Genomic DNA, 45,261 nt, shown 5'->3' on the forward strand with positions numbered 1-45,261 from the left:
CGCGTCCGCTTAAAAATAGGCGGACACCATCGCCCTTAATTCCGGATTTCTGAAGGTGTGTTCGCTGGCCGCTTACGGTCAATGAAGGCAAGCTCTGCCTTGATTGCATCAATCGTGAGTGTCTCGACTAGAGTGCTTTTGTTTGCTTTTACATTGGGCTTCTTCATGCTAGCCATGCCGACAATTATCCCGTTCAAATGCAGCTTTCGGGCCTTTAGGTAATCAGGCATCTGAGCACTGTTCTGTGGTGGTTTATTCATGGTTAGACCGATGGTTGGCCCGAAGCAGCCGACCCTCGCCGGTTGCTTCGGGGAGGGTTCAGGTTAGGCCGCCAGTAGGTCAATGAGACTGTGTTGGCGCGAGCGATCTATGAGTTCTCGCCAAGTCCAGCTTCCAAAGTGCTCTCCCTGTTCAGGGATATCCAGTTTCATCAGTGCAACAGGGTCACGGCTAATCAGGTTGCGTGCTGCCCACAGCTTGCCGCCGGTTTCCAGCAGCTCTTTCGCAGCCTCGTTCCACTTTTCTTCTAGTACTGTGTTCGCCAGATGTGCCGCTTGGTTCTCGATCTTAGCGCGTTCTTTTTGTGCCTCTGTGATATGCAGATCAATCGTCACCAGCTCCTGCTCCAGGGCGGTGATGAGCAGTTGTTGGCGGCGGTGATGCTCAGCCGCAGCCGTGAGGTTTTTTGCTGCCTTTTGAGCTTCTGCGTTAGCCGCTTTCTCGCCCTCTACATCGCCCCAGGCGACAGCCTGTGCATAAGCGGTGGCTGCGTCCGTTTCAGCTTGTCGAGCTTTTGCCATGTCTTCCTGATCGCTCTGGCGGACCTGCTGCAACCGGGTCTCGATGCTGCTGCGCTTTTCGTTGAGCTCCATCTCGTCGGCTTTCCAGTTCGCCATATCGCTGAGATAGCCCGCAGCCAAGCTCTCACGGTTTGCCAATGTCTCAAGGCGATGAATCTTTTGATTCAGGTTGCTGATCTCCAGTTTTCGCGAGTCGATGCGTCTTTTGTGATCGTTGATTTCATCCTGCACGGCTCGTTGACGGCCCTGCTGGATGACCTCTGGGGTTTCCAGCGCCTCTTCGAAGGGAGCAAGGTCACCCTGAATGCTCTCAACTTCGAGTGTCAGTTGGTCGCGGCGGTCTTTCAATTCTTGGATAGTGTTCATTCGTATGGTCTCTGGGTATTGCGGTTGATAGGGATGGTTGTCGAACGGCTGGCGAGGCCGGTAATGAGCCGGCGCTACCTCGATCAGCAGGCATGCCGTCAGGCGGCCTTGGCCTCGCTTTCATCCGTTCCAGGAACTGTATTCACCACATAGCAGCGTTGAGGCCCTAACCCGGGTAGGCGAATCAAGCTGTACGCTTTGCCGTCACTGCCCGGCTCAAGCACGCCGCGTTGCAGCAACTCCTTGTTCACCGCACTGATGTTCATGCCTTTGAAGATCTCGGCCCTCCAGGCTTCAGGCAGAACGTAGTAGGTGTTAGTGGTGTGCAGGGCGTCGCCCATGCCGTGTTCCATCGTCTTGCGAAAGCCCAACCGATCAATCGTGCGCGGCCCGTGCTCATCGATCTTGGCGGCGGCAGATTCCCAGCGGGTAAAGCGGCTTTCTCCAAAGCGCTCGATGACCTGTCTCAGCCGCGCCAAAATCGCATCGCCCTCGAAATTACCGGCGCCGCCGCGTTCGGCCAGCCACGCATGCAGACACACGCGCGCGGCAGTCGTGGCTGTGCCGTCAGGCCAGCCGGTGACGCCGAAGGCGGTGGCTAATTCTCCGGCCGCTGCTGCGAGGCCAAAGCGAAGGGCTGCACGCTGGGCCTGTCCACTGGCCGAGGTGGGCAGGTTTTGGGTGATGAACTGTTCTACCGTGCGGCGAACGATCACCGACCATCTGAGCATTTCCCCTGGAGCGCACAGTGCGTGCAGGAAGGCGGTGAGGGGCGTGCCGTAGTATTTGGCTACACGGGTCTTGAGCGCATCGGAGAGGGCAGCAGCATCCTCAAAACCGTTCAGCACATCGAACATGCCAAGGCCTTTGCTCGCATCCGCTGGGACGGCGAGCATGCGCACCTCCATACCGGCCTTCAGCTCCTTGTTGGCATCCGCCATGTGCTGTGCCAACGTCTTCTCGCCCGTCGAGAGAAACAGCAAGCGCCACTCCTGCACCTGTCGGCCTGCTTGTCCTCGATCATTCGCCCTGGCTTTGCCGGTGCCATTGCCGAGCATGTACACCGTCTCGCCGATAATGCGTGGGTCGCACATGCCGATTTCATCCAGTACCAGGAGGCCGTCTGAGTGAGCGGCGGCGATGGACTCCAGAGCGTTATCTGTGGAGCGCCACGAGCGCACCAGACGCGGCCCGCCATAGACCGATGCAGCGACCTGCAAGTGGGTAGTCTTGCCACCGGAGCTGTCGCCATACAGGTGGAAGCCGCCTGACTCATGTCCGAGCAGGTTCAACAGCGGGCCAGCAAAGGCCACAGAGACGACAAACGCTAAGCGGTGGTTGCCAATGCACAGCGCGCCGATTTGCTGCTGCCACTGCTCCAGAGAACCCGCCTCGCTGATCGGCGGCAACTGCGCACCGGCCTCATAAAAATGCAGATGTTCTGCGTGCGAGCCGATCTGTTGTTCGGGCAATAGGAATGCATTGTCGTGCCAGCCCAAGCGCGTTACCAAGCGTGCGCGCTGGGCACTGTCGAAGCCACCGAGGTAACTCTGCAGGTCATTGCGTGCGTTGCGTCCAGATCGGCTTCCCGCGAGGCGCAGGCCCATGTCTACCAGTGGACCGAGTACGTCCTTGCCGAAGTCGCCAGTCATGGTTCGGGCGGGAATGTTCCAGCGTTTTTTGGCGCCGTCCGGGTCATCAAACTCGACCAATAGACCCCAGTTGTGGCCCTTGTCGTCGCGAGTGCGAGCGATGATTTCGAGAGGCGAACACACAGGGCGCGCCTCGCCATCATCGCCGGAATAAAACACCCCTTCAGGCGTCAGGCGAAAGCCGCCCGGCAACAGATCATTTTTCGATTTCGCAGGGCGTTTGGCGGGCGCCTTGGTCTTCGGTTGTTGAGGCTCAGTGGGCTCAGCAGCACTACCGAAAAACTCTCCGCTGCGCACCAGCTCGGCGACGTGGGCAGCGGTCCAGCCTTTGGCTAATGCGTCCGCTGCATCGTCGCCGTCTGCCCATTTTCCACCCTTTATGAGCGTGGGCTCTCCGCCTTTGCTGCTGGGCTTGAGTTTGAACACGTCGAGCGAGACTCGTTGTACCGAAGCGACGCCCAGCTCAATCAACTTGAGCTCGATGGCGTCCATGCAGGTCTTGCCGCTGGCATCGTTATCCGGCCATAGCACCACCGTGCGCCCTTTGATTGGCGTCAGGTCGGCCTTGTGCCAAGAGTTGGAGCCGTTCGACCAGCACGTGGCTACATGGTCGGGCATCAGTTCAGCGGCGGCATCAGCAGCCTTCTCGCCTTCACATAGCACCACAGGCGCATCGGCCCGCTGTGTCAGCTCATCCAGGCGCAGCAGTGGCCGAGGCTCCAGCAATCCTTGCCAGCGCCATTGCGTGGTTTGCCCATCGGAGCGCTTGCACCAGGTCAACGGTGCGAAAACCTTTCGCGGCTTGCCGTCTTCATCGGGACTCAGGTCGAAGCGATACAGCGCCATGACCGGCTGGCCCTGAGCATCGCGATAGATCCACACTTTGGACGGAACACCGTGTTGTCGGTGTTTGGTTGGACACTTGTTCATGGCCTCGGCCGGGATCGGTTGAATCGCGATCCACTCCGGCGTTGCGCTTTTGGCCGGTGCGCTTTTGGTGGTCGCGGAACCAGCGGAGACGTTGAGCATATCCGCCAGTTTTTTGCAGGCTTCAACGTCCGTGCCGCCGTCGATGTAGCGCACCAAATCGATCAGGTCGCCGCCCTTATCGCCGGTGGCAAAATCCGCCCAGGTGCCTTTGCTCAAATTGACCTTGAGTGAGCCTGCGTGCTTGTCGGTACGCGTCGGGTTTGGTGCGGTGTATTCCTTTCCTCCGTCGACGCGCTTGCCGTTCGGAAGCCAATGAGCAAGCACGTGGTCGATGTTCTTCAGGGCGGCGCTTTTTACGTCGGCAAAGCTGGGGCGTTTTGAGGTGTTGCCGGTGCGCTGGGTCATGGCTTGGCCCTCAACGCAAACATCGAGTCATTCACGTCATCAAGGAGTGCCTTGGCCATTTCACCGAGGTAGAGCGCACACCAGCTGTAGCGCTCACCATCATCACTCATGGCGGCGTCTAATGTGAGCTGATTCACGTAGTGCTGGAGAAGAGAAACCGTCTCAAGCGCGTCTTCAATCGGTACTCCTGCGTTCACACGGAATAGGTGCTGGCTGTTGGTGCTACCAAAAAAAGACGCCCGTCCTAGTGTGCCTTGGGTGCTCATAGCGCACCGCCTTTCTGGCCCATTGGTACAGAGGAGGCATCACCATACAAGGCGAGTGTTTTGATCAAGCCCAAGGTGCCGCGCACGTCCCAAATAACGGATGACAGCACGCGGTTGGAGAGCGCGGGTTTATCGCCGTCGAAGTGATCTTCAAGCAGCATCAGAACGGAGTCGGCACGGTCTAGGGCGCAGGTGATGGCGTCGATGGGAATACCGGCTTCGGCGTCCTGGCTGACGCAAAGTAGATCCTCTGGCAGTGAATAGCCTGGGAGCATGCTCATTGGGCACCCCCTGCGGCTTCCAGAGCGCGAGCTTTGGACATATGGGCGTTGTAACGGGAAAGGCGTGTAGCGAGGCTGGAGTTGGCGTGTAAAGCGGAGAGAGCCATTGCTCGATGAGCGGCGGCGCGAATTTTGGACGGATTGAGGGCGTGCATGTGTGGAGCTCCTTCTTAAGTGGGAACTGCCACGGTTCGTCGCCAAACGAATTAGGGTGGCAGCCGTGCGCAGGTTGGCGAACCGGGTAAGAAGGAACCCGGCAGACCCGAAGGTCTCCCGCGCACAGCCGCCATAAAGCAGGAATGCGGGCACAAAAAAAGCGCCTGCAATCTTAATGGGGGCGCCTATGCGCCTTCTTAAACTCGGGTCGCCAAACCCGGTCGCTGAATTTGCAGCGACGGGCAGAGAGTAACGTCCGTTTTTTGAAAGTGCAACTGTGTGTATCGCTTGCGGATTTTTTCGATGCGGCATAAATTGATTAGGCATGTAGATTCACCTCAACGCCTCCGGTTGCCGCCGGGGGCGTTTTCATTTCAGGCATGGACTTCCCAGCGCAGGGAAACAAAGGGCAAGAAGTCGCCTTCGAGGCAGGCGCGTGCATCCTCGTAGGCGTCGATCTGCTGGCCTTCATCAACGATGATTGCCTGGGGTGCTTGGCATGGAACTGACAATGCGCACCAGATGCCATCTGCCCATCGCATCACCATGACGTCCCGGTTAAGGCGTTTTTGCTCTGTGCGGTGGCGCTCAAAACGCTGTATACCTCGTGATGAGAAACCCACTTTTCTGAGTACAGAAAATGGCTGCAAAATGGCCTTGTTGGCGACTCGATTTTTCATGCTGCCACCTGATCGCGGGCAGCGATGCGTGCGCGTGTCCATGCCTGAACTTCCCCCAATACCCACGCAACTGGAGCACTTCGGGCATTGCTGTTACTCAGCTTTACCGGTAGTGGGAATCCGCTTTCAGGTTGACGCATCAGCTTGTAGATAGTCGGGCGTGCGAGCCCTACGATCGAAATGACCTCGGGCATGCGGATAAGGGTCATAGATGGGTCATGCGAGGGAATTGCTTTTAATACTGTAGTCATAGCGAGCTAACCCTTTGTTAATTGAGACAACGGGTCATACGCTACGCAGGGGAGGGAGAGTGGACTGTGTCCGCTCCCTTTTTTATTTCAGAGGTCTAAGGCCCAGGGCGGTCAAATGCTCTCGAATGGTTTTTTTTGTGCCGAGGCCTGTCCGTTTGGAAAGAATATTGGTCAGTTCAGCATCGGACAGACTTCGCATTTCAATTTTCCGACCGTTAATGATTTGCTCTGCAGCCGCCTTGATTTTTGCCCGCCTATCCATAGCCAAGGTCTGTATTGCGGAGCTGGGGTTTCGGTTCCCATTACCTGCTTCCTGGCCCCTTCTCGTCGCCTTTGTCGACAAGGCATCGTCGAGAATTCGATGCATCAGACTTGATGTGTTGAACCCTTTTTTAAACACATCCATCTGCTCCACCTGGCGATAAAGACTCGCCATCAGTAGCGCTTGATTCGCCTCACCTAGCAACGTCGCGAATTCTTCTCGTGCCCTGATCTCGTTTCCGCTGCTGCGGTCCCGCTCTTTTTCGATCAGGGCAAGGTACTGGCGGGGTGAGTCATGTTTCAGCTGCTCTATCAGGTCTGCATCAATGCCGTAAGTGGTGAGCTCAAGGTCGAACAGCCAATTTGCAAGCGTTTCCACAGCCTGCGTTCCCATTACCAGGGCAAAGGTCGCCGCAAGCTGTGAGTCTGCTGCGGAATGACTCACCCCAAGAAACCGTCGAATGACACTGGGCAATGAGCCTGCCTCTGCATAACTGGCATGCTCGCTAATGGGATCGCGAAGTCGATAAAGGGTTCTTGTTACCGACTCTGCACACGGAGCGTAGGAGCCCTCCTCAAGCCAGAACGAGGTGGTCGTGTTGATCAGATCGAAGGCATCTTTGAAGTGGTTGTTGAATTGCGGAAACAGCGCAAGACTGCGAACGGCTGCCTCGACGTCGTCCTGATCCCACACAAGGCACGTTACGTCGAAACCTGCGATTTCGAGTTCGAGCTCTTCTGCCTCGATGCCCCGCTCAACGTCCATTTAGATCTCCCCTCCGCCCCGACGCCGGTAGGCTGTTACAGCGATTCCCTAATGGAAACGCTGATGCCAGCAGTGTTGCCGGTGTTCTCTTTCTGTAACACGACTGCCCGATGTAACACGCGGCGCTCAGAAGCTTTGCAGTGCGTGTAACGCTAAATATATTCAATAAATACAATGGGTTATTGGTAGGCGTAACACGCGTAACACCCGTAACACGATTTTTGAGGGGGTATAGGGCTAACGGCTTCACACGGCCTTCCCAAATTGACCTTGCACTACATTGCCGGCCACTAGGGAATCAAGATGATCGGCGTACCATTGCATCATTTTTACACGTTGCTCAAAGTATTGAGCCTTGTTGTATACCCCCGAGATGCCTTCCTCTTTGTGAGCCAACTGCGCTTCAACATGTTCCTTCGGCCAGCCATGCTCTCTAAGTAACGTGCTCGCGGTGTGTCGAGTGCCGTGGCCTACGAGACGACCTTTGTAGCCGATGGTTGCGAAGACTTTGTTGATTGTGTTTTCGCTGATGGTTGGGTTCTTCGCTCCCACACCGGGAAAAAGCCAACGACTCCGTCCCGTTAAGCAGTGCAGATCCCTCAAAGCTTTAACTGCTTGATGGGGAAGGGGGCATACAAAATCCCGGCGCATCTTCATCTTGGCAGCAGGCGTCGTCCAAATGGCCTTCTCAAGGTCGAACTCTTTCCATTCAGCCAAGCGGACCATGCCTGGTCGGGAAGCCGTCCAGATACAAAGCCATGCGGCGGTGCGTGCCGTCAGTCTGCTCGGAGTGTTTTTGAGTGCTTGGAGGAACTCAGCCAGTTCAGGCTCCAGCAAGTGTGGATGCTGCTGAGTCTTGGGTGCCTGGGCGGCAATATCGCGAAGTCGGCTACCTGGATCGTTTTCGGTGAGTCCTAATCCAATCGCTCGGCCGAAGATTTGGTTGATCCACGTGCGGCACTTTTCCGCCACGTTGTGAGCGTCTCTGGCTTCGAGGGATGCCTGGAGGTCTGCACAGTCGGTACGAGTGATTTCGTCGAGGGGCTTGTCTCCCAATGCCGGGAGTATGTCTTTGTCGAGGTAGGTGCGGATTTTGTGAAGGGTGGAGGTTGCGAGGCCCTTTTCATCCTTGGTCTTGAGCCAAGCTTCAGCAGCTGCTCTAAACGTTCGGGCCTTGGCCGCATCGATTGCAGCTTTAGCGGACCGTTTCTGCTCAAGGGGATCGGCGCCGCTACTTACTACTTTGCGTAGATCGGCAGCTTTGTCTCTTGCTAGCGCACCACTGACCTCCGGGTAACCCCCGAGCCCCATCCAAGCCCAATTGCCTGCCGGACGTTTGTAGCGTAGCTGCCAGGATTTACCACCATCAGGTTTGACCCTGAAGTAGAGGCCGTTTCCATCTAGCTCCCGGTATTCCTTTGACTCCGGCTCCAGCCCTGCAAGCGTTGTGTCTGCGAGAGGGCGGCGCTTGATATCTGCGCGCTTCATCCTTGTATCCCAAAGTTCGGTATTTTTCTCAGGATACAAGCAGGGATACAGGGATACAACGGATAAGGGGATACAGAGGTAGATAGCCAGACACAAAAAAACCGGCTCAAGTGGCCGGTTTCTCTGGTGCTGAGAGTCTGGTAGAGACTTTCAGATACTACTATATGGTGCCCCGAGGGAGACTCGAACTCCCACTCCTTTCGAAAACGGATTTTGAATCCGCCGCGTCTACCAATTCCGCCATCAGGGCTCAATGGCGGCGAAGTATAGAGATGAGATTACCGTTGGTCAATCACGTTTCATGGTCTATTTTCACTATTTCCGCTAGACTTCCCGGCCCTGCTAGACGAACCCCATCATGCGCGTTGCTGACTTTACTTTTGAGCTCCCTGATTCGCTGATCGCTCGCCACCCTTTGGCCGAGCGTCGCGCCAGTCGACTGCTGACCCTGGACGGGGTGAGCGGTGCCCTTGCACACCGTCAATTCACTGATTTGCTTGAGCATTTACGCCCAGGCGATTTGATGGTGTTTAACAATACCCGGGTGATTCCGGCACGGCTGTTTGGCCAGAAAGCGTCCGGCGGCAAGCTGGAAATTCTGGTGGAACGGGTGCTGGACAGCCATCGCGTGCTGGCCCATGTGCGTTCCAGCAAGTCGCCGAAACCCGGCTCGACCATCCTCATCGATGGCGGTGGCGAAGCCGAGATGGTTGCGCGCCATGATGCGTTGTTCGAGCTCAAGTTTGCCGAAGAAGTGTTGCCGCTTTTGGAGCGTGTCGGCCATATGCCGCTGCCTCCTTATATCGACCGCCCCGACGAAGACTCGGACCGCGAGCGCTACCAGACGGTGTACTCCCAGCGCCTCGGCGCCGTGGCCGCGCCAACGGCCGGCCTGCATTTCGACCAGCCGCTGCTGGATGCGATTGCCGCCAAGGGTGTTGAAAGCGCTTATGTGACCCTGCACGTGGGGGCCGGCACGTTTCAGCCGGTGCGTGTGGATAACATCGAAGACCACCATATGCACAGCGAGTGGCTGGAAGTCAGCCAGGACGTCGTGGATGCGGTGGCGGCGTGCAAGGCGCGCGGCGGTCGTGTTGTGGCGGTGGGCACCACCAGCGTGCGCTCGTTGGAGAGTGCCGCGCGCGATGGTGTGCTCAAGCCGTTCAGTGGCGATACCGATATCTTTATTTTTCCGGGCCGGCCGTTCCATGTGGTCGATTGCCTGGTGACCAATTTTCATTTGCCGGAATCCACGCTGTTGATGCTGGTGTCGGCCTTCGCGGGTTATCCCGAAACAATGGCGGCGTATAAAGCCGCCATCGATAATGGGTACCGTTTTTTCAGCTACGGTGATGCGATGTTTATCACCCGTAACCCTGCGCCGACTGCTCCTAAAGAAGCGGGCCATGAGGAGCAACTATGAGTCGTATGTCGTTTGAATTGTTGGCCACCGATGGCAAGGCTCGTCGTGGTCGCCTCACGTTCCCGCGTGGCACCGTCGAAACCCCGGCCTTCATGCCTGTGGGCACTTACGGCACGGTAAAAGGCATGCTGCCGCGTGACATCGTCGCCACTGGCGCCGAGATCATCCTGGGCAACACCTTCCACCTGTGGCTGCGCCCGGGCACGGAAGTGATCAAGAAGCATGGCGACCTGCATGACTTCATGAAGTGGCAAGGCCCGATCCTCACCGACTCCGGTGGTTTCCAGGTGTTCAGCCTGGGTGCCATGCGCAAGATCAAGGAAGAGGGCGTGACGTTCGCCTCACCGGTGGACGGCTCCAAAGTGTTCATGGGCCCTGAAGAGTCGATGCAGGTGCAGCGCGATCTTGGCTCCGACATCGTGATGATTTTTGACGAGTGCACGCCGTACCCTGCGGATGAAGACGTGGCGCGCATCTCCATGGAGTTGTCGTTGCGTTGGGCTCAGCGCTCGAAAAACGCCCACGGCGATAACACCGCTGCGCTGTTCGGTATCGTCCAGGGCGGCATGCACGAAAGCCTGCGCAAGCGCTCGCTGGAAGGCCTCGACAAGATCGGCTTTGACGGCCTGGCTATCGGCGGTCTGTCGGTGGGTGAGCCCAAGCACGAGATGATCAAGGTGCTGGATTACCTGCCGGGCCTGATGCCCGCTGACAAACCTCGTTACCTTATGGGCGTTGGCAAACCGGAAGATCTCGTAGAGGGTGTGCGCCGCGGTGTGGACATGTTCGATTGCGTGATGCCAACCCGTAATGCCCGCAATGGGCATCTGTTCATCGATACAGGCGTGCTGAAGATCCGTAACGCGTTCCATCGCCATGATGATTCGCCGCTCGATCCCACCTGTGACTGCTACACCTGCCAGAACTTCTCGCGTGCTTATCTGCACCATCTGGACAAGTGCGGGGAAATGCTGGGTAGCATGTTGAATACCATCCACAATTTGCGTCACTACCAAGTCCTGATGGCTGGTTTGCGCGAGGCTATTCAACAGGGTACATTGGCCGCCTTCGTCGATGCCTTCTATGCCAAGCGCGGGCTCCCTGTGCCGCCCTTGGACTGAGTTTTCCGACCCTAAGATTCACTATTTGCAACTGGAGTGCTAAATGAGCTTTTTTATCTCTAATGCCATGGCTGACGCCGCTGCGCCTGCCGCTGCCGGCCCTATGGGCGGTGGTTTCGAGTGGATTTTCCTGGTCGGCTTCCTGGTCATCTTCTACCTGATGATCTGGCGTCCACAGGCCAAGCGCGCCAAAGAGCAGAAAAACCTGCTGGGCAGCCTGCAGAAAGGCGACGAAGTGGTGACCACTGGCGGTATCGCCGGCAAGATCACCAAGGTTTCCGATGCTTTCGTGGTTCTGGAAGTCTCCGACACCGTAGAAATGAAGTTCCAGAAGGGCGCCATCGCCGCCACGCTGCCAAAAGGCACGCTCAAAGCGATCTAAGTAACAACCTTTACCAATCGACGGGGCGCGCAAGGCGCCCCGCGTTATAAGCGGGCGGCGTGATGCTGAACAAATACCCTCTGTGGAAATACGTACTGATCCTGGCGGTGCTGGCGATCGGTTTTATTTATTCCGCTCCCAATCTTTATCCTGATGACCCTGCGATCCAGATCACTGGCGCCAGCACTACGCTGCAGGTCAATCAGGCTGACTTGGACCGTGCGAGCAAAGCGCTCACCGACGCCGGTATCCAGGTAAAAGCGGCAACCCTGGCGTCTGATGCGAAAGGCGGTTTGTTGCGCCTGACCAAGGCCGAAGACCAATTGCCGGCCAAAGACGTCGTGCGCAAGGCCATGGGTGATGACTACGTAGTCGCGCTCAACCTGGCACAGACCACGCCGAAATGGCTGCGCAGCATTGGCGCGCACCCGATGAAGCTGGGTCTGGACTTGTCCGGTGGTGTGCACTTCCTGCTGGAAGTCGACATGGACAAAGCCCTCGACGCACGCCTGAAAGTCTACGAAGGCGACGTGAAGAGCCTGCTGCGCAAAGAGAAGGTGCGTTATCGCAGCCTGCCGCAGCTCAACGGTGCCATCCAGCTGGGCTTCTTTGATGAAGCGACCCGCGAACAGGCCCGTGCCCTGGTGCGCAAGAACTTTAATGATTTCGACATCGTGCCGGCTGACCTGAATGGCCAACCTGTACTGCGTCTGGCGATGACCCCGGCCAAGATCGCGGAAATCCGCGAATACTCCATCAAGCAGAACTTGACCACGGTCCGTAACCGCGTCAACGAGCTGGGTGTGGCTGAGCCGATCGTGCAGCGTCAAGGTGCCAACCGCATCGTGGTTGAACTGCCAGGCGTACAAGATACCGCTGAAGCCAAGCGTATCCTGGGTAAAACTGCCAACCTGGAATTCCGTCTGGCGGCTGAGCCGGGTGCGACTCGCGCGACTGCCGAAGAATTCGAGTTCCGCGAAGGCAACCGTCCTCCAGCGCTGATTGAGCGTGGCTTGATCATCACCGGTGATCAGGTGACTGACGCCAAGGCGGGTTTCGATTCGCAGCACGGTACTCCGGAAGTGAACATCCGTCTGGATGGCCATGGCGGTGACCTGATGAGCCGCGCCACGCGCAGCAACGTCGGTCGCAGCATGGCGGTGATCTTCATCGAGCAACGCCCGGTCACCACCTACACCAAACAAATGGTCGACGGTGTCGAGAAAGACGTGCCGGTGCAGACCTTCAAGGAAGAGAAGAAGATCATCAGCCTGGCGACCATCCAGTCGCCGCTGGGTGCTCAATTCCGCATCACCGGCCTGAATGGCCAGGGCGAGTCGTCCGAGCTGGCACTGCTGCTGCGTGCGGGTGGCCTGGCGGCGCCGATGTACTTCGCTGAAGAACGCACCATCGGCCCGAGTCTGGGTGCCGACAACATCACCAAGGGTGTCGATGCAGCCTTGTGGGGCATGCTGTTCGTATCCCTGTTCATCATCGCCATCTACCGCTTCTTCGGCGTCATCGCCACCGTGGCCCTGGCGGGCAACATGGTGATGCTGCTGGCACTGATGTCGCTGCTGGGCGCAACGCTGACCTTGCCAGGTATCGCCGGTATCGTACTCACCATGGGTATGGCGGTAGACGCCAACGTACTGATCTTCTCGCGGATTCGTGAAGAGATCGCGGCGGGCATGACCGTACAGCGTGCAATCAACGAAGGCTTCGGCCGGGCATTTACCGCGATTCTCGACTCCAACCTGACCACTCTGCTGGTCGGCGGGATTCTCTTTGCCATGGGCACAGGCCCCGTCAAAGGTTTTGCGGTGACCATGTCCCTCGGTATCTTTACCTCGATGTTCACGGCCATCATGGTGACCCGCGCAATGGTCAACCTGATCTTTGGCGGACGTGACTTCAAGAAGTTGTGGATTTAAGGGGCTGCCATGTTACGTACAATCAACTTCATGGGCGTTCGCAACATTGCGTTCGGCGCCACAGTGCTCCTTACCGTTCTGGCGTTGTTCAGCTGGTTCCATAAGGGCCTGAACTACGGTCTGGACTTCACCGGCGGTACGCTCATCGAGCTGACCTACGAGAAGCCGGCCGACGTTACCCTGGTGCGCAGCGAGCTGGTCAAGGCCGGCTATCACGAAGCCATCGTGCAGAGCTTTGGTGCTACCACCGACCTGCTGGTGCGTATGCCGGGCGAAGACCCGCAGTTGGGTCATCAGGTAGCCGAAGCCTTGCAGAAGGTCGGCGGTGACAACCCGGCGTCGGTCAAGCGTGTCGAGTTCGTAGGCCCACAGGTGGGTGAAGAGCTGCGCGACCAGGGCGGCCTCGGCATGCTGATGGCGTTGGCCGGCATCATGGTCTACCTGGCGTTCCGCTTTCAGTGGAAGTTCGGCGTCGGCGCGATTGTGTCGCTGATCCACGACGTTATCGTCACCGTGGGTATCCTGGCGTACTTCCAGATCACCTTCGACCTGACGGTGTTGGCGGCGGTGCTGGCGATCATTGGTTACTCGCTCAACGACACCATCGTGGTATTCGACCGGGTTCGTGAGAACTTCCGCGTACTGCGCAAGGCCACGCTGATCGAGAACATCAACATCTCCACCACCCAGACCCTGTTGCGGACCATGGCGACGTCGATCTCCACCTTGCTGGCGATTGCTGCGTTGATGATCTTCGGTGGCGATAACCTGTGGGGCTTCTCCCTGGCGCTGTTCATCGGCGTTCTGGCGGGCACCTACTCGTCGATCTACATCGCCAACGTGGTGCTGATCTGGCTGAACCTCAACAGCGAAGACTTGATCCCGCCTGCCGCTACCGGCAAGGAGGTCGACGACCGTCCTTGATGGGCGTTCGTTGATACGCTGTTACAAATAAGGCACGAGTATTGAACTCGTGCCTTTTTTTTTGCTCCAAGGCTGGGTATAGCGCGGACGTTTCGGTCCGCTTGTGATGGTCAGGAGGTTCACGTGAACAAGTCGTTACTGGTTGGTGCGGTATTGGGTGCTGTCGGTGTGACTGCCGGGGGTGCTGTTGCCACCTACAGCCTGGTAAAAAGCGGCCCTGAGTATGCGCAAGTGCTGGCAGTGCAGCCGGTGAAAACCCAGATCAAAACCCCTCGTGAGGTCTGCAAGGACGTCACCGTGACCCGGCAGAAGCCGGTGCAGGATCAGCATCAAATCGTCGGCACCGTGGTCGGTGCGCTGGCCGGTGGCCTGTTGGGCAACCAGGTCGGTGGCGGTAACGGCAAGAAGCTGGCGACTGTAGCCGGTGCGGTTGGTGGCGGTTACGCCGGTAACAAGGTGCAGGAAGGTATGCAGAATCGCGATACCTATACCACCACGCAGCAGCGTTGCAGCACCGTCAATGATATCAGTGACAAGGTGGTCGGCTATGACGTGCGCTACAACCTGGACGGTAAGGAAGGTTCCGTGCGTATGGACCGTGATCCGGGCGGCCAGATTCCAGTGGATAAGGAAGGTCGTCTGATCCTGGGCCAAAACCAGCAATAAGGCTGACATCAATCCAAGTGTGGGGGCAGGCAAGCCAGCCCCCAAATTGGATTGTGTTTGCTGCTGAGATACGAAATCCAAAGCATAAAAAAAGCACCCCTCGGGGTGCTTTTTTGTGCTCGCTCGCTTAACGCTTCAGCGAAGCCGGCAGGTGCGGCTGGATCGCCGTCAGTACTGCCTTGAAGCATTTGGTGTTGCCGGCAACTACGTGGCCTTTCTCCAGGAAATCGTGACCACCGGTGAAGTCGCTCACCAGGCCGCCAGCTTCCTGGATCAGCAGGGCGCCTGCAGCCATGTCCCACTCGGACAGGCCCGACTCCCAGAACGCATCAAAGCGACCGGCGGCAACATACGCCAGGTCCAGGCTGGCAGCACCGGCGCGGCGGATGCCGGCGGTCTGGCCAACCAAGGCGCGGAACATGCCCAGGTAGTTTTCCAGGTTGTCCATCTGGTCGTCACGGAACGGGAAGCCGGTGCCCAGCAGGGCGCCGTCCAGGCTGGTACGGCCGCTGACGCGCAGGCGACGACCGTTCAGTTGGGCGCCACGGCCACGGCTGGCGGTGAATTCTTCCTGGCGAACCGGGTCGAGTACGACGGCGTGCTCCAGGCGGCCACGGTATTTGCAGGCGATGCTGACTGCAAAGTGTGGGATGCCGCGCAGGAAGTTGGTGGTGCCGTCCAGTGGGTCGATGATCCACAGGTAGTCTTCGCCTTCGCCGCTGCCTTTGTGCAAGCCGGTTTCTTCACCGAGGATGCCGTGGGTAGGGTAGGCCTTGCGCAGCGCGTCGATGATCTTTTGCTCAGCGGCGCGATCCACCTCGGATACATAATCCTTGGCGTCTTTTTCGTCGACCTTGATGGTATCCAGGCGCTCGATGGAGCGGAAGATCAATTCACTGGCGCTGCGGGCGGCGCGCAGCGCGATATTCAGCATGGGCTGCATGGATGTGTCACCTAAGGTTGTTAAAGAAAGCCGGGCATTCTAGCAGAAACTTTCTTCAGGTGAAGGACGACGTTAGCTTTCATGGCATAACCTTAGGCTGTTCTGTAAGATTTGCTCCCCTTTCCTGTGTCCGAGAGCGCCTCCCTTGCTGCAAAACATCCGTGTCGTCCTCGTCAATACCAGTCATCCCGGCAACATCGGCGGGGGGGCGCGAGCCATGAAAAACATGGGGCTGACGCGCCTGGTGCTGGTCGAGCCGCGTGTGTTCCCGCACCACGAGGCCGATGCCCGCGCATCCGGCGCCAATGACATCCTTGAAAAAGCCCAGGTCGTCGCCACCTTGGAAGACGCCTTGGTCGGCTGCAACCTGGTGCTCGGCACCAGCGCCCGCGACCGTCGAATCCCCTGGCCATTGCTGGACCCGCGTGAGTGCGGCACCAAAGTGGTGGAGGAGGCTGCGGGTGGTGCAGAAATCGCCTTGGTGTTCGGTCGTGAAGATTCCGGCCTGACCAACGAAGAGCTGCAGCGATGTCATTACCACGTGCACATTCCATCAGACCCTGAGTTCAGCTCGCTGAACCTCGGGGCAGCGGTGCAGGTGTTGAGTTACGAAGTGCGCATGGCCTGGCTGGCTGCTGAAGGCCAGCCGAGCAAGGTCGAGAAGGATGAAGTGGCATCGACCAAAAGTGGCGAGCTGGCCACCATGGACGAGCTGGAGCGATTCTATGAGCACCTGGAGCAAACCCTGGTGGCCATCGAATTCCTCGACCCGGAAAAGCCCCGGCACTTGATGGCACGCCTGCGTCGCTTGTACGGCCGTAGCTCGGTCAGTCGGGCAGAAATGAACATATTGCGTGGCATCCTCACGGAAACCCAGAAAGCGGCCCGTGGTGAGCTTCTTAAGCGGAAGGATTAAAAATGTTCGAGCGTTTGCGAGAAGATATCCAGAGTGTTTTCCACCGTGACCCGGCGGCGCGCAACGCCTTTGAAGTGCTGACCTGCTACCCGGGCATGCATGCGATCTGGATTCACCGCCTGTCCGGAGTTTTGTGGGGCATGGGCTGGAAATGGCTGGCGCGGCTGGTGTCGAACTTTGGGCGCTGGTTGACCGGAATCGAGATTCACCCAGGCGCCAAGGTCGGTCGTCGCTTCTTTATTGACCATGGCATGGGCATCGTGATTGGCGAAACCGCCGAAATCGGTGATGACGTGACGCTGTATCAGGGCGTGACCCTGGGCGGCACGACCTGGAATAAAGGCAAGCGTCACCCGACACTGGGCGATGGCGTCGTGGTAGGGGCGGGCGCCAAAGTGCTTGGACCGTTCACTGTCGGCGCCGGTGCCAAGGTGGGCTCCAATGCGGTGGTGACCAAGGCCGTGCCGCCTGGCGCGACGGTGGTGGGCATTCCCGGCCGGATCATCATTAAGCCGCAGGTCGGCGACGAGCAGGAGGCCAAGCGTAAAGCCATGGCCGAGAAGATCGGATTTGATGCCTACGGCGTCAGCGAAGACATGCCCGACCCGGTGGCGCGTGCCATTGGCCAGTTGCTCGACCACCTGCAGGCCGTGGATGGCAAGCTGGACGGTATGTGCGGCGCATTGAAGGAGCTGGGCAGCAGCTACTGCGCGAAAGACCTGCCTGAGCTGCGCGAAGAAGACTTCGCCGAGATCAAGGTTGAAGCTGGCACCACCAAGGCTGGCTAAATCTTAAGCTCGATAAAACCTCCTGTGGGAGCTGGCTTGCCTGCGATAGCGGTCTGCCAGCTCACTTAGAGGGTGCTGACCCATCGCTGTCGCACGCAAGCCAGCTCCCACATTTGGCCTCCATGGGGCTTGAGATTGAGTCGTGGCCCGGTTCCCGCTGTTCGTCCCCACCCCACCCTGCTATTATTCGCGCGCCCTTTTCACGGGTAATCCTGACTAAAGTACTAGGTCTTATAGTTGACTTAAATACTCGGGAATCGCATACTTGCCCCCATTCTGAAACACCTTGGTACTTGTCCATGAGACTGACTACAAAAGGCCGATACGCGGTGACCGCCATGCTTGACCTGGCCTTGCACGCGCAAACTGGGCCGGTGTCCCTGGCCGATATCTCCGAGCGCCAAGGCATTTCCCTGTCCTATCTCGAGCAACTGTTCGCCAAATTGCGCCGCAGCAACTTGGTTTCCAGTGTGCGTGGGCCGGGTGGCGGCTATCAATTGTCCCGCGATATGCAGGGCATCCAGGTAGCTCAGGTGATCGACGCGGTGAACGAATCCGTCGATGCCACCAAATGCCAGGGTTTGGGTGACTGCCACGCTGGCGACACCTGCCTGACGCACCACTTGTGGTGTGACTTGAGCCTGCAGATCCATGAGTTTTTGAGTGGTATCAGCTTGGCTGATCTTGTGACTCGCCGTGAGGTACAAGAAGTAGCCCAGCGTCAGGACCAGCGCCGTTGCAACACCAAGGCGCCGCGTCTGGACAAGATTGAAGCGTCTGCCGTCGAGTGACAGCCGAAGAGCTAACGGCACGCCAGCCAGCCTGATTTAGGAGAAAGTCCATGAAATTGCCGATTTACCTTGATTACTCAGCGACCACCCCGGTTGATCCGCGTGTCGCGCAAAAGATGAGCGAGTGCCTGCTGGTTGACGGAAACTTCGGCAACCCAGCCTCCCGTTCCCACGTATTCGGCTGGAAAGCCGAGGAAGCGGTCGAGAACGCTCGTCGCCAAGTCGCCGACCTGGTGGGCGCCGACCCACGGGAAATCGTCTGGACCTCCGGTGCTACCGAATCCGACAACCTGGCAATCAAGGGCGCGGCGCATTTCTACGCGACCAAAGGCAAGCACCTGATCACCACCAAGATTGAGCACAAGGCTGTCCTCGACACCATGCGCCAACTGGAGCGTGAAGGTTTCGAGGTCACCTACCTTGAGCCAACCACCGACGGTATCGTCACCCCGGCCATGATCGAAGCGGCCCTGCGTGAAGACACCATCCTGGTTTCCGTGATCCACGTGAACAACGAAATCGGCACCATCAACGACATCGCAGCCATTGGCGAGCTGACGCGTTCCAAAGGCATTCTGCTGCACGTCGACGCTGCTCAGTCCACCGGCAAGGTCGATATCGACCTGTCCAAGCTGAAAGTCGACCTGATGTCGTTCTCTGCCCACAAGACCTACGGCCCTAAAGGCATTGGCGCGTTGTACGTGAGCCGCAAACCTCGCGTGCGCATCGAAGCGACCATGCACGGCGGCGGTCACGAGCGCGGCATGCGTTCGGGCACCCTGGCCACTCACCAGATCGTCGGCATGGGCGAAGCCTTCCGTGTAGCCAAAGAAGACATGGCTGCCGAAAACATTCGCATCAAGGCCCTGAGCGATCGCTTCTACATGCAGGTCGAGAACCTTGAAGAGCTGTACATCAATGGCAGCATGACCGCCCGTGTACCGCACAACCTGAACTTGAGCTTCAACTACGTCGAAGGCGAGTCGCTGATCATGGCGCTCAAGGACCTGGCGGTTTCGTCCGGTTCGGCCTGCACCTCGGCGTCCCTTGAGCCTTCGTACGTTCTGCGCGCCCTGGGCCGCAACGACGAACTGGCACACAGCTCGATCCGCTTTACCTTCGGCCGCTTCACCACCGAAGAGCAAATCGACTACGCCGCGCAGAAGGTCTGCGAAGCCGTCAACAAGCTGCGCGTTCTGTCGCCGCTGTGGGACATGTACAAAGACGGTGTCGATATCTCCAAGATCGAGTGGGCGGCACACTAAATATAGAAGCCGCCACCCAAGCTCTGTAAGAACGTGGCGGAAAACGCAGGCGTTTTTACAGGGTTCCAGAGCGGCCCTGATGAGTGAGGATTCAGTACCATGGCTTACAGCGAAAAGGTCATCGACCACTACGAAAACCCGCGTAACGTCGGCAAGATGAACGCGGAAGACCCTGATGTCGGCACCGGCATGGTCGGCGCTCCGGCGTGCGGCGATGTGATGCGCCTGCAGATCAAGGTCAACGACGCTGGCGTTATCGAAGACGCCAAGTTCAAGACTTACGGCTGCGGTTCCGCCATTGCCTCCAGCTCCCTCGCTACCGAGTGGATGAAAGGCAAGACCCTGGATGAGGCTGTCACCATCAGCAACACCCAGCTGGCCGAAGAACTGGCGCTGCCGCCGGTGAAAATTCACTGCTCCGTACTCGCAGAAGACGCCATCAAGGCGGCCGTTCGCGACTACAAGCAGAAGAAAGGCTTGATCTAAGCATTTGGCGACGAGTAAGGAGTCAACGATGGCTATCAGCATGACAGAAGCGGCTGCGCAGCACATTCGCCGCTCCCTGAATGGGCGCGGTAAAGGTGAGGGGATTCGTCTGGGTGTTCGCACCACGGGCTGTTCCGGCCTTGCCTACGTGCTGGAGTTTGTCGACGAGGTGGTTGAGGAAGACCAGGTGTTCGAAAGTCACGGCGAGAAAGTGATCATCGACCCTAAAAGCCTGACTTACCTTGACGGCACCGAACTCGATTTCGTCAAGGAAGGGTTGAACGAAGGCTTCAAGTTCAACAACCCCAACGTGCGCGGTGAATGTGGCTGCGGCGAAAGCTTCAACATCTGAGGCTATTCGTGGGTACTCCTTGTCATTTCGCTTTATTCGAGCTGCAGCCGAGCTTTCGGCTGGACCTTGAGCAGCTTGCCACGCGCTACCGAGAGTTGGCGCGTGCGGTGCATCCGGACCGCTTTGCTGACGCTTCCGAGCGTGAGCAGCGCCTGGCGCTGGAGCAATCGGCCAGCCTCAACGAAGCCTATCAGACGCTGAAAAACCCGCCCAAACGCGCGCGCTACCTGCTCGCGTTGAACGGTGGTGAGTTGCCGATCGAAGTCACGGTGCACGACCCGGACTTCCTGATGCAGCAGATGCAGTGGCGCGAAGAACTCGAAGACTTGCAGGACGAGGCTGATATAGCCGGTGTCGCGGTTTTCAAGCGTCGTCTGAAAACGGCCCAGGATGAGCTCAACGAAAGCTTCGCAGCCTGTTGGGATGATGCGGCGCAACGTGAACAGGCCGAACGCCTGATGCGGCGCATGCAGTTCCTCGACAAGCTCACCTACGAAGTGCGCCAGCTAGAAGAGCGCCTCGACGATTAACCCAGTGCTGCCCGTGATGCACGCCTGATAGACAGATAAGACCTGATTACCATGGCCCTACTGCAAATCGCCGAACCCGGCCAAAGCCCTCAACCGCACCAGCGTCGCCTGGCGGTCGGGATTGACCTGGGCACCACCAATTCCCTGGTTGCTGCCTTGCGCAGCGGCCTGTCCGAGCCGTTGCCCGATGCTAATGGCCAGGTGATCCTGCCCTCCGCTGTGCGTTATCACGCTGATCGCACTGAAGTCGGTGAGTCGGCCAAGTTGGCGGCGTCCAGTGACCCGTTGAATACCGTGCTGTCGGTTAAACGCCTGATGGGCCGCGGTCTGTCCGACGTCAAGCAGTTGGGCGACCAGCTGCCGTACCGCTTCGTTGGCGGCGAATCCCATATGCCGTTCATCGACACCGTCCAGGGCCCGAAAAGCCCGGTGGAAGTGTCGGCCGATATCCTCAAGGTGCTGCGTCAGCGCGCAGAAAATACCCTGGGTGGCGAACTGGTCGGCGCAGTGATCACCGTTCCTGCCTATTTCGATGACGCACAGCGTCAAGCCACTAAAGACGCGGCCAAGCTCGCCGGTCTGAACGTGTTGCGCTTGCTCAACGAGCCGACCGCAGCCGCGGTGGCCTATGGTCTGGACCAGCACGCTGAGGGCCTGGTGGCAATTTATGACCTGGGCGGCGGCACCTTTGATATTTCGATCCTGCGCCTGACCGGCGGTGTGTTTGAAGTGCTGGCCACCGGTGGCGACAGCGCCCTGGGTGGCGATGACTTTGACCATGCCATTGCCGGCTGGATCATCGCCAGCGCCGGTTTGTCGGCTGACCTGGACCCGGGCGCGCAGCGCAATCTGCTGCAAACCGCCTGTGCGGCCAAGGAAGCACTGACTGACGCTGATTCTGTTGAAGTTTCCTACGGCAGCTGGTCCGCTCAACTGACTCGCGAAGCCTTTGATGCGTTGATCGAACCGATGGTCGCTCGCAGCCTCAAGGCGTGCCGTCGGGCTGTACGTGATTCCGGTATCGAGCTGGAAGACGTGGCCGCTGTGGTCATGGTCGGCGGATCGACGCGCGTCCCACGCGTTCGCGAAGCGGTTGCCGAAGCGTTTGGCCGCCAGCCACTGACGGAAATCGACCCGGATCAAGTAGTCGCCATCGGCGCCGCTATCCAGGCCGACACGCTTGCCGGTAATAAACGCGATGGTGGCGAACTGCTGCTGCTCGACGTGATCCCGCTGTCCCTGGGGCTGGAAACCATGGGCGGCCTGATGGAGAAGGTGATTCCACGCAACACCACCATCCCCGTCGCACGCGCCCAGGATTTCACCACGTACAAAGATGGCCAGACCGCCATGATGATTCATGTGCTGCAAGGCGAGCGCGAACTGATCAGCGACTGCCGCTCCCTGGCGCGCTTTGAACTGCGCGGCATCCCGGCGATGGTGGCCGGTGCGGCGAAAATTCGCGTGACCTTCCAGGTCGACGCCGATGGCCTGCTCAGCGTGGCAGCACGTGAATTGGCCTCGGGCGTTGAAGCCAGCATCCAGGTCAAGCCGTCCTACGGCCTCACCGACGGCGAAATCGCCAAGATGCTCAAGGATTCGTTCCAATATGCCGGTGACGACAAGGTCGCCCGCGTGCTGCGCGAGCAGCAAGTCGATGCCCAGCGCCTGCTCGAAGCCGTGCAGGGCGCCCTGGAAGCCGACGGCGAGCGTCTGCTGGATGCTGAGGAGCGCATGGTTATCGACCTGCAAATGCAGGAATTGGCCGAATTGATGAAAGGCAACGATGGTTACGCCATCGAACAGCAGACCAAGCGCCTGTCGCAAGTGACTGATGCCTTTGCCGCCCGCCGCATGGATCAGACGGTGAAAGCCGCACTGGCCGGGCGCAACCTGAATGAAATCGAGGAATAATTAATGCCGCAGGTCATTTTTCTGCCACACGCCGAGCATTGCCCGGACGGTATGGTTGTGGAGGCTGAGACCGGCAAGTCCATCCTCGAAGTTGCCCATGACAACCATATCGAGATCGAAAGCGCCTGCGGCGGTGTCTGCGCCTGCACGACCTGCCACTGCGTAATTCGCGAGGGTTTCAACTCTCTCGAAGAAGCGGACGAGCTGGAAGAGGACTTTCTGGATCGCGCCTGGGGCCTGGAGGCGACTTCTCGCCTAAGCTGTCAGGCAAAGGTCGGCACGGAAGACATCACTGTCGAAATTCCGAAATATTCCCTCAACCATGCGGCCGAAGCGCCGCATTGATTCAAGGAAATGTCATGAGCCTGAAATGGGTTGATGTACAAGAAATCGCTATACAACTTGCGCAAGCTCATCCTGAGGTCAATCCTCTTACCGTGAACTTCGTCAAGTTGCGCGACCTCGTAATGGCACTGCCGGAATTCGACGACATCCCTGACCGGGGTGGCGAAAAGGTCCTGGAGGCGATTCAGGGTCTGTGGATCGAAGAAGCAGACGACTGAGCCGACTTTTTACGCAGTTAGGCAATACCCAATAACCCGCGTATAATTCGCGGGTTTAATTTTTCGTAAATTACCGTTTCTGGAGTTACACCATGGCTGTTCAACGTACTTTCTCCATCATCAAGCCTGACGCTGTTGCAAAAAACGTCATCGGCGAGATCACCACTCGTTTCGAAAAAGCCGGCCTGAAGGTTGTAGCTTCGAAACTCAAGCAACTGTCCAAAGCTGAAGCTGAAGGCTTCTACGCTGAGCACAGCGCTCGTGGCTTCTTCGGCGACCTGGTTGCCTTCATGATCTCCGGCCCTGTTGTTGTTCAGGTTCTGGAAGGCGAAAACGCTATCGCTCTGAACCGCGAACTGATGGGCGCTACCAACCCTAAAGAAGCCGCTGCCGGCACCATCCGTGCTGACTTCGCTGAGTCCATCGACGCCAACGCTGTTCACGGTTCGGACTCCGAAGCCGCTGCTGCTCGCGAAATCTCGTACTTTTTCGCTGCTACTGAAGTAACCGCTCGCTAAGCATCGGCTTAAAGAGTGAGGGTGAATCCATGACTACATCGACTGTTAAAACCAACCTGCTGGGTCTGACTCAACAGGAAATGGAAAAATTCTTCGACTCAATCGGGGAGAAGCGTTTCCGTGCCGGTCAGGTAATGAAGTGGATTCACCACTTTGGTGTCGACGATTTCGATGCCATGACGAACGTCAGCAAGGCCCTGCGCGACAAGCTCAAGGCCATTGCCGAGGTCCGTGGTCCCGAGGTTGTCAGCGAGGACATCTCCACCGACGGCACCCGTAAGTGGGTGGTGCGCGTGGCGTCCGGCAGCTGCGTCGAGACCGTCTACATTCCCCAGGGCAAGCGCGGCACTTTGTGCGTTTCGTCCCAGGCAGGCTGTGCCCTGGATTGCAGTTTCTGCTCCACCGGCAAGCAAGGCTTCAATAGCAACCTCACTGCCGCCGAAGTTATCGGCCAGGTGTGGATTGCCAACAAATCCTTTGGCAGCGTCCCGGCAACCGTCGACCGTGCCATCACCAACGTGGTGATGATGGGCATGGGTGAGCCGCTGCTGAACTTCGACAACGTCGTTGCTGCCATGCATTTGATGATGGACGACCTGGGTTACGGCATTTCCAAGCGCCGTGTGACCCTGTCGACCTCCGGCGTGGTGCCGATGATCGATGAGCTGGCCAAGCACATCGACGTCTCCCTGGCGCTGTCGTTGCACGCACCGAATGACGCATTGCGTAACCAATTGGTGCCAATCAACAAGAAGTATCCGCTTAAGATGCTGCTCGAATCTTGCCAGCGCTACATGGCGACCTTGGGCGAAAAGCGTGTGTTGACCATTGAGTACACCATGCTCAAAGACATCAACGACAAAGTTGAGCATGCGGTCGAGATGATCGAGCTGCTCAAGAACACCCCGTGCAAGATCAACCTGATTCCGTTTAACCCGTTTCCCCATTCTGGCTACGAGCGGCCGAGCAACAACGCCATCCGCCGTTTCCAGGATCAACTGCACCAGGCCGGCTACAACGTTACTGTGCGCACCACCCGTGGTGAAGACATCGACGCCGCCTGTGGCCAACTGGTCGGGCAAGTGATGGATCGCACCCGCCGCAGTGAGCGTTATATCGCCGTGCGCGAACTTAACGCCGCCGAAGATTTGCCGCAAATTGCTGTGAATCGAATCTGAGAGAGGACCTCTATGCCCTTGCGCCTCGCGCTGCTGTTGCTTTTTACCGGTCTGATGGCCGGTTGTGTTTCATCGGGCCAGGACAGCCCCATGCAAACCGGCAAAGGCCGTGACGAGGCGCGAATTGCCTATGTGCAATTGGGCTTGGGTTATCTGCGCCAGGGTATGAGCGAGCAGGCCAAGGTGCCGTTGAAAAAGGCGCTGGAACTGGACGGCGCTGATGCCGATGCCAATGCCGCACTGGCCCTGGTGTTCCAGGCTCAGGCTGAGCCCGAACTGGCCGAGGCGTATTTTCACAAGGCCCTGGCCGCACGTCCTGCCGACCCTCGGCTGCTGAATAACTACGGCAGCTTCCTGTTTGCGCAGCAACGTTATGAGCAGGCGTCCCGTTATTTCCAGCAAGCCAGCGCCGATAGCCTTTATCCTGAGCGTTCACGCGTATTCGAGAACCTTGGGGTGACCTCGATACGCCTGGGCCAGCGCGACAGCGCCCGCCAGCAACTGGAAAAAGCCCTGCACCTGAACAGTCGCCAGCCACGGGCGTTGCTCGAAATGGCTGAGTTGTCTTACGAAGACAGGCATTATGTGCCGGCACGTGACTTTTACGAGCGTTTTAGCCTGCTCAGCGGGCAAAATGCACGTAGTCTATTGCTCGGCGTGCGCCTGGCGACGGTTCATGAAGAACGCGACACGGCTGCACAGTTTGGCCAGCAACTCGAACGACTCTATCCCGGTACGCCGGAATATCAGCAATACCTGTCGGAGCAATGATGAAAGCGGCGCACCCGGAAGTTGTAGCAGCTAATCGCGTAAACCCAGGCGAGACCTTGCGTCAGGCACGCGAAAGCAATGGTTGGTCGCTGGCAGAAGTGGCCCTCAAGCTCAATTTGACCGCCACGTCCCTGGGCAACCTGGAAGCCGGCGCGTTCGACAAGCTGCCTGGGCATACCTTCGCCCGCGGTTATATCCGCGCCTACGCCAAATTGCTGGGCATCGACCAGACTGTATTGGTCCAGGAATTCGACCAGTTCACCGGTACCGACTCCCAGGGCAGCAACGTGCATGGTCTGGGCCGCATCGAGGAGCCGGTACGGGTTTCCCACACGATTTTGCGGATTGTCAGCCTGTTGCTGCTGATTGCCGTGGTCGGTGGCGGTTTCGTCTGGTGGCAAGACCAGGCCTCCCAGCGCACCAAGGACCTGACCAGCAACGCCATGGAGCACGTCGAAGTCGAAAGCGCCGACGGCACCACCCAGATTCACCCGCTCGATGAGCCGGAAGACCAGGCGGTTGCCCAAGGGCAGGCCGCCTCGCAAGTGCCGGCTACCACCGAGCAACCGACTCCGGAAGCGGGCACTGCACCTGCAGCCACCGCTGCTGTGCCGGCTCCAACCGTACCGGCTGCCCCGGTTGCCCAGGCGCATACGCCAGCTGCTCCGGCTGCTCCGACGCAGGCCCCAGCGACCAGCGCACCAGTGGCCCCGGCCCCGGCTGCGATTTCGCCTCCCACCACCCCGGCATTGATCGCCGGCGACGGGCGTATCCAGATTACCTTCATCGCTGACTGCTGGACGCAAGTTACCGATGGCAATGGCAAAGTGCTGTTTAGCGGTCTGAAGCGTAAGGGAGATACACTTGACCAAGGCGGCAAGCCTCCTTTGACGCTGCGTCTGGGCTTTGCCCGTGGCGCCCAAGTGGCCTACAACGGCCAGCCTGTGGACGTGGCGCCGTTCACCAGTGGCGAGACCGCTCGCCTCAAGTTGGGACAATAGTCATGCACGGCGAATCTCCAATCAAACGTCGCGTATCGCGCAAGATCTGGGTCGGCTCGGTGCCGGTAGGTGGCGATGCCCCTATCGCAGTGCAGAGCATGACCAACAGCGACACCAATGATGTGGCCGCAACTGTCGCCCAGATCAACCGTCTGGAAGCCGCCGGTGTAGACATCGTGCGGGTTTCCGTGCCGGACATGGACGCTGCCGAAGCCTTTGGCCGCATCAAGCAACTGGTCAAGGTACCGCTGGTCGCCGACATTCACTTCGACTACAAGATCGCGCTGCGTGTGGCCGAGCTGGGTGTGGACTGCCTGCGCATCAACCCGGGCAATATCGGTCGCGAAGACCGTGTGCGCGCGGTGGTTGATGCGGCACGTGATCGCGGCATTCCCATCCGCATCGGCGTCAACGCCGGTTCCCTGGAAAAAGACCTGCAGAAAAAGTACGGAGAACCGACCCCGGCCGCGCTGGTTGAGTCGGCATTGCGCCACGTTGAACACCTTGAACGCCTGAATTTCCAGGACTTCAAGGTCAGCGTAAAGGCCTCCGACGTGTTCATGGCGGTAGAAGCCTACCGCCTCCTGGCCAAGGAAATCGTGCAGCCGCTGCACCTGGGTATCACTGAAGCGGGCGGTTTACGCTCAGGCACAGTGAAATCTGCGGTGGGTCTCGGTATGCTGCTCGCCGAAGGGATTGGCGATACTATCCGCATCTCCCTGGCGGCAGACCCCGTAGAGGAAGTGAAAGTCGGCTACGACATTCTCAAATCCCTGCGGTTGCGTTCCCGTGGCATCAACTTCATTGCCTGCCCGAGCTGCTCGCGGCAGAACTTCGACGTGGTGAAAACCATGAACGACCTGGAGTTGCGCCTCGAAGACCTGCTGGTGCCGCTGGATGTGGCGGTGATCGGGTGTGTGGTCAATGGGCCGGGTGAAGCCAAGGAAGCCCATGTGGGCCTGACTGGCGGTACACCGAACCTGATTTACATCGACGGCAAGCCGTCGCAGAAACTGACGAATGAGAATCTCGTGGATCATCTGGAAAAGCTGATCCGCGAGAAAGCAGCTGAAAAGGTTGCGGCTGACGCAGCGCTGATCGCGCGCGGCTAAGAACGAATTTAAGGATTAGATGTGAGCAAGTCTCTGCAAGCCATTCGTGGCATGAACGACATCCTGCCGGAGCAGACGCCGCTGTGGCGCTACTTCGAGAGCACGGTCGCGCGCCTGCTGGATAACTACGGTTACAAGCAGATCCGCATGCCGATCGTCGAGTTCACCGAGCTGTTCAAGCGCTCCATCGGTGAAGTAACCGACATCGTCGAAAAAGAGATGTACACCTTTGAAGATCGCAACGGCGACTCCCTGACCCTGCGTCCGGAAGGCACCGCTGCGTGCGTGCGCGCGGTACTGGAGCATGGCATCACCGGTGGTGGCCAGACCCAGAAGCTCTGGTACATCGGCCCGATGTTCCGCCACGAGCGCCCACAGAAAGGCCGCTATCGCCAGTTTCACCAGATCGGTTGCGAAGTCTTCAACCTGGACGGTCCGGACATCGATGCCGAGCTGATCGTATTGACCTGGCGCCTGTGGGGCCAACTGGGCATCCGCGATGCGGTCAAGCTTGAACTCAACAGCCTGGGCACCAGTGAGTCCCGGGGCCGCTATCGCGAAGCCCTGGTCGAGTACCTGTCCGCCCACCTGGACAAGCTGGACGAAGACAGCCAACGTCGTCTGAAAACCAACCCGCTGCGCGTTCTCGATACCAAAAACGCCGAAACCCAGGCCGTACTGGTCGACGCGCCGAAAATGGCCGACTACCTGGACGAAGAATCCCGCACGCATTTCGAGGGGCTCAAGGCTCGCCTGGATGCGGCCGGTATTCCTTACGTGATCAACCCCAAGCTGGTGCGTGGTCTCGACTACTACAGCAAGACCGTGTTCGAGTGGGTCACCGACAAACTCGGCGCCCAGGGCACCGTGTGTGCCGGTGGTCGCTACGACGGCCTGGTTGAGCAAATGGGCGGCAAGCCGACCACGGGCGTAGGTTTCGCCATGGGCATCGAGCGGCTGATCCTGCTGCTGGAAACCCTGGAGCAAATTCCGGAAGAAATCTCCCGTCAGGTGGACGTGTACCTTTGCGCCTTTGGCGAGGCCGCCGAACTGGCAGCCCTGGCCCTGAGCGAAAAAGTGCGCGACCAACTGCCGAACCTGCGCCTGCAGATCAATGCCGGCGCCGGCAGCTTCAAGAGCCAGTTCAAGAAGGCCGACAAGAGCGGCGCGCTGTATGCGCTGATCCTCGGCGATGACGAATTGGCCCAGCAAGTGATAGGTTTCAAACCCCTGCGTGGCCAGGGCGAGCAACAGAACATTGCCTTTGATGCGCTCGCCGCGCACTTGGCCACCTGCGTCGTGCAGGGTTGAAGCTGTCGAACAGCCGAATTTAGCGATTAAGGAGTATTGGGGTGTCGAGTACTGATGATGAGCAAATGGCCGAGTTCAAGGACTGGTGGCAGCGTAACGGCAAGCCCCTGGTTACTGGCGGTCTGCTGGCTTTAGTGGTGGTGTTCGGCTGGCAAGCCTGGCACAAATATCAGGCCAACCAGTCTCAAGGCGCCTCGGTCCTCTATCAGCAATTGCTGGAAACCACACTGACGCCGGACGGCAAGCCTGATCCAGCTCAAGTGGCGGACCTGGCCGGCAAGCTGAAAAACGAATTTGGCGGTAGCACCTACGCCCAGTACGGCAGCCTGTTCGTCGCGAAAGTCGCGGTCGACACCGGCAAGCTGGATGACGCAGCCACTGAGCTGAAGGCTATCGCCGACAAGCCGACCAACCCGACCCTGGGTGAAATCGCACGTCAGCGCCTGGCTCAGGTATTGGCGGCACAGAACAAGGCTGACGAAGCACTCAAACTGCTCGACGGCGATGCTGACAAGGCATTTGTGGCCACTCGTGAAGAGCTCAAGGGCGACCTGTTGGTCCAATTGGGTCGTACCGACGAAGCCCATGCTGCGTACCAAAAAGCCAAGGCGGCGCTGTCTGATGAAGCGGCGGTCGGTGGCTTACAAATCAAGCTGGACGACTTGGCCAAAGGGGATGCGTGACGTGATCCGTTGGAAACATGCAGCATTGCTGGCTCTGGCCGTTCTGGCCGCGGGTTGCAGCAGCAACAGTAAAAAAGAACTGCCTCCTGCCGAGCTGACCAGCTTCAAGGAAGAAGTGGTCCTGCAAAAGCAGTGGAGCCGCTCCGTCGGTGATGGCCAGGGCGACCTGTACAACCTGTTGCAGCCGGCGATCGACGGCGACAACATCGTGGCCACTGACTCCACTGGCGTTGTCATGGCCATGGATCGCATGAATGGCGACGTGAAGTGGAAGAAAGACCTCGAACTGCCGGTTTCCGGTGGTGTAGGTGTCGGCTACGGCATGGTGCTGATCGGTACGCTCAAAGGCGACGTGGTGGCTCTGGACTCGGCAACGGGTGAAGAGAAATGGCGTGCTCGCGTGACCAGTGAAGTGCTCGCAGCGCCGGCTACCAATGGCGACGTGGTCGTGGTGCAGACCCAGGATGACCGTGTAATCGGTCTGGATGCCGCCACCGGCAACCAGCGCTGGTTGTACGACAGCACCCCGGCGGTGTTGACCCTGCGCGGTACCAGTGGTCCGATTGTGACCAACAACCTGGCCGTTGCTGGCCTGTCGACCGGTAAAGTGGTCGCCCTGGACACCCAGAACGGCGTGCCGGCCTGGGAAACCCGTGTGGCTATCCCGCAAGGTCGCTCCGAACTGGACCGCGTAGTGGACATCGACGGTGGCCTGCTGCTGTCGGGTGAAACCATTTACGTGGCCACCTACCAGGGCCGCGTTGCGGCGCTGGACCTGCAAAGCGGCCGCATCAACTGGCAGCGTGATGCTTCCAGCTACGCCGGTGTCGCCCAAGGGTTTGGCAGCGTCTACGTAAGCCTCGCTTCCGGCACCGTTGAAAGTGTCGACGAGCGTTCCACTACTGCACTGTGGAGCAACGACTCCCTGGCTCGCCGTCAGTTGTCGGCACCGGAAGTGTTCTCCAGCTACGTAGCGGTAGGTGACTTCGAAGGTTACCTGCACCTGCTGAGCCAGGTAGACGGTCGTTTTGTCGGCCGCGAGCGTATCGACAGCGATGGTCTGCGTGCGCGTCCGCTGGTTGTGGGTAACATGCTTTACGTGTTTGGCAACAGCGGCAAGCTGGAAGCCCTGACCATCAAGTAAGCAACTATGCTTGGGGTAAAACCCAGGCGGCCCCGCTTCGGCGGGGCATGCGGCATTTGACTATGCTGCCCCGAGCACCAGCCGCTGCCTTGCAGCGGCTTTTGTATTTTCTGAAATAACGAAGTGGAGAGCCGCATGGTTCCCGTAATCGCCCTGGTGGGCCGACCTAACGTCGGCAAGTCCACCTTGTTCAACCGCCTGACCAGGACTCGTGACGCCATCGTTGGCGACTTGTCCGGTCTGACCCGTGATCGCCAATACGGTGAGGCAAAGTGGCAAGGGCGCTCCTACATTATTGTCGACACCGGTGGTATCTCCGGTGACGAGCATGGCATGGACGAAAAGATGGCCGAGCAGTCGCTGCTCGCGATCGAAGAAGCCGATGTCGTGTTGTTCCTGGTGGACGCCCGTGCGGGCTACACCGCTGCCGACCAGATGATTGGCGAGCACCTGCGCAAGCGCAACAAGCGTTCCTATCTGGTCGCCAACAAGATCGACAACATCGATCCTGAGGCGGCCCGTGCCGAATTCAGCCCGATGGGCCTGGGCGATGCGATCCCGGTCGCGGGTGCCCACGGTCGCGGCATCACCCAGATGCTGGAAATCGCCCTGCGCGACTTCCCCAAGGATGACGCTGAGGAAGAAGAGGGCGAGGAAGAGATCGTTGCCGAAGGTGAGGAAGCCAAGCGCATTCCTGGCCCAAGCGAAAAAGACGGTATCAAGATCGCCATCATCGGCCGTCCGAACGTCGGCAAGTCGACCCTGGTTAACCGCATGCTCGGTGAAGACCGGGTCATCGTGTATGACCAGCCGGGTACTACCCGCGACAGTATCTACATCCCGTTCGAACGTAACGACGAGAAGTACACGCTGATCGACACCGCCGGTGTGCGCAAGCGCGGCAAGATCCACGAGGAAGTTGAAAAGTTCTCGGTGGTCAAAACCCTGCAGGCGATCAAAGACGCCAACGTGGTGATCTTCGTGATGGACGCCCGCGAAGGCGTGGTGGACCACGACCTCAACTTGCTGGGCTTTGCCCTGGAAGCCGGTCGTGCCCTGGTCATCGCGATCAACAAGTGGGACGGCATGACGCCAAGCGAGCGCGATTTCGTCAAGATCGAGCTGCAGCGTCGGCTGTTTTTCGTTGAGTTCGCCGATATCCACTTTATCTCGGCACTGCACGGCACCGGCGTGGGCAACCTCTACGCGTCCGTACAAAACTCGTTCAAGTCCGCGGTTACCCGCTGGCCGACCAACCGCCTCACCCAGATCCTGGAAGACGCGGTTGGCGAGCATGCGCCGCCGATGGTCAACAACCGCCGGATCAAACTGCGTTACGCCCACTTGGGCGGTGCCAACCCGCCGATTATCGTGATTCACGGTAACCAGATCGAGAAGGTGCCCAAGTCCTATGTGCGTTACCTGGAAAACACCTACCGCCGTGTCTTGAAACTGGTCGGTACGCCGATCCGTATCGAGTTCAAGGGGGGCGAGAACCCATACGAAGGCAACAAGAACACACTGACTGACCGTCAGGTGAACAAGAAGCGTCGTTTGATGACTCACCACAAGAAGGCCGACAAGAAGCGCCGCGACAAGAAATAAGCGCCGCTTTGAGTTGTGAGCGACACGCCGCAAGAGAGGGCTCCTTTGGAGCCCTTTTTTGTGCGCGGTGGTTTGTGCCTTGACCCGATGCTTGGGGCAGCTTAAAACTTGGGCCTCACCTGCAGGGGCCTCCGATGATCACCAGCAAGCTGCCGAATGTCGGCACCACTATTTTCACCACCATGTCGCAACTCGCTGCCGAAACCGGGGCGCTTAACCTGTCCCAGGGCTTTCCCGATTTTAATGGCCCTCAAGAGTTGCTCGATGCCGTGGGCAAGCATATCGCCCTTGGCCATAACCAATACGCCCCGATGACCGGCGTGCCCGTGTTGCGCCAACAAGTGGCGGCCAAGATCGCCCGCAGTTATGGCGCCACAGTGGATGTCGACAGCGAAGTGACCATCACCCCAGGCGCGACCGAGGCGATCTTCTGTGCGATCCAGGCGGTCATCCGCAACGGCGATGAAGTCATCGTGTTCGACCCCAGCTACGACAGCTACGAGCCGTCGGTCGAGCTGGCCGGTGGCCGTTGCGTGCATGTGCAATTGAGCCTGCAAGGCTTCGCGCTCGACTTCGACAAGATCAAGGCCGCGCTCTCACCGCGCACGCGCATGATCATCCTCAACTCGCCACACAACCCCACCGGTGCCCTGATCAGCCGGGCCGAGCTGGACCAGTTGGCCGAGCTGATCCGCGACCGCGATATCTACCTGATCAGCGATGAGGTCTACGAACACCTGGTGTTCGATGGCGTGCCCCATGTCAGCGTGCTGGCCCATGAAGAGTTGTATCAGCGCGCGTTCGTGGTCAGCTCCTTCGGCAAGACCTACCACGTCACCGGCTGGAAAACCGGCTACGTGGTCGCACCGCCGGCCCTGACCGCCGAGCTGCGCAAGGTGCATCAATATGTCAACTTTTGCGGCGTGACCCCTTTGCAGTACGCTTTGGCTGACTTCATGGCCGAACACCCGGAACACGTCGAGCAATTGCCGGCCTTTTATCAGGCCAAGCGCGACCTGTTCTGCGACCTGCTGGCGCCGTCGCGTTTCAGCTTTACCCGGGTGGCCGGCACTTACTTCCAACTGGTGGATTACTCGCAGATTCGCCCGGACCTGGATGACGTCGCCATGTCACTGTGGATGACCCGCGAACACGGCGTGGCGACCATCCCCGTCTCGGTGTTCTATCAGAGCCCGCCCCAAGGCCAGCGCCTGGTGCGCCTGTGCTTTGCCAAACGCGAGGAGACGCTGCAACACGCGGCGGAGCAACTATGCGTGATTTGACTGCATTACCCGACCTGAATATTGCCTTGGTCCAGACCAGCCTGGTGTGGCATGACCGTCAGGCCAACCTCGAACATTTCGAACTGTTGCTGGAGCAGGCCAACGGCGCCGACCTGATTGTGCTGCCGGAAATGTTCACCACCGGTTTCTCGATGGAATCACAAACCCTCGCCGAGCCGGAACATGGCCCGACTCATCACTGGCTGCAAGCCCAGGCGGCCAAGTACAACGCAGTGATCACCGGCAGCGTGATCATCCAGGCGGCCGACGGCAGCCACCGGAACCGCCTGCTGTGGGCGCGCCCGGACGGTGAAGTGCTGCACTACGACAAGCGTCACCTGTTCCGTATGGCGGGCGAGCACGACCATTACACGCCCGGCGAGCGCCAGGTGCAGTTCGAATTGAAGGGCTGGCGCATTCGCCCGTTGATTTGCTACGACCTGCGCTTCCCGGTGTGGAGCCGTGATGCCCAGGACACCGACCTGCTGCTGTACACCGCGAACTGGCCGGGCGCGCGGCGTCAGCACTGGAACCGCCTGCTGCCGGCGCGGGCTATCGAGAACCTGTGTTACGTGGCGGCTGTGAATCGGGTGGGTACCGATGGCAAAGGCTTTGCCTACACCGGAGACAGCCAGGTGCTGGATTTCCAGGGTGAGACCTTGCTGAGTGCGGGGGAGGCGGACGGGGTGTTTCAGGTGTGCCTGAATGCGGCGGAGTTGGCGGCTTATCGCACCAAGTTTCCGGCAAATCTGGATGCCGATAGGTTCGAATTCACCTGACCAGATCGTTCCCACGCTCCGCGTGGGAATGCAGCCCCGGACGCTCTGCGTCCGCTTTCAGAGTTGTGACGCAGAGCGTCACCGCAGGCATTCCCACGCAGAGCGTGGGAACGATCAGGCCCCTGGATTCTCACCCAGAGGCCTTTTGCATGACCGCGACAGCGCTTACGCCGCCTTCGCTTCCAGCTGGCTCAACGAGCGGTTCAGCGCACTGAACACCGCCTTAAAGCTCGCTGTGGTGATGTTTTCATCGATCCCTACGCCATGCACTGGGCGTTCGCCGTTCACGCGCAGCTCAATGTAGGCCGCCGCCTTTGCATTGGTGCCGGCACCGATCGCGTGTTCGTTGTAGTCCATGATCTCAACTTTGATTGGCAGCGCCGCAACCAGCGCTTCCAGGGTGCCGTAGCCCTTGCCGTTCCAGCGCAGGTTGGTTTCGCCCTGGCCCTTGCCCGAGACTTCCACTTCCACGGTGCTGTTGCCGTTTTCTTCCTGCAGGCGATGGCTGACCAGCGCGTACGGGGTGTTGGCTTGCAGGTATTCACGCTGCAACAAGGCGTAGATCTGCGGTGCAGTCATTTCCAGGCCCACACGGTCGGTTTCGGCCTGTACCACTTGGCTGAACTCGATCTGCATGCGGCGTGGCAAGCTGATGTCGTATTCCTGCTCCAGCAGGTAGGCGATGCCGCCTTTGCCCGACTGGCTGTTTACGCGGATCACCGCCTCGTAGCTGCGGCCGATGTCCGCCGGGTCGATCGGCAAGTACGGCACTTCCCACAGCGCGTCGGCTTTCTGCTGGGTAAAGCCTTTGCGGATTGCGTCCTGGTGGGAGCCGGAGAACGCGGTGTGCACCAGGTCGCCGACGTACGGGTGACGTGGGTGCACCTGGATCTGGTTGCACTCCTCGACGACTTTGCGCACGCCGTCGATATCGGAAAAGTCCAGCTGTGGGTCGAGGCCCTGGGTGTACATGTTCAAGGCTACGGTCACGAGATCGACGTTACCGGTACGCTCGCCGTTGCCGAACAGGCAACCTTCGACACGGTCGGCGCCCGCCATCAGGCCCAGCTCGGTGGCGGCCACGCCGGTGCCACGGTCGTTGTGGGTGTGCAGGCTGATGATCACGCTGTCACGACGGTTGATATGGCGGCCGAACCACTCGATCTGGTCGGCATAGATGTTGGGTGTCGCGCACTCAACGGTGGCCGGCAGGTTAAGGATCATCTTGTGCTCTGGCGTCGGGTTCCACACCTCGATCACTGCGTCACAGACTTCCTTGGCGAACTCCAGCTCCGTGGCGCTGAAGGTCTCCGGGGAGTACTCGAAAGTCCACTGGGTTTCCGGCTGCTGGGCGGCATACTTGACGAACAGCTTGGCCGCGTTGACCGCGATGGCCTTGATGCCGTCTTTGTCCTGGTTGAACACGATGCGGCGGAATGACGGCGACGTGGCGTTGTACAAGTGCACGATGGCCTTTTTGGCGCCGCGCAGGGATTCGAACGTACGTGCGATCAAGTCTTCACGGCCCTGGGTCAACACCTGGATGGTGGTGTCCGCGGGGATGTGGTTGTCTTCGATCAGCGTGCGCACGAAGTCGAAGTCGGTTTGCGACGCGGCCGGGAACGAGGCTTCGATTTCCTTCACGCCGACAGACACCAGGGTCTTCCAGAAACGCAGCTTTTTCGCCGCGTCCATTGGCTCGATCAGCGACTGGTTGCCATCACGCAGGTCGGAGCTGCACCAGATCGGCGCTTCGGTGATGGTCTTCGACGGCCAGGTGCGGTCCGGGATGTCGATGGTCGGGAACGCGCGGTACTTCGAAGACGGGTCTTTGAGCATGCTCATCGGGAAATCCTTTGTAGTAGGGGCCGAGAAAAGGCGGCCTGCCGTAAAACTGTTATTGGGGACGAAGCGTGGGACGAGGCAGATCGATTCAGCCTGGCAGTCGTGCGCTGACGAGGCACAGGCTGCGGTGCTGGCGGAGCTGAATGAGGGTGTGAGAGGTTTTCATAAGCTCAACCCTAACCGCCGGGGTGAAAGATGGCAAGCAGTCGGAAAAAATTGAGATAAGTTCTGCTATTTGGCTGGTATTCGATATTTTGTGGCGGTTATTGATTTGGGGGTTTGTTTTTATTGCGCAGTAGTTATCGGGCGCGCAATTGGGCTGGAAGACCTGGCGCTATCGCGGGCAAGCCCGGCTCCCACAGGGATGCGCGTTCACCTGTGGGAGCCGGGCTTGCCCGCGATGAGGCCGGTAGGTTGAATATTTTTATCAGGGCTGGAACGCGCCAATAAAGATCGCCGGGTCAACCCGCGCATCGTTAAGGCTGATATTCCAATGCATGTGCGGCCCGGTCGCACGGCCTGTGGAACCGACCTTGCCCACCACCGCACCGCGTGCCAGTTGGTCGCCGACTTTCACGTCGATCTTCGACATATGGCAGAACATGCTGATAAAGCCCTGGCCATGGTCGACGAACACAGTGTTGCCGTTGAAGAAGTAATTACCGGTGAGGATCACCTTGCCTGCCGCCGGTGTCTTGATCGGCGTGCCCGCACCTACGGCAAAGTCCAGGCCCGAATGCGGGTTGCGCTCCTCGCCATTAAAGAAACGGCGCACGCCGAACTTGCTCGACAGTGGCCCGTTGACCGGTTTGTCCAGCAGCAGGTTGCTCGGTGTGTTCGGACTGAAACTGCGGTAAGCCTTGAGCTGAACGGCCAGTTCGCCCTCGATGCGCTTGAGTTGCGCCGGGGCCGGGTTCACCTGGCTTTTGTTCTTCAAGGTGATGTGCTGTTCGGGGTATTTCTTGAAGCCCACCACAAACGGCAAGTTCTTCCCGCCGCTGGTGATGCGCTCGGTGCCGGGTTTGACGGTCAACGGGATCCCGACAATCGCCAGCCAGTTGTTTTGTTCCTTGACCACCAGCACCGGCCGGTTCAGGTAGGTGGCTTTGGGCGCGCTGACCGAAGTGCCGAGGTCGACCACCGCCACGCCACCCGGCACCGGCTTGTTCAGCAAACGCGTGATGTAGCTGTCGGCGTGGGCGTTAAAGGTCAGGCATAACAGCATCAGCAGGCTAAAAAAACGTGGCATCAATCAATCCAGTAACGAAAGGGTGACGGGCGTCAGGTGGTTATCTTCCACCCGCACCTGCAATTGGCCTTCACCGAGTCGCGCAGTGAGGCGCTGGCCGGTGTGGGTTTGCGCGGCGTTGCGGATCGCCTGGCCGCGCTCGTCCAGCAGGATGCTGTAGCCACGGCCCAGGGTGGCCAGCGGGCTGACCACCTGCAGGGTCTGCACCTGGCTTTGCAACTGCAGGCGGCGTGCCTTGAGGCCTTCGCGCATGGCGCGGGGCAGGCGTTCTGCGAGGCTGTCGAGGCGCTGGCGCAGCAACGCCAGTTGACGGCCGGGATGTTGGCCGGCGAGGCGGGTTTCCAGGCGGATCAGGCGTTCGCGGCGTGTGTTGAGGCTGCGCTCGAAGGCGCGGCGCAGGCGCATGTCCAAATCGTCCAAACGCTGGGCCTGCTGGCGCAGACGTTCGCCAGGGTGGCGCAGACGGCGGGCCATGCCTTCCAGACGCAGGCGATCATGGCTCAGCCGGTTGCGCATCAGCATCACCAGGCGGCGATGCAGGTTTTCGACCTGGCGTACCAGGTGGCTGGCGTCTGGCGCGAGCAATTCGGCGGCGGCGGAGGGCGTGGGGGCGCGTACGTCGGCCACAAAGTCGCAGATCGACACATCGGTTTCATGGCCGACCGCACTGACGATGGGCGTCACGCAGGCATCTACCGCACGGGCTACGGCTTCTTCGTTGAAGCACCAGAGGTCTTCCAGCGAACCGCCGCCACGGGCCAGGATCAATGCGTCAAAGCCACGGGCGTCAGCCAGTTTCAGCGCGCGCACAATCTGCGGGATCGCTTCGCGACCCTGCACGGCGGTGGGAATCAGTGTCAGTTCAACGTTCGGCGCACGACGGCGGAACACGCTGATGATGTCGCGAATCACCGCGCCGGTTGGCGAACTGATGATGCCAATGCGCCGAGGGTGCGCCGGCAGCGGCACTTTCCGTTCGGCACTGAACAGGCCTTCGGCGCTGAGCTTTTCCTTCAGCGCATCAAAGGCCAAGCGCAGCGCGCCATCGCCGGCAGGTTCCACCGTATCAAGGATCAACTGGTAGTCGCCACGGCCCTCAAACAGCGAGACCTTGCCGCGCACTTTCACCGCCAAACCGTCTTTCAACGCTTGGCGCACTCGCGCGGCATTGTTGCGAAACAGCGCGCAACGCACTTGGGCGCCGCTGTCCTTGAGGGTGAAATACACATGGCCGGAAGCCGGGCGGGCGAGGTTGGAGATCTCGCCTTCGACCCAGATATTGGTGAACACGTCTTCCAGCAACACCCGCGCGCGGCCGTTGAGCTGGCTGACAGTCAGGACTTCGCGGTCCAGGCCCAAGCGGGCAAACGGATCTTTAATCATGAGGAGCGATCTTTAATCATGGGCGGCAGTTTATAGGCATTCGCGCAAGGTTTGGCAGAATTGCTCCACCAGCGCACTCGGCGTCTGCGCGCACGCCAAGGCCACGGTGCTGATGCAGTCCGGGTCGGCCAGAGGCAAAAAGTGCAGGTTGGCGGAGGCAATGTCCTGCATGGATTTTGGTAACAAGGCAATTCCGAAGCCGGCCTGGATCAGCTGCAATTGCGTGGTCTTGCGCGACATCACCCGCGCGGCCCTGGGGAAAAATCCTGCGCGCATGCACAGTTCGGCTGACAGATAACTCAAGCCGCCCCGTTGGGGGTGTGGAACTGAAATAAACGCTTCGTCCTTGAGCTGTGCCAGTTCGACAGGCGTATCGCTGCGTGCCAGAGGGTGATTGGGCGGCACCGCCAACACCAGTTGTTCGCTATATAAAGGCACCACGCGCACGCCTTCGCGCTGGCGCAGAACCGGTAACCGTAACAGGCCGACGTCCAGGCGCCCGTCGGCAATTTCTTCAAGCTGCGCCTCGGAAGACAGTTTGACGATATCCATCGATACGCCGGGGCAACGCTGCAGCCAGGTGCTGATGCCGTGCAGCAATGGTCCGCTCATCGGCACAGTGCTCGAATGGCTCAGGCGCAGGGTGCCAAGCTGACCATTGCCAACCTGGGTGGCCATCTCGCTGGCCTTGAGCAGCTCGCTCAGCAGGTTGCGTGCCCTCGGGTAAAAGGCTTCGCCCGCCGCCGTCAGCCGGGGCTGGCGCGCGGTGCGTTCGAACAGTGGGGTTTGCAGTTGGGTTTCCAACTCCTTGATCTGGCGGCTCAGCGCTGATTGCGCCACGAACAAACGCTCGGCGGCGGCGCTGAAGCTGCCGCTGTCGGCGATTTCGACGAAGTAGCGCAGTTGGCGAGTAGATATCACGCGTCATGCCTTTTCGAGATGAGTGGAGGGCTTTGAAGATATTAGTCGCAACGCTCGGCGATGGCTAAAGTGATGACTGTCTCTTTCAAGGAATACGTCATGGGTCCGGTTGAGCTGATGAGCCAGTGGTCGTTCAGTGGTGTCGATTGGCTGGTCATCGGCCTGGGTGTGGTGCTGGCCTACATCGTGTTCGGCATTGCCGGTTTTGGCACGGCACTGGTGGCGGGGCCGATCCTGATTGTGTTTATGCCGCTGTCGAAGATCATCCCGCTGCTGGTGCTGCTGGATTTTGTCGCCGCCTTCGGCAATCTGCTGCAATCGCGGCGAGACGTGAACACGCCCGAGCTGCTGCGGTTGCTGCCGTGCATGGCCATCGGTTGCACGCTGGGGGTGATCTTTCTGCTCAACCTGCATTCGGATCTGTTGCTGCTGCTGATGGGGCTGTTTATCAGCGCCTATGCGATCTACAGCTTGTCGGTGAAGGCGCGGCCCGCTCAGCTTTCCAAAGGTTGGTCGATTCCCATGGGCACCGTCGGCGGGATGTTTGGTGCGTTGTTCGGCAGCGGCGGCTTTTTGTATGCGATCTACCTCAACAGCCGTTTGCCCAAGGACGCGGCGCGGGCCACGCAAAGTGCGTTGATCAGTTGCAGCACAGTGGTGCGCCTGAGCCTGTTTCTGGTCGCCGGGGTGTATGCGGACTTGCCACTGCTGTTGTTGGCGTTGTGCCTGTTGCCGGCGATGGCTCTGGGGCTGTGGTGTGGGCGCAGGTTGACGATGCGCATGTCCCGTGAAGCCTTTGTGCGTTTGGTGACGTGGTTGGTGTTGGCCAGTGGCATTGCGTTGATTGGGCGCTACTTGAGTACTTGACCTGTGTGGGGCAGGGATTAAGCTGCCAGGCTTCAGGGCCTCATCGCAGGCAAGCCAGCTCCCACATCGACTGTGTTCACATCGCATAATGTGGGAGCCGGGCTTGCCCGCGATGGCGGCAGACGCCACACCGCAGGACTCCCATGAACTCCCAAAGCATCCTTGTCCCCAAAATCTCCACCTTGCCCGTCCACGAACCCCGCGCCCGGGCCATCGTGCGTTGGCTGGTGCGCAAGAACATCATCAAGGAAGAGCTGACCACCTGCGGACGCACCGGCAACCGCATGGCCTACGCCCTGGCCGACGGCGCCCGCGCCGTGGTGCTGCACCCCGAAGCGCTGCCGTTCAACGAGCCGATCAATGGCCTGGAGATCATCTACAAGCGCTGCATCTACACGCCGGCCAAGGGCTTTCTCGAAGAAGCCGGCTGCCCCGAATGCCTTAAAGAGGTCGGCGAGGCACTGTTCGAAAGCCTCGAAGACTGGATGCCCGGCCACACCGACAACTTCACCTGCCCATTGTGTGGGCATGAAGATGACATCAATGGGTTTCTGTTCCTGCAGGAATGCGGGTTTTCCAACCTGGGGTTTATCTTCAACAACTGGGCGGAGGCGGGGTTCAAGCCGAGCTTTATCGACGAATTTGCCGATTGGCTGGACCAAAAGATGAGTTGGGTCAAAGTCGAGCTTTAATCCGATCGTTCCCACGCTCCTGCGTGGGAATGCATCCCGTGACGCTCCGCGTCACCATAGCGCAGGGCTTCAACCTTGCGCAGACCCCGGACGCGGAGCGTCCCTGGCGGCATTCCCACGCGGAGCGTGGGAACGATCCAGCGCTGCAGGTTTTATCCATCTATCAGTATTACCAAGTTTGTCAGAGTTTTACATTGAGCCCGACAGGGTGCATGTATATAATGGCGCGCTTCCATTTTCCCGCTCGGGAGCCCCCGCGATGCTGCGTATCAGCCAAGAAGCTCTGACATTCGACGACATTCTCCTAGTGCCCGGTTATTCCGAGGTGCTTCCTAACGAAGTCAGTCTCAAGACCCGCCTAACCCGTGGCATCGAGCTGAATATTCCTCTGGTTTCCGCTGCCATGGACACCGTCACTGAAGCCCGTTTGGCAATCGCCATGGCTCAGGAAGGCGGCATTGGCATCATCCACAAGAACATGACCATCGAGCAGCAAGCTGCCGAAGTGCGCAAGGTCAAGCGTTACGAAGCCGGTGTGGTGAAAGATCCTATTACCATCGAAGCCGACGCCACCGTGCGTGACCTGTTCGACCTGACCCGCCTGCACAACATCTCCGGCGTTCCGGTACTGCACGATGGCGACCTGGTCGGCATCGTCACTTCCCGTGACGTGCGTTTCGAGAACCGTCTTGAAGTCACCGTCCGTGAAGTGATGACGCCTAAAGAGCGCCTCGTCACGGTCAAGGAAGGCGCCGACAAGAACGATGTGCGCGAACTGCTGCACAAGCACCGCATTGAGCGCGTGCTGATCGTCGACGACAAATTCGCCCTCAAAGGCATGATGACCGTCAACGACATCGAAAAAGCCAAGGCTTACCCGCTGGCCAGCAAGGACGATCAAGGTCGTCTGCGCGTCGGCGCTGCGGTCGGCACCGGTAAAGACACCGGTGACCGCGTTTCGGCCCTGGTGGCTGCCGGTGTTGACGTGGTGGTGGTCGACACGGCCCACGGTCACTCCAAAGGCGTGATCGACCGCGTGCGCTGGGTCAAACAGAATTTCCCTGACGTACAAGTGATCGGCGGCAACATCGCCACCGGCGCAGCTGCCAAGGCCCTGGCCGAAGCCGGCGCCGATGCGGTCAAGGTCGGTATCGGCCCTGGCTCCATCTGCACCACGCGTATCGTCGCCGGTGTGGGCGTGCCGCAAATCAGCGCCATCGCCAACGTGGCTGCTGCCCTTGAAGGCACTGGCGTACCGTTGATCGCCGACGGCGGCATCCGTTTCTCCGGTGACCTGTCCAAGGCCATCGTCGCCGGTGCTTCCTGCGTGATGATGGGCTCGATGTTCGCCGGTACCGAAGAAGCACCAGGCGAGATCGAACTGTTCCAGGGCCGTTCGTACAAGGCTTACCGCGGCATGGGTTCGCTGGGCGCCATGTCCCAGGCGCAAGGTTCTTCCGACCGCTACTTCCAGGACTCTTCGGCAGGCGCCGAGAAGCTCGTACCGGAAGGCATCGAAGGCCGTGTGCCGTACAAAGGCACCCTGAGCGCGATCATCCATCAACTGATGGGTGGCCTGCGTTCCTCGATGGGCTACACCGGCAGCGCCGACATCGAAGAAATGCGCACCAAGCCAGAGTTCGTACGGATCACCGGCGCCGGCATGGCTGAATCCCATGTCCACGACGTGCAGATCACCAAGGAAGCGCCGAACTACCGCGTAGGTTGAGGCTTCCAGCAAAACGTTAAGTAACCGGGGCTGTTCTTTCAGCCCCGAGTTGTTTCTGATTCATTAGACGAGACTGACTTCATGGCCCTCGACATTCACGCCCACCGCATTCTGATCCTCGACTTCGGTTCCCAGTACACCCAGCTGATCGCCCGCCGCGTGCGTGAAATCGGCGTGTACTGCGAACTGCACCCGTTCGACATGGATGACGAAGCGATCCGCGAATTCGCCCCTAAAGGCGTCATCCTTGCCGGTGGCCCCGAGTCCGTGCACGAAGCCAACAGCCCGCGTTGCCCGCAAGCCGTATTCGACCTGGGCGTGCCCGTCTTCGGTATCTGCTACGGCATGCAGACCATGGCCGAGCAACTGGGCGGCAAGGTTGAAGGTTCCGAACTGCGTGAATTCGGTTATGCCCGTGTCGACGTGGTCGGCAAGAGCCGCCTGCTGGACGGCATCGAAGACCACATCGACGCCGACGGCCTGTTCGGCCTCGACGTGTGGATGAGCCACGGTGACAAGGTCACCAAGATGCCGGAAGACTTCCACATCCTGGCCAGCACCCCGAGCTGCCCGATCGCCGGCATGTTCAACGACGAGCGCGGCTACTACGGCGTGCAGTTCCACCCGGAGGTGACTCACACCAAGCAAGGCGGGCGCATCCTGTCGCGCTTCATCCTCGACATCTGCCAGTGCGAAGCCCTGTGGACCCCGTCGAAAATTGCTGAAGACGCCATCGCCAACGTGCGTGCCCAGGTGGGTACTGACAACGTATTGCTCGGCCTGTCCGGCGGCGTTGACTCCTCCGTGGTTGCCGCGCTGCTGCACAAAGCCATCGGCGACCAGCTGACGTGCGTGTTCGTCGACAACGGCCTGCTGCGTCTGCACGAAGGCGAGCAAGTGATGGCCATGTTCGCTGAGAACATGGGCGTCAAAGTGATCCGCGCCAACGCCGAGGACCAGTTCCTCAACAACCTGGCGGGCGAAAGCGACCCAGAGAAAAAGCGCAAGATCATCGGCCGCACCTTCATCGACGTGTTCGATGCCCAGTCCAACAAACTGGACAACATCAAGTACCTCGCCCAGGGCACCATCTACCCTGACGTGATCGAGTCGGCTGGCGCCAAGAGCGGCAAGGCCCACGTGATCAAGTCCCACCACAACGTGGGTGGCCTGCCGGAGGAGATGAACCTCAAACTGGTAGAACCACTGCGCGAACTGTTCAAGGACGAAGTTCGCCGTCTGGGCCTGGAACTCGGCCTGCCGTACGACATGGTTTACCGCCACCCATTCCCGGGCCCGGGCCTGGGCGTGCGCATCCTCGGTGAAGTGAAGAAGGAATACGCCGACCTGCTGCGTCGCGCCGACCACATCTTCATCGAAGAACTGCGCAAGGCCGACTGGTACCACAAAGTCAGCCAGGCGTTCGTGGTGTTCCAGCCGGTGAAATCGGTTGGCGTTGTCGGTGATGGCCGTCGTTATGCGTGGGTTGTTGCGCTGCGTGCCGTAGAGACCATCGACTTCATGACCGCGCGTTGGGCACACCTGCCGTACGAGCTGCTGGAGACTGTCAGCGGCCGTATCATCAATGAGATCGAAGGCATTTCGCGCGTGACGTATGACGTGTCGAGCAAGCCGCCGGCGACGATTGAGTGGGAGTGAGCCCACAGCGAGGCATGAAAAAACCGGCTTTTGCCGGTTTTTTCATGCCCGCGATAAGGGCTTATTCTTGCTGACGTGAAAGCTTTGAAGGCATTCATCTGTCGGTGAATCAAACCAGGTTCAAAGCACTTTATTCCTCCCATCTCCGGCATCTACGTTGGCACTTCTCGGCAGGTGCGTGCCTTGCGATAGCCGTGTCTTGCTTGATCACACTGGCGCTTATCTATCACT

At 59.3% G+C, this 45,261-nt stretch carries 44 protein-coding genes and 1 tRNA gene; 31 read left to right on the forward strand and 14 right to left on the reverse strand.

Annotated features, from left to right (window positions below; all coding sequences use genetic code 11):
- Positions 1-323: 323 nt before the first annotated feature.
- The 9 genes from AOA59_RS25665 to AOA59_RS25705 form a co-directional block, all read right to left on the reverse strand.
- Complete coding sequence (locus tag AOA59_RS25665) at positions 324-1,166, reverse strand: chromosome segregation protein SMC (RefSeq protein WP_099489536.1); 843 nt, start codon at positions 1,164-1,166, stop codon at positions 324-326.
- 98 nt (positions 1,167-1,264) lie between these two features.
- A complete protein-coding gene (locus AOA59_RS25670) occupies positions 1,265-4,153 on the reverse strand; it encodes a DUF927 domain-containing protein (protein ID WP_099489537.1) in 2,889 nt (962 codons plus the stop codon).
- Positions 4,150-4,419, reverse strand: coding sequence for a DUF3077 domain-containing protein (locus AOA59_RS25675; protein WP_099489538.1), 270 nt, complete (start codon positions 4,417-4,419; stop codon positions 4,150-4,152). Before AOA59_RS25675 ends, AOA59_RS25670 begins: the two co-directional genes overlap by 4 nt.
- Positions 4,416-4,700 (reverse strand): hypothetical protein, encoded by a 285-nt coding sequence (locus AOA59_RS25680; protein ID WP_099489539.1) that lies wholly within the window; start codon positions 4,698-4,700, stop codon positions 4,416-4,418. Before AOA59_RS25680 ends, AOA59_RS25675 begins: the two co-directional genes overlap by 4 nt.
- A 530-nt stretch (positions 4,701-5,230) precedes the next feature.
- A complete protein-coding gene (locus AOA59_RS25685) occupies positions 5,231-5,536 on the reverse strand; it encodes a hypothetical protein (RefSeq protein ID WP_099489540.1) in 306 nt (101 codons plus the stop codon).
- Positions 5,533-5,787, reverse strand: a complete 255-nt coding sequence (locus tag AOA59_RS25690) for an AlpA family transcriptional regulator (protein WP_026078127.1) — start codon at positions 5,785-5,787, stop codon at positions 5,533-5,535. The genes AOA59_RS25685 and AOA59_RS25690 overlap by 4 nt, the downstream gene beginning before the upstream one ends.
- A gap of 82 nt (positions 5,788-5,869) precedes the next feature.
- Positions 5,870-6,814, reverse strand: coding sequence for a hypothetical protein (locus tag AOA59_RS25695; protein ID WP_099489541.1), 945 nt, complete (start codon positions 6,812-6,814; stop codon positions 5,870-5,872).
- 246 nt (positions 6,815-7,060) lie between these two features.
- Positions 7,061-8,302: a tyrosine-type recombinase/integrase gene (locus AOA59_RS25700; RefSeq protein WP_099489542.1), complete on the reverse strand. Its 1,242-nt coding sequence runs from the start codon at positions 8,300-8,302 to the stop codon at positions 7,061-7,063.
- 165 nt (positions 8,303-8,467) lie between these two features.
- A tRNA-Leu gene (locus tag AOA59_RS25705) sits at positions 8,468-8,552 on the reverse strand.
- A gap of 108 nt (positions 8,553-8,660) precedes the next feature.
- Between AOA59_RS25705 and queA the strand changes: the two genes are divergently transcribed.
- The 6 genes from queA to AOA59_RS25735 all read left to right on the forward strand — a co-directional run bounded on the left by queA (position 8,661) and on the right by AOA59_RS25735 (position 14,752).
- The gene (queA, locus tag AOA59_RS25710) at positions 8,661-9,725 is read left to right on the forward strand and encodes a tRNA preQ1(34) S-adenosylmethionine ribosyltransferase-isomerase QueA (protein WP_099489543.1); all 1,065 of its coding nucleotides are present in this window, start codon (positions 8,661-8,663) and stop codon (positions 9,723-9,725) included.
- Between the two features lie 5 nt (positions 9,726-9,730).
- Positions 9,731-10,846, forward strand: coding sequence for a tRNA guanosine(34) transglycosylase Tgt (tgt, locus tag AOA59_RS25715; RefSeq protein WP_003175976.1), 1,116 nt, complete (start codon positions 9,731-9,733; stop codon positions 10,844-10,846).
- A 43-nt stretch (positions 10,847-10,889) separates the two neighbouring features.
- Positions 10,890-11,228: a preprotein translocase subunit YajC gene (gene yajC, locus AOA59_RS25720; protein ID WP_003175975.1), complete on the forward strand. Its 339-nt coding sequence runs from the start codon at positions 10,890-10,892 to the stop codon at positions 11,226-11,228.
- A gap of 62 nt (positions 11,229-11,290) precedes the next feature.
- Entirely contained in the window at positions 11,291-13,162 is a 1,872-nt protein-coding gene (gene secD, locus AOA59_RS25725) for a protein translocase subunit SecD (RefSeq protein ID WP_099489544.1), read from the forward strand.
- 9 nt (positions 13,163-13,171) lie between these two features.
- Entirely contained in the window at positions 13,172-14,086 is a 915-nt protein-coding gene (gene secF / locus AOA59_RS25730) for a protein translocase subunit SecF (RefSeq protein WP_056858739.1), read from the forward strand.
- A 123-nt stretch (positions 14,087-14,209) separates the two neighbouring features.
- The gene (locus tag AOA59_RS25735; RefSeq protein WP_017135941.1) at positions 14,210-14,752 is read left to right on the forward strand and encodes a glycine zipper 2TM domain-containing protein; all 543 of its coding nucleotides are present in this window, start codon (positions 14,210-14,212) and stop codon (positions 14,750-14,752) included.
- Between the two features lie 127 nt (positions 14,753-14,879).
- Here AOA59_RS25735 and suhB read toward each other — a convergent pair whose 3' ends face one another.
- A complete protein-coding gene (gene suhB / locus AOA59_RS25740) occupies positions 14,880-15,695 on the reverse strand; it encodes an inositol-phosphate phosphatase (protein ID WP_003175971.1) in 816 nt (271 codons plus the stop codon).
- Between the two features lie 145 nt (positions 15,696-15,840).
- Between suhB and trmJ the strand changes: the two genes are divergently transcribed.
- From trmJ to AOA59_RS25845, 21 genes are all read left to right on the forward strand, one after another.
- On the forward strand, positions 15,841-16,611 hold the full coding sequence (gene trmJ / locus AOA59_RS25745) for a tRNA (cytosine(32)/uridine(32)-2'-O)-methyltransferase TrmJ (RefSeq protein ID WP_099489545.1): 771 nt from the start codon (positions 15,841-15,843) through the stop codon (positions 16,609-16,611).
- Positions 16,612-16,613: 2 nt separating this feature from the next.
- Positions 16,614-17,399 (forward strand): serine O-acetyltransferase, encoded by a 786-nt coding sequence (cysE, locus tag AOA59_RS25750; RefSeq protein ID WP_069787163.1) that lies wholly within the window; start codon positions 16,614-16,616, stop codon positions 17,397-17,399.
- Between the two features lie 299 nt (positions 17,400-17,698).
- A complete protein-coding gene (iscR, locus tag AOA59_RS25755; protein ID WP_003194020.1) occupies positions 17,699-18,190 on the forward strand; it encodes a Fe-S cluster assembly transcriptional regulator IscR in 492 nt (163 codons plus the stop codon).
- Between the two features lie 50 nt (positions 18,191-18,240).
- Positions 18,241-19,455: an IscS subfamily cysteine desulfurase gene (locus tag AOA59_RS25760; protein WP_099489546.1), complete on the forward strand. Its 1,215-nt coding sequence runs from the start codon at positions 18,241-18,243 to the stop codon at positions 19,453-19,455.
- Between the two features lie 99 nt (positions 19,456-19,554).
- Complete coding sequence (iscU, locus tag AOA59_RS25765; RefSeq protein WP_003175965.1) at positions 19,555-19,941, forward strand: Fe-S cluster assembly scaffold IscU; 387 nt, start codon at positions 19,555-19,557, stop codon at positions 19,939-19,941.
- Positions 19,942-19,969: 28 nt separating this feature from the next.
- Positions 19,970-20,293, forward strand: a complete 324-nt coding sequence (iscA, locus tag AOA59_RS25770) for an iron-sulfur cluster assembly protein IscA (protein ID WP_003209680.1) — start codon at positions 19,970-19,972, stop codon at positions 20,291-20,293.
- 8 nt (positions 20,294-20,301) lie between these two features.
- Complete coding sequence (gene hscB / locus AOA59_RS25775) at positions 20,302-20,823, forward strand: co-chaperone HscB (protein ID WP_056858737.1); 522 nt, start codon at positions 20,302-20,304, stop codon at positions 20,821-20,823.
- Positions 20,824-20,874: 51 nt separating this feature from the next.
- Complete coding sequence (gene hscA / locus AOA59_RS25780; RefSeq protein ID WP_099489547.1) at positions 20,875-22,737, forward strand: Fe-S protein assembly chaperone HscA; 1,863 nt, start codon at positions 20,875-20,877, stop codon at positions 22,735-22,737.
- Positions 22,738-22,740: 3 nt separating this feature from the next.
- The gene (gene fdx, locus AOA59_RS25785) at positions 22,741-23,082 is read left to right on the forward strand and encodes an ISC system 2Fe-2S type ferredoxin (RefSeq protein WP_015885743.1); all 342 of its coding nucleotides are present in this window, start codon (positions 22,741-22,743) and stop codon (positions 23,080-23,082) included.
- A gap of 14 nt (positions 23,083-23,096) precedes the next feature.
- Positions 23,097-23,300, forward strand: coding sequence for a Fe-S cluster assembly protein IscX (iscX, locus tag AOA59_RS25790; protein WP_099489548.1), 204 nt, complete (start codon positions 23,097-23,099; stop codon positions 23,298-23,300).
- Positions 23,301-23,392: 92 nt separating this feature from the next.
- Positions 23,393-23,818, forward strand: a complete 426-nt coding sequence (gene ndk / locus AOA59_RS25795) for a nucleoside-diphosphate kinase (RefSeq protein WP_003175956.1) — start codon at positions 23,393-23,395, stop codon at positions 23,816-23,818.
- Between the two features lie 29 nt (positions 23,819-23,847).
- Positions 23,848-24,996: a 23S rRNA (adenine(2503)-C(2))-methyltransferase RlmN gene (rlmN, locus tag AOA59_RS25800; RefSeq protein WP_017135948.1), complete on the forward strand. Its 1,149-nt coding sequence runs from the start codon at positions 23,848-23,850 to the stop codon at positions 24,994-24,996.
- A 12-nt stretch (positions 24,997-25,008) separates the two neighbouring features.
- Positions 25,009-25,767 carry a type IV pilus biogenesis/stability protein PilW gene (gene pilW / locus AOA59_RS25805; RefSeq protein WP_099489549.1) on the forward strand — a complete coding sequence of 253 codons (759 nt, stop codon included), beginning with the start codon at positions 25,009-25,011 and terminating at the stop codon, positions 25,765-25,767.
- On the forward strand, positions 25,767-26,768 hold the full coding sequence (locus AOA59_RS25810) for a RodZ family helix-turn-helix domain-containing protein (RefSeq protein WP_099489550.1): 1,002 nt from the start codon (positions 25,767-25,769) through the stop codon (positions 26,766-26,768). Before pilW ends, AOA59_RS25810 begins: the two co-directional genes overlap by 1 nt.
- 2 nt (positions 26,769-26,770) lie before the next feature.
- Positions 26,771-27,880 carry a flavodoxin-dependent (E)-4-hydroxy-3-methylbut-2-enyl-diphosphate synthase gene (ispG, locus tag AOA59_RS25815; RefSeq protein ID WP_056858733.1) on the forward strand — a complete coding sequence of 370 codons (1,110 nt, stop codon included), beginning with the start codon at positions 26,771-26,773 and terminating at the stop codon, positions 27,878-27,880.
- Between the two features lie 21 nt (positions 27,881-27,901).
- Positions 27,902-29,191, forward strand: a complete 1,290-nt coding sequence (hisS, locus tag AOA59_RS25820) for a histidine--tRNA ligase (protein ID WP_099489551.1) — start codon at positions 27,902-27,904, stop codon at positions 29,189-29,191.
- Positions 29,192-29,232: 41 nt separating this feature from the next.
- Complete coding sequence (locus tag AOA59_RS25825) at positions 29,233-29,874, forward strand: tetratricopeptide repeat protein (protein ID WP_065930357.1); 642 nt, start codon at positions 29,233-29,235, stop codon at positions 29,872-29,874.
- Entirely contained in the window at positions 29,867-31,018 is a 1,152-nt protein-coding gene (bamB, locus tag AOA59_RS25830; protein ID WP_017135954.1) for an outer membrane protein assembly factor BamB, read from the forward strand. Before AOA59_RS25825 ends, bamB begins: the two co-directional genes overlap by 8 nt.
- Before the next feature lie 135 nt (positions 31,019-31,153).
- Entirely contained in the window at positions 31,154-32,623 is a 1,470-nt protein-coding gene (der, locus tag AOA59_RS25835; protein ID WP_053135513.1) for a ribosome biogenesis GTPase Der, read from the forward strand.
- 134 nt (positions 32,624-32,757) lie between these two features.
- Entirely contained in the window at positions 32,758-33,906 is a 1,149-nt protein-coding gene (locus AOA59_RS25840) for a pyridoxal phosphate-dependent aminotransferase (RefSeq protein ID WP_099489552.1), read from the forward strand.
- A complete protein-coding gene (locus AOA59_RS25845; RefSeq protein WP_065930359.1) occupies positions 33,894-34,685 on the forward strand; it encodes an amidohydrolase in 792 nt (263 codons plus the stop codon). Before AOA59_RS25840 ends, AOA59_RS25845 begins: the two co-directional genes overlap by 13 nt.
- Before the next feature lie 165 nt (positions 34,686-34,850).
- Here AOA59_RS25845 and leuA read toward each other — a convergent pair whose 3' ends face one another.
- From leuA to AOA59_RS25870, 4 genes are all read right to left on the reverse strand, one after another.
- Entirely contained in the window at positions 34,851-36,530 is a 1,680-nt protein-coding gene (gene leuA, locus AOA59_RS25850) for a 2-isopropylmalate synthase (protein WP_065930360.1), read from the reverse strand.
- A 427-nt stretch (positions 36,531-36,957) separates the two neighbouring features.
- Complete coding sequence (locus AOA59_RS25860; RefSeq protein WP_099489553.1) at positions 36,958-37,779, reverse strand: M23 family metallopeptidase; 822 nt, start codon at positions 37,777-37,779, stop codon at positions 36,958-36,960.
- A gap of 3 nt (positions 37,780-37,782) precedes the next feature.
- Positions 37,783-39,162, reverse strand: a complete 1,380-nt coding sequence (gene xseA, locus AOA59_RS25865) for an exodeoxyribonuclease VII large subunit (RefSeq protein WP_058422672.1) — start codon at positions 39,160-39,162, stop codon at positions 37,783-37,785.
- 30 nt (positions 39,163-39,192) lie between these two features.
- Positions 39,193-40,083 carry a LysR family transcriptional regulator gene (locus AOA59_RS25870; RefSeq protein ID WP_099489554.1) on the reverse strand — a complete coding sequence of 297 codons (891 nt, stop codon included), beginning with the start codon at positions 40,081-40,083 and terminating at the stop codon, positions 39,193-39,195.
- Between the two features lie 99 nt (positions 40,084-40,182).
- On the opposite strand from AOA59_RS25870, the gene AOA59_RS25875 reads away from it, so the two are divergent.
- The 4 genes from AOA59_RS25875 (at position 40,183) to guaA (ending at position 45,030) form a co-directional block, all read left to right on the forward strand.
- On the forward strand, positions 40,183-40,950 hold the full coding sequence (locus tag AOA59_RS25875; protein WP_099489555.1) for a sulfite exporter TauE/SafE family protein: 768 nt from the start codon (positions 40,183-40,185) through the stop codon (positions 40,948-40,950).
- 143 nt (positions 40,951-41,093) lie between these two features.
- Entirely contained in the window at positions 41,094-41,642 is a 549-nt protein-coding gene (locus AOA59_RS25880; protein ID WP_065930365.1) for a sugar ABC transporter ATPase, read from the forward strand.
- Positions 41,643-41,901: 259 nt separating this feature from the next.
- Positions 41,902-43,371 carry an IMP dehydrogenase gene (gene guaB / locus AOA59_RS25890; RefSeq protein ID WP_016977684.1) on the forward strand — a complete coding sequence of 490 codons (1,470 nt, stop codon included), beginning with the start codon at positions 41,902-41,904 and terminating at the stop codon, positions 43,369-43,371.
- Positions 43,372-43,452: 81 nt separating this feature from the next.
- Positions 43,453-45,030 carry a glutamine-hydrolyzing GMP synthase gene (gene guaA, locus AOA59_RS25895; protein ID WP_017134673.1) on the forward strand — a complete coding sequence of 526 codons (1,578 nt, stop codon included), beginning with the start codon at positions 43,453-43,455 and terminating at the stop codon, positions 45,028-45,030.
- The last annotated feature ends 231 nt before the right edge of the window (positions 45,031-45,261 follow it).

The sequence above is a fragment of the Pseudomonas sp. 2822-15 genome (assembly GCF_002742515.1).
Classification (GTDB): Bacteria; Pseudomonadota; Gammaproteobacteria; order Pseudomonadales; family Pseudomonadaceae; genus Aquipseudomonas; species Aquipseudomonas salomonii.

What these genes read in the sequence shown, in the direction of transcription:
- AOA59_RS25665 (WP_099489536.1), bottom strand. Translation starts at nt 1,166, where the DNA reads ATGAACACTATCCAAGAATTGAAAGACCGCCGCGACCAACTGACACTC.
- AOA59_RS25670 (WP_099489537.1), bottom strand. Translation starts at nt 4,153, where the DNA reads ATGACCCAGCGCACCGGCAACACCTCAAAACGCCCCAGCTTTGCCGAC.
- AOA59_RS25675 (WP_099489538.1), bottom strand. Translation starts at nt 4,419, where the DNA reads ATGAGCACCCAAGGCACACTAGGACGGGCGTCTTTTTTTGGTAGCACC.
- AOA59_RS25680 (WP_099489539.1), bottom strand. Translation starts at nt 4,700, where the DNA reads ATGAGCATGCTCCCAGGCTATTCACTGCCAGAGGATCTACTTTGCGTC.
- AOA59_RS25685 (WP_099489540.1), bottom strand. Translation starts at nt 5,536, where the DNA reads ATGAAAAATCGAGTCGCCAACAAGGCCATTTTGCAGCCATTTTCTGTA.
- AOA59_RS25690 (WP_026078127.1), bottom strand. Translation starts at nt 5,787, where the DNA reads ATGACTACAGTATTAAAAGCAATTCCCTCGCATGACCCATCTATGACC.
- AOA59_RS25695 (WP_099489541.1), bottom strand. Translation starts at nt 6,814, where the DNA reads ATGGACGTTGAGCGGGGCATCGAGGCAGAAGAGCTCGAACTCGAAATC.
- AOA59_RS25700 (WP_099489542.1), bottom strand. Translation starts at nt 8,302, where the DNA reads ATGAAGCGCGCAGATATCAAGCGCCGCCCTCTCGCAGACACAACGCTT.
- queA (WP_099489543.1), top strand. Translation starts at nt 8,661, where the DNA reads ATGCGCGTTGCTGACTTTACTTTTGAGCTCCCTGATTCGCTGATCGCT.
- tgt (WP_003175976.1), top strand. Translation starts at nt 9,731, where the DNA reads ATGTCGTTTGAATTGTTGGCCACCGATGGCAAGGCTCGTCGTGGTCGC.
- yajC (WP_003175975.1), top strand. Translation starts at nt 10,890, where the DNA reads ATGAGCTTTTTTATCTCTAATGCCATGGCTGACGCCGCTGCGCCTGCC.
- secD (WP_099489544.1), top strand. Translation starts at nt 11,291, where the DNA reads ATGCTGAACAAATACCCTCTGTGGAAATACGTACTGATCCTGGCGGTG.
- secF (WP_056858739.1), top strand. Translation starts at nt 13,172, where the DNA reads ATGTTACGTACAATCAACTTCATGGGCGTTCGCAACATTGCGTTCGGC.
- suhB (WP_003175971.1), bottom strand. Translation starts at nt 15,695, where the DNA reads ATGCAGCCCATGCTGAATATCGCGCTGCGCGCCGCCCGCAGCGCCAGT.
- cysE (WP_069787163.1), top strand. Translation starts at nt 16,614, where the DNA reads ATGTTCGAGCGTTTGCGAGAAGATATCCAGAGTGTTTTCCACCGTGAC.
- iscR (WP_003194020.1), top strand. Translation starts at nt 17,699, where the DNA reads ATGAGACTGACTACAAAAGGCCGATACGCGGTGACCGCCATGCTTGAC.
- AOA59_RS25760 (WP_099489546.1), top strand. Translation starts at nt 18,241, where the DNA reads ATGAAATTGCCGATTTACCTTGATTACTCAGCGACCACCCCGGTTGAT.
- iscU (WP_003175965.1), top strand. Translation starts at nt 19,555, where the DNA reads ATGGCTTACAGCGAAAAGGTCATCGACCACTACGAAAACCCGCGTAAC.
- iscA (WP_003209680.1), top strand. Translation starts at nt 19,970, where the DNA reads ATGGCTATCAGCATGACAGAAGCGGCTGCGCAGCACATTCGCCGCTCC.
- hscA (WP_099489547.1), top strand. Translation starts at nt 20,875, where the DNA reads ATGGCCCTACTGCAAATCGCCGAACCCGGCCAAAGCCCTCAACCGCAC.
- fdx (WP_015885743.1), top strand. Translation starts at nt 22,741, where the DNA reads ATGCCGCAGGTCATTTTTCTGCCACACGCCGAGCATTGCCCGGACGGT.
- iscX (WP_099489548.1), top strand. Translation starts at nt 23,097, where the DNA reads ATGAGCCTGAAATGGGTTGATGTACAAGAAATCGCTATACAACTTGCG.
- ndk (WP_003175956.1), top strand. Translation starts at nt 23,393, where the DNA reads ATGGCTGTTCAACGTACTTTCTCCATCATCAAGCCTGACGCTGTTGCA.
- rlmN (WP_017135948.1), top strand. Translation starts at nt 23,848, where the DNA reads ATGACTACATCGACTGTTAAAACCAACCTGCTGGGTCTGACTCAACAG.
- pilW (WP_099489549.1), top strand. Translation starts at nt 25,009, where the DNA reads ATGCCCTTGCGCCTCGCGCTGCTGTTGCTTTTTACCGGTCTGATGGCC.
- AOA59_RS25810 (WP_099489550.1), top strand. Translation starts at nt 25,767, where the DNA reads ATGAAAGCGGCGCACCCGGAAGTTGTAGCAGCTAATCGCGTAAACCCA.
- ispG (WP_056858733.1), top strand. Translation starts at nt 26,771, where the DNA reads ATGCACGGCGAATCTCCAATCAAACGTCGCGTATCGCGCAAGATCTGG.
- bamB (WP_017135954.1), top strand. Translation starts at nt 29,867, where the DNA reads ATGCGTGACGTGATCCGTTGGAAACATGCAGCATTGCTGGCTCTGGCC.
- der (WP_053135513.1), top strand. Translation starts at nt 31,154, where the DNA reads ATGGTTCCCGTAATCGCCCTGGTGGGCCGACCTAACGTCGGCAAGTCC.
- AOA59_RS25840 (WP_099489552.1), top strand. Translation starts at nt 32,758, where the DNA reads ATGATCACCAGCAAGCTGCCGAATGTCGGCACCACTATTTTCACCACC.
- AOA59_RS25845 (WP_065930359.1), top strand. Translation starts at nt 33,894, where the DNA reads ATGCGTGATTTGACTGCATTACCCGACCTGAATATTGCCTTGGTCCAG.
- leuA (WP_065930360.1), bottom strand. Translation starts at nt 36,530, where the DNA reads ATGAGCATGCTCAAAGACCCGTCTTCGAAGTACCGCGCGTTCCCGACC.
- AOA59_RS25860 (WP_099489553.1), bottom strand. Translation starts at nt 37,779, where the DNA reads ATGCCACGTTTTTTTAGCCTGCTGATGCTGTTATGCCTGACCTTTAAC.
- xseA (WP_058422672.1), bottom strand. Translation starts at nt 39,162, where the DNA reads ATGATTAAAGATCCGTTTGCCCGCTTGGGCCTGGACCGCGAAGTCCTG.
- AOA59_RS25875 (WP_099489555.1), top strand. Translation starts at nt 40,183, where the DNA reads ATGGGTCCGGTTGAGCTGATGAGCCAGTGGTCGTTCAGTGGTGTCGAT.
- AOA59_RS25880 (WP_065930365.1), top strand. Translation starts at nt 41,094, where the DNA reads ATGAACTCCCAAAGCATCCTTGTCCCCAAAATCTCCACCTTGCCCGTC.
- guaB (WP_016977684.1), top strand. Translation starts at nt 41,902, where the DNA reads ATGCTGCGTATCAGCCAAGAAGCTCTGACATTCGACGACATTCTCCTA.
- guaA (WP_017134673.1), top strand. Translation starts at nt 43,453, where the DNA reads ATGGCCCTCGACATTCACGCCCACCGCATTCTGATCCTCGACTTCGGT.